The organism is Gemmatimonadota bacterium, assembly GCA_016712265.1.
Lineage (GTDB): Bacteria > Gemmatimonadota > Gemmatimonadetes > Gemmatimonadales > Gemmatimonadaceae > RBC101.
On sequence record JADJRJ010000028.1, the window covers coordinates 1,209,064 to 1,266,437 of the forward strand.

The 57,374-nt window shown below is 66.9% G+C and carries 50 protein-coding genes and 1 riboswitch (2 of these 51 only partly in view); of the genes, 23 read left to right on the forward strand and 27 right to left on the reverse strand.

Annotated features, from left to right (window positions below; genetic code table 11):
* The 3 genes in view from IPK85_11950 to IPK85_11960 are tightly spaced (each overlapping or abutting the next) and all read left to right on the forward strand, a layout consistent with a single transcriptional unit that may run on beyond the window.
* Positions 1-221: the final stretch of an NAD-dependent epimerase/dehydratase family protein gene (locus IPK85_11950; GenBank protein MBK8248099.1), read on the forward strand. It extends 874 nt beyond the left edge of the window; 221 of the gene's 1,095 nt are visible here — the last part of the coding sequence; its start codon lies off the left edge, out of view; the stop codon is at positions 219-221.
* Complete coding sequence (locus IPK85_11955; GenBank protein ID MBK8248100.1) at positions 221-1,564, forward strand: UDP-glucose/GDP-mannose dehydrogenase family protein; 1,344 nt, start codon at positions 221-223, stop codon at positions 1,562-1,564. Before IPK85_11950 ends, IPK85_11955 begins: the two co-directional genes overlap by 1 nt.
* Entirely contained in the window at positions 1,561-2,787 is a 1,227-nt protein-coding gene (locus IPK85_11960) for a class I SAM-dependent methyltransferase (GenBank protein MBK8248101.1), read from the forward strand. Before IPK85_11955 ends, IPK85_11960 begins: the two co-directional genes overlap by 4 nt.
* Before the next feature lie 22 nt (positions 2,788-2,809).
* On the opposite strand, the gene IPK85_11965 is transcribed toward IPK85_11960, so the two are convergent.
* Positions 2,810-3,727: a decaprenyl-phosphate phosphoribosyltransferase gene (locus tag IPK85_11965; GenBank protein ID MBK8248102.1), complete on the reverse strand. Its 918-nt coding sequence runs from the start codon at positions 3,725-3,727 to the stop codon at positions 2,810-2,812.
* 855 nt (positions 3,728-4,582) lie between these two features.
* Between IPK85_11965 and IPK85_11970 the strand changes: the two genes are divergently transcribed.
* The 9 genes from IPK85_11970 to IPK85_12010 are packed head-to-tail and all read left to right on the forward strand — an operon-like array spanning position 4,583 to position 12,992.
* Positions 4,583-5,473 (forward strand): hypothetical protein, encoded by an 891-nt coding sequence (locus IPK85_11970; protein MBK8248103.1) that lies wholly within the window; start codon positions 4,583-4,585, stop codon positions 5,471-5,473.
* 8 nt (positions 5,474-5,481) lie between these two features.
* The gene (locus IPK85_11975; GenBank protein ID MBK8248104.1) at positions 5,482-6,999 is read left to right on the forward strand and encodes an NAD(P)/FAD-dependent oxidoreductase; all 1,518 of its coding nucleotides are present in this window, start codon (positions 5,482-5,484) and stop codon (positions 6,997-6,999) included.
* Between the two features lie 17 nt (positions 7,000-7,016).
* On the forward strand, positions 7,017-8,174 hold the full coding sequence (locus IPK85_11980; GenBank protein MBK8248105.1) for a glycosyltransferase family 4 protein: 1,158 nt from the start codon (positions 7,017-7,019) through the stop codon (positions 8,172-8,174).
* On the forward strand, positions 8,171-9,445 hold the full coding sequence (locus IPK85_11985) for a glycosyltransferase family 4 protein (GenBank protein MBK8248106.1): 1,275 nt from the start codon (positions 8,171-8,173) through the stop codon (positions 9,443-9,445). The genes IPK85_11980 and IPK85_11985 overlap by 4 nt, the downstream gene beginning before the upstream one ends.
* On the forward strand, positions 9,442-10,437 hold the full coding sequence (locus tag IPK85_11990; protein MBK8248107.1) for a GDP-mannose 4,6-dehydratase: 996 nt from the start codon (positions 9,442-9,444) through the stop codon (positions 10,435-10,437). Before IPK85_11985 ends, IPK85_11990 begins: the two co-directional genes overlap by 4 nt.
* 8 nt (positions 10,438-10,445) lie before the next feature.
* The gene (locus tag IPK85_11995) at positions 10,446-11,195 is read left to right on the forward strand and encodes a polysaccharide deacetylase family protein (GenBank protein MBK8248108.1); all 750 of its coding nucleotides are present in this window, start codon (positions 10,446-10,448) and stop codon (positions 11,193-11,195) included.
* Positions 11,192-12,316 (forward strand): glycosyltransferase family 2 protein, encoded by a 1,125-nt coding sequence (locus IPK85_12000; GenBank protein ID MBK8248109.1) that lies wholly within the window; start codon positions 11,192-11,194, stop codon positions 12,314-12,316. The genes IPK85_11995 and IPK85_12000 overlap by 4 nt, the downstream gene beginning before the upstream one ends.
* On the forward strand, positions 12,309-12,695 hold the full coding sequence (locus IPK85_12005; GenBank protein MBK8248110.1) for a hypothetical protein: 387 nt from the start codon (positions 12,309-12,311) through the stop codon (positions 12,693-12,695). Before IPK85_12000 ends, IPK85_12005 begins: the two co-directional genes overlap by 8 nt.
* A gap of 3 nt (positions 12,696-12,698) precedes the next feature.
* Positions 12,699-12,992, forward strand: coding sequence for a hypothetical protein (locus tag IPK85_12010; protein ID MBK8248111.1), 294 nt, complete (start codon positions 12,699-12,701; stop codon positions 12,990-12,992).
* Between the two features lie 42 nt (positions 12,993-13,034).
* On the opposite strand, the gene IPK85_12015 is transcribed toward IPK85_12010, so the two are convergent.
* Entirely contained in the window at positions 13,035-13,688 is a 654-nt protein-coding gene (locus tag IPK85_12015; GenBank protein MBK8248112.1) for a sugar transferase, read from the reverse strand.
* Between the two features lie 170 nt (positions 13,689-13,858).
* Positions 13,859-14,683, reverse strand: a complete 825-nt coding sequence (locus tag IPK85_12020; protein ID MBK8248113.1) for a polysaccharide biosynthesis/export family protein — start codon at positions 14,681-14,683, stop codon at positions 13,859-13,861.
* Between the two features lie 252 nt (positions 14,684-14,935).
* Here IPK85_12020 and IPK85_12025 point away from each other — a divergent pair, with 252 nt between their 5' ends.
* Positions 14,936-15,364 carry a response regulator gene (locus IPK85_12025; protein MBK8248114.1) on the forward strand — a complete coding sequence of 143 codons (429 nt, stop codon included), beginning with the start codon at positions 14,936-14,938 and terminating at the stop codon, positions 15,362-15,364.
* Between the two features lie 82 nt (positions 15,365-15,446).
* On the opposite strand, the gene IPK85_12030 is transcribed toward IPK85_12025, so the two are convergent.
* Positions 15,447-15,980, reverse strand: coding sequence for a CpsD/CapB family tyrosine-protein kinase (locus IPK85_12030; protein MBK8248115.1), 534 nt, complete (start codon positions 15,978-15,980; stop codon positions 15,447-15,449).
* Positions 15,981-15,986: 6 nt separating this feature from the next.
* Positions 15,987-17,891 (reverse strand): hypothetical protein, encoded by a 1,905-nt coding sequence (locus IPK85_12035; protein ID MBK8248116.1) that lies wholly within the window; start codon positions 17,889-17,891, stop codon positions 15,987-15,989.
* A 405-nt stretch (positions 17,892-18,296) separates the two neighbouring features.
* On the opposite strand from IPK85_12035, the gene IPK85_12040 reads away from it, so the two are divergent.
* The 4 genes from IPK85_12040 to IPK85_12055 all read left to right on the forward strand — a co-directional run bounded on the left by IPK85_12040 (position 18,297) and on the right by IPK85_12055 (position 22,794).
* Entirely contained in the window at positions 18,297-19,817 is a 1,521-nt protein-coding gene (locus IPK85_12040; GenBank protein ID MBK8248117.1) for a sigma-54-dependent Fis family transcriptional regulator, read from the forward strand.
* A gap of 65 nt (positions 19,818-19,882) precedes the next feature.
* Positions 19,883-20,956, forward strand: coding sequence for a HAMP domain-containing histidine kinase (locus tag IPK85_12045; GenBank protein MBK8248118.1), 1,074 nt, complete (start codon positions 19,883-19,885; stop codon positions 20,954-20,956).
* A 177-nt stretch (positions 20,957-21,133) separates the two neighbouring features.
* Positions 21,134-22,330, forward strand: a complete 1,197-nt coding sequence (locus IPK85_12050; GenBank protein ID MBK8248119.1) for an aminotransferase class V-fold PLP-dependent enzyme — start codon at positions 21,134-21,136, stop codon at positions 22,328-22,330.
* The gene (locus IPK85_12055) at positions 22,330-22,794 is read left to right on the forward strand and encodes an EVE domain-containing protein (GenBank protein MBK8248120.1); all 465 of its coding nucleotides are present in this window, start codon (positions 22,330-22,332) and stop codon (positions 22,792-22,794) included. The genes IPK85_12050 and IPK85_12055 overlap by 1 nt, the downstream gene beginning before the upstream one ends.
* Before the next feature lie 8 nt (positions 22,795-22,802).
* Here IPK85_12055 and IPK85_12060 read toward each other — a convergent pair whose 3' ends face one another.
* Positions 22,803-23,897: a GGDEF domain-containing protein gene (locus IPK85_12060; protein ID MBK8248121.1), complete on the reverse strand. Its 1,095-nt coding sequence runs from the start codon at positions 23,895-23,897 to the stop codon at positions 22,803-22,805.
* A gap of 191 nt (positions 23,898-24,088) precedes the next feature.
* Positions 24,089-24,859: a sulfite exporter TauE/SafE family protein gene (locus IPK85_12065; GenBank protein MBK8248122.1), complete on the reverse strand. Its 771-nt coding sequence runs from the start codon at positions 24,857-24,859 to the stop codon at positions 24,089-24,091.
* Between the two features lie 214 nt (positions 24,860-25,073).
* Between IPK85_12065 and IPK85_12070 the strand changes: the two genes are divergently transcribed.
* The gene (locus tag IPK85_12070) at positions 25,074-26,411 is read left to right on the forward strand and encodes a citrate synthase (protein ID MBK8248123.1); all 1,338 of its coding nucleotides are present in this window, start codon (positions 25,074-25,076) and stop codon (positions 26,409-26,411) included.
* 63 nt (positions 26,412-26,474) lie between these two features.
* Here the strand turns inward: IPK85_12070 and IPK85_12075 are convergent, their stop codons facing one another.
* The 7 genes from IPK85_12075 to IPK85_12105 all read right to left on the reverse strand — a co-directional run bounded on the left by IPK85_12075 (position 26,475) and on the right by IPK85_12105 (position 33,053).
* Positions 26,475-27,050 (reverse strand): hypothetical protein, encoded by a 576-nt coding sequence (locus IPK85_12075; GenBank protein ID MBK8248124.1) that lies wholly within the window; start codon positions 27,048-27,050, stop codon positions 26,475-26,477.
* A gap of 124 nt (positions 27,051-27,174) precedes the next feature.
* Positions 27,175-27,801 carry a HupE/UreJ family protein gene (locus IPK85_12080; protein ID MBK8248125.1) on the reverse strand — a complete coding sequence of 209 codons (627 nt, stop codon included), beginning with the start codon at positions 27,799-27,801 and terminating at the stop codon, positions 27,175-27,177.
* Positions 27,802-27,879: 78 nt separating this feature from the next.
* Positions 27,880-29,043, reverse strand: a complete 1,164-nt coding sequence (moeB, locus tag IPK85_12085; GenBank protein ID MBK8248126.1) for a molybdopterin-synthase adenylyltransferase MoeB — start codon at positions 29,041-29,043, stop codon at positions 27,880-27,882.
* Positions 29,044-29,045: 2 nt separating this feature from the next.
* Positions 29,046-29,321 carry a MoaD/ThiS family protein gene (locus IPK85_12090; GenBank protein MBK8248127.1) on the reverse strand — a complete coding sequence of 92 codons (276 nt, stop codon included), beginning with the start codon at positions 29,319-29,321 and terminating at the stop codon, positions 29,046-29,048.
* A 36-nt stretch (positions 29,322-29,357) separates the two neighbouring features.
* Positions 29,358-30,602 carry a threonine synthase gene (gene thrC, locus IPK85_12095; protein ID MBK8248128.1) on the reverse strand — a complete coding sequence of 415 codons (1,245 nt, stop codon included), beginning with the start codon at positions 30,600-30,602 and terminating at the stop codon, positions 29,358-29,360.
* Positions 30,599-31,585, reverse strand: a complete 987-nt coding sequence (locus IPK85_12100) for a homoserine dehydrogenase (protein MBK8248129.1) — start codon at positions 31,583-31,585, stop codon at positions 30,599-30,601. Before IPK85_12100 ends, thrC begins: the two co-directional genes overlap by 4 nt.
* A gap of 63 nt (positions 31,586-31,648) precedes the next feature.
* Positions 31,649-31,724: riboswitch (SAM riboswitch) on the reverse strand.
* Positions 31,725-31,772: 48 nt separating this feature from the next.
* Positions 31,773-33,053: a VWA domain-containing protein gene (locus IPK85_12105; GenBank protein MBK8248130.1), complete on the reverse strand. Its 1,281-nt coding sequence runs from the start codon at positions 33,051-33,053 to the stop codon at positions 31,773-31,775.
* 160 nt (positions 33,054-33,213) lie between these two features.
* Here IPK85_12105 and IPK85_12110 point away from each other — a divergent pair, with 160 nt between their 5' ends.
* The 3 genes from IPK85_12110 (at position 33,214) to IPK85_12120 (ending at position 40,833) form a co-directional block, all read left to right on the forward strand.
* Positions 33,214-36,264 (forward strand): hypothetical protein, encoded by a 3,051-nt coding sequence (locus tag IPK85_12110; protein MBK8248131.1) that lies wholly within the window; start codon positions 33,214-33,216, stop codon positions 36,262-36,264.
* 41 nt (positions 36,265-36,305) lie between these two features.
* Positions 36,306-37,535 (forward strand): MFS transporter, encoded by a 1,230-nt coding sequence (locus tag IPK85_12115; protein MBK8248132.1) that lies wholly within the window; start codon positions 36,306-36,308, stop codon positions 37,533-37,535.
* Positions 37,536-37,602: 67 nt separating this feature from the next.
* A complete protein-coding gene (locus tag IPK85_12120; protein MBK8248133.1) occupies positions 37,603-40,833 on the forward strand; it encodes a sialidase in 3,231 nt (1,076 codons plus the stop codon).
* A 23-nt stretch (positions 40,834-40,856) separates the two neighbouring features.
* On the opposite strand, the gene IPK85_12125 is transcribed toward IPK85_12120, so the two are convergent.
* The 4 genes from IPK85_12125 to IPK85_12140 all read right to left on the reverse strand — a co-directional run bounded on the left by IPK85_12125 (position 40,857) and on the right by IPK85_12140 (position 45,663).
* Positions 40,857-41,486, reverse strand: coding sequence for a cytidylate kinase-like family protein (locus tag IPK85_12125; protein MBK8248134.1), 630 nt, complete (start codon positions 41,484-41,486; stop codon positions 40,857-40,859).
* Entirely contained in the window at positions 41,483-41,983 is a 501-nt protein-coding gene (locus tag IPK85_12130; GenBank protein MBK8248135.1) for a GNAT family N-acetyltransferase, read from the reverse strand. The genes IPK85_12125 and IPK85_12130 overlap by 4 nt, the downstream gene beginning before the upstream one ends.
* Positions 41,980-43,494: a magnesium chelatase gene (locus IPK85_12135; protein MBK8248136.1), complete on the reverse strand. Its 1,515-nt coding sequence runs from the start codon at positions 43,492-43,494 to the stop codon at positions 41,980-41,982. The genes IPK85_12130 and IPK85_12135 overlap by 4 nt, the downstream gene beginning before the upstream one ends.
* 72 nt (positions 43,495-43,566) lie before the next feature.
* Positions 43,567-45,663, reverse strand: coding sequence for a molybdopterin-dependent oxidoreductase (locus IPK85_12140; protein ID MBK8248137.1), 2,097 nt, complete (start codon positions 45,661-45,663; stop codon positions 43,567-43,569).
* Between the two features lie 279 nt (positions 45,664-45,942).
* On the opposite strand from IPK85_12140, the gene IPK85_12145 reads away from it, so the two are divergent.
* On the forward strand, positions 45,943-46,119 hold the full coding sequence (locus IPK85_12145; protein MBK8248138.1) for a hypothetical protein: 177 nt from the start codon (positions 45,943-45,945) through the stop codon (positions 46,117-46,119).
* A gap of 66 nt (positions 46,120-46,185) precedes the next feature.
* Here the strand turns inward: IPK85_12145 and IPK85_12150 are convergent, their stop codons facing one another.
* From IPK85_12150 to IPK85_12175, 6 genes are read right to left on the reverse strand one after another with little or no spacing between them, the layout of a single operon-like run.
* The gene (locus IPK85_12150; GenBank protein ID MBK8248139.1) at positions 46,186-47,136 is read right to left on the reverse strand and encodes a folate-binding protein; all 951 of its coding nucleotides are present in this window, start codon (positions 47,134-47,136) and stop codon (positions 46,186-46,188) included.
* On the reverse strand, positions 47,133-47,819 hold the full coding sequence (locus IPK85_12155; protein ID MBK8248140.1) for an HAD family phosphatase: 687 nt from the start codon (positions 47,817-47,819) through the stop codon (positions 47,133-47,135). Before IPK85_12155 ends, IPK85_12150 begins: the two co-directional genes overlap by 4 nt.
* Complete coding sequence (locus IPK85_12160) at positions 47,809-49,104, reverse strand: 4Fe-4S dicluster domain-containing protein (protein ID MBK8248141.1); 1,296 nt, start codon at positions 49,102-49,104, stop codon at positions 47,809-47,811. The genes IPK85_12155 and IPK85_12160 overlap by 11 nt, the downstream gene beginning before the upstream one ends.
* Positions 49,091-50,293 carry an FAD-binding oxidoreductase gene (locus IPK85_12165; protein ID MBK8248142.1) on the reverse strand — a complete coding sequence of 401 codons (1,203 nt, stop codon included), beginning with the start codon at positions 50,291-50,293 and terminating at the stop codon, positions 49,091-49,093. Before IPK85_12165 ends, IPK85_12160 begins: the two co-directional genes overlap by 14 nt.
* A gap of 3 nt (positions 50,294-50,296) precedes the next feature.
* Positions 50,297-51,718 carry an FAD-binding protein gene (locus tag IPK85_12170; GenBank protein MBK8248143.1) on the reverse strand — a complete coding sequence of 474 codons (1,422 nt, stop codon included), beginning with the start codon at positions 51,716-51,718 and terminating at the stop codon, positions 50,297-50,299.
* Positions 51,715-52,362, reverse strand: a complete 648-nt coding sequence (locus tag IPK85_12175; protein MBK8248144.1) for an LON peptidase substrate-binding domain-containing protein — start codon at positions 52,360-52,362, stop codon at positions 51,715-51,717. The genes IPK85_12170 and IPK85_12175 overlap by 4 nt, the downstream gene beginning before the upstream one ends.
* 121 nt (positions 52,363-52,483) lie before the next feature.
* On the opposite strand from IPK85_12175, the gene IPK85_12180 reads away from it, so the two are divergent.
* Positions 52,484-54,856 carry a carbohydrate binding family 9 domain-containing protein gene (locus IPK85_12180; GenBank protein MBK8248145.1) on the forward strand — a complete coding sequence of 791 codons (2,373 nt, stop codon included), beginning with the start codon at positions 52,484-52,486 and terminating at the stop codon, positions 54,854-54,856.
* A 3-nt stretch (positions 54,857-54,859) separates the two neighbouring features.
* On the opposite strand, the gene IPK85_12185 is transcribed toward IPK85_12180, so the two are convergent.
* The 3 genes from IPK85_12185 to aroB all read right to left on the reverse strand — a co-directional run.
* The gene (locus tag IPK85_12185; GenBank protein MBK8248146.1) at positions 54,860-55,267 is read right to left on the reverse strand and encodes a response regulator; all 408 of its coding nucleotides are present in this window, start codon (positions 55,265-55,267) and stop codon (positions 54,860-54,862) included.
* Between the two features lie 199 nt (positions 55,268-55,466).
* Entirely contained in the window at positions 55,467-56,369 is a 903-nt protein-coding gene (locus IPK85_12190) for an RNA polymerase sigma factor RpoD/SigA (protein MBK8248147.1), read from the reverse strand.
* Between the two features lie 303 nt (positions 56,370-56,672).
* On the reverse strand, positions 56,673-57,374 hold the 3' portion of the coding sequence (gene aroB / locus IPK85_12195; protein MBK8248148.1) for a 3-dehydroquinate synthase. 429 nt of this gene lie beyond the right edge of the window; only the last 702 of its 1,131 coding nucleotides appear in the window; its start codon lies off the right edge, out of view — the gene reads right to left on this strand; it ends in the stop codon at positions 56,673-56,675.

Here is a 57,374-nt window from a genome sequence, read left to right on the forward strand (position 1 = left end):
ACGAAGTGAGCATCCGACAGGTCGCGGAGCGCATGTCGGCGCTGAGCGGCACACCCATCACCTTCCAGTCGAGCGCCGACCCGCACTACCTCACGGATAACCCGCAGCGCCGTTGTCCGGACCTCACCAAGTCGTCCGAACACCTCGGCTATGCCCCAAGCATCTCGCTCGATGAGGGCCTGCGCCGTACGCTCGCCTGGGCGCGCGAGGGGGTTCGCTGATGCGCGTCGTCGTGATCGGTGGGGGGCCGGTCGGCCTCGTCAGTGGTTCCTGCCTGGCCGGCGTGGGGCATGAGGTGTCACTCGTTGAGATCGACGAGCGGCGTCGGACCATGATTGGGGCCGGCTCGCCCCCGTTCCATGAGCCCGGGCTCGACGAGCTACTGCGCGACGTCGTGGCCGCGGGCCGACTGCGCGCGGTGGCCGATGTCGCCGAGGTCGCACGAACCGCGGAGGCGATCCTGATCTGCGTGGGCACGCCACCGACCGGACATGGTGCGGACCTGACCGCGCTGAAGGCGGCGAGCGCCGCCCTCGGTGATGCCCTCAGGGGTGCGGACGGGTATCGGGTGGTCGTGGTGAAGAGCACCGTCCCGCCGGGCACCACGGCGGAGATCGTGGCGCCCATCGTGCGTGAGCGCTCAGGGCTGGGTCCGGAGGCGTTAGGCATCGGGATGAACCCCGAGTTCCTCCGTGAAGGGGTCGCCGTGGAGGACATGCGTCACCCCGATCGCGTCGTGCTCGGGGTGACCGATGACGCCAGCCGCGTCCGGCTCTCCGAGCTGTACGCGCCGTTTGCGTGCCCTCTGGTCTTCACGACGCCCACCGGCGCGGAGATGGCCAAGTACGCCTCGAATGCGCTGCTGTCGACCCTGGTCTCCTTCTCCAACGAGATCGCTGCGCTCTGCGAGTCGGTCGATGGCGCGGACGCGGACGAGGTCCTGCGCGCCGTCCACGCTGATCGCCGATTTCGCCCACCGCCGGCCCGGCCCGCTGCGCCGAGCACCATTACGTCTTACCTGTTGGCCGGCATGGGATACGGTGGCTCGTGTTTCCCCAAGGACACCGAGGCGCTCGTGGCGTGGGCCAAGGGACGTGGGCAACAGACCCCGATCCTCGATGCAGTCCGTGCAGTGAACGCGGTCCGGCCCGATCGGGTCCTCGAACTCCTCAAGTCGCGGATCGACCTCAACGGTGCGGAAGTCGCGGTTCTCGGGCTCGCCTTCAAGCCGGACACTGATGACCTGCGCGAATCGCGCTCGCTCGACATGATCCGGCTCCTGCAGTCTCACGGTGCACGCGTCCGTGCCGCCGATCCGATGGCAGCCGCGGAGGGAGCACGCCTCCTGGGTGCTGACGTCCCCGTGACCACCGACGCGCCGTCTGCGCTCCGGGGAGCCGATGCGGCTATCCTGGCCACCGCCTGGTCGGAATTCACCGCCCTCGATCCTGTGGCCGTGCGTGGCTTGATGCGGCGACCGCTCGTGCTCGACGCGCGACGGGCCCTGAACCGGGCCCTTTGGAGCGCTCACACCGAGTACCTCCCGATCGGCGTCCGGGCATGAGCCTGCGGCAACGCACGACCTGTCGGTCCTGTGAGGGCGTCCTCGAGACCTTTCTCGCGTTAGGTGACCAGCCCCTGGCCAATCGCCTGCGCCGGACGGACGAGCCGGTCGCGGTGCCAACGTATCCGCTGACCCTGGCACGGTGTACGGCCTGTGACCTCGTCCAGCTGCGTGAGGTCGTGGACCCGGCGATTCTCTTCGCCGACTACGCCTACGTGCCCTCGACGTCGAGCACCATGCATCGGCACTTCGACGAACTGGCCCACATGGCGATCGATCGGCTCGGGCTGGGCGGAAGCGATCGCGTGGTGGACATCGGGTCAAACGATGGACTGCTCCTTTCCAAGTTCAAGCAACGCGGAACCCGGGTCACCGGGGTGGAGCCTGCGGAGAACCTCGCACGTCGCGCGACGGACAACGGCATTCCGACCTTTTGCGGCTTCTTCAGCGAAGACCTCGCGCGTCGGATCGCGGCCGATGGACCGGCTGCGCTCGTCTGCGCGACCAACGTCTTCGCCCACCTGGATGACATTCGGAGTTTTCTGCGAGGGGTGGCCGCCCTGCTCCGGCCGGACGGCGTGTTCGTCGTGGAGGTCCAGTCCTGGGCCGACACGGTGCAATCCCTCGCGTTTGACATGACGTACCACGAGCACATGACGTATTACGCGACCGCGCCTCTCGCGGCCTTGTGCGCGCGCGAGGGACTCGCCCTGCTCGATGTCGATCGGGTCAGCACCCACGGCGGATCCCTGCGCGCGTGGATCGGGCGTCCGGGGCATGCCATCGCCAATCCCGCGCGCGTCGCAGCGCGGATCACGGCCGAGCAGGAACACGCGGGCCCCGAGGGCTGTGCCCGGATGGCCAAAGGCGTGGCGCAGTTGCGGGACGAGCTGCGCGCGATGCTGCGGCAGGTTCGAGCTGCGGGAGGCACTGTCGCCGGATACGGCGCACCGGCCAAGGCCACTGTCCTCCTCAACTACTGCGGGCTGACGCGCGAGGACGTCGCCTGGGTCGCCGACAAGAACCCGGCGAAGCAGGGGCATTTCATTCCCGGAGCTGATGTCCCGGTGGTGCCAGCGGAGCGAATCCTGGCGAACTCTCCCTCACACCTCCTGCTACTCGCCTGGAACCTGGCCGATGAAATTGCGGAGGAGCAGGCGGAGTACCTCTCCGCCGGGGGGAAGCTCATCGTCCCTGTCCCTCACCCCCGCATCGTGGGGTGACCGCAGCGTGGGGTGAGGTGGGCTAGCCGATGACGCCGTAGACCACCCCGCCGCAATACAGCGCCCAGAGGACGCAGGCAGCCAGCAGCCCGCGGTCCGTGAGCAGTGTATCGGTCGGGTTACCGTCGAGTCGCTTGTTGACCAGGTAGAGGTAGCGAATCACACCGTAGAGCACGAACACCGTGCTGTACGAAAGCAGTTCACCGCCCACGAGCTTGGCGGTCTCGGACTCGAGCGTGTACATGATGTACGACACGATGATCACGGCCAGCAGGACGACCGAAAGCTGGTCCAGGAAGGTCGTCGAGTACTGCGAGAGCACGGATCGGTGACTGCTGGAGTCGTTCCCGAGGAGCACGATTTCGTGGCGGCGCTTGGCAAAACCGAGATACAGGGCCAGCAGCCCACCGCAGAGGATCAGCCACACGGAAGGCCGAACGCCGACCGCCGCCGAGCCCGCCAGGAGCCGGAGAACGAAAAACGTCGCGATCGCGAACACGTCGAGAATCACGATGTGCTTGAGACGGACGGAATAGACCACGTTGAGCGCCAAGTAAGCCATCGCACAGGCGAAGAGGCTGGTCCCCACACTGAAGGCGAGCGTCAGGCTCAGCCCCAACATCGCGGCGGCGAGGCTCAGGGCCGCCACAGGAGCGACTGCCCCCGAGGCAATGGGCCGGCGACGCTTCGTCGGGTGCGCACGGTCTGCCTCACGGTCGATGACGTCGTTCATGACGTACACCGTGCTCGCCAGCAGGCAGAAGGACGCGAACGCCATCCACGCCTTGACTTGCGCACTCGTGTCCGTGGCCTGTCCGGAGAAGAGCAGGGGGGCCAGAACGAAGAAGTTCTTGATCCACTGCTGCGGGCGCACGAGTCGCACGAAGGCCGAAACACCTCCGCGCGGCCTGCTCTCCTCGGCGGTTGACAAGCCGGTCATCTCGTTAGGAAAAGGGAAACGTCACTGCACGATCGAGCAAGAACCCAGCCGGTGTGCGGGCACCGCCTCACGAGTACGAGACGATGATCGGTGCCTCTCCGGAACGTGGGTCCGAGCCGGCAGGCGGACACCTGCTGTGGCGCCCTTCCAACAAAATGGTCATTCCGGCCGGGTCAAGTGTCGATAATGCGACCTGCGGCCTGCATCAAATGTCGCATAACGCACCGCTGACGCGAGTAACGACGCCGAGAGGCGAGGCGCTCGGTCATTGCGCCCGGCCGTGGACTCGCCCGGCAGGCCATCATGACCGAACGAACTCAGCTGGCCTGAATCTTGTCATACACCAATGCATGAGCGAAGCAAACGAAACTGCCGAGGGGACGCGAGGGGCTCGGGTTGGGCAGTCCGGGAGCAAGCCGTCGCTGTCAATTGTGGTGCTCTCCACTGGGACCGAATCGGACCTGGAGCGCGCCATGGCGTACGTGAGCGGGGTGACGCGGCGCCTTGGTGCGGAGCTGATCGTGGTCCGCGGAGAGGACGACAAGCGGGCTCAGGAACGCCTCGCCGTTGTGGCTTCGGCCCGCCGCTTCCATCTCTGCATGGCGGAACCTGGCACATCCCGAGCGGGATTGGCCGACCTCGGAATGCGCGCGGCTTCCGGCGATGTAGTCGCCGTGCGTGAGGACAGCGCCTGCCTTGATGGAGACTGGCTCCGGCCGTTCGCTGAACGTCTTGCGGTCGGGCTAGACGCTCCACACACGGTCGACGATGTCCGCGTCGCGGTGCGCCCTCAGGTATCGACAAGACGGCGTTGGGAGGCTACCTCAGAAGCAGCAATCTGAGGAATTCCTCCTGGTGAATGCACGGATGACGGTGGTCGTCCCCGTGGTCACGGACCTTGACCATGCGGTGGCAAGCCTTGAGTACCTGGAGCGCGAACGAGAATCGTTCGCGCTTGCTGTTTTGGCGGTCTCGCGCCTCCCGAACGAGGTTGGCACGTCGATCCGCGCACGCTTTCCCTGGCTGAAATGGATGCAGGTCGACGCGGACACCTCCATCCCCGCGATGAGGGCCCTGGGGGTGGGGTTGGCGGAGTCGGAGGTGATTGCATTCGTCGAGGACCACGTGCACGTGCCGCCGGGATGGGCTCGGGAGATGTGTGAGCGCGTGGGGGCAACAGGCGCCGTCGTCGCTGGTCCGGTCGAGGACGCCTCAGAGTCATTCGCATCTCGGTCCGCGTTTCTCTGTGAATACTCCGCAGCGCTCCCACCTGTGGCGAGCGGGCCACAACGTTCTGTCCCTGGAAACAACACGGCGTACCCTGCGGTGCTGCTCCGGTCCCACATCGACATGCTGGTGCAGGGCGGGTGGGAGGATGAGCTCCACGCCGCCCTGAGCGCCCAGGGAGTAGGGCTGCGGCTGGAGGAAGCGGTTCGGGCGTTCCACGCCCTGGAAGTCGGGGTGGGTGAGTACAGCTGGCTCAGGTACCATTATTCGCGCGCCTGGGCCGGGCGTCGCAGCCGCGGCGCGCCCTTTGCTAGACGTATGCTGGGAGCGTTGAAGTGCGTGGCGCTGCCACCGGTGCTTCTTTCGCGGATCGTCGGTCGTGGGCTCCGCCGCACGCGGTACCGCCGGATCGCGCTTATCTCGTTGCCGTTGCAGGTGTTGTTCGTCGTCGCATGGGCGGCTGGGGAGCTTGTCGGTAACCTCGCCGGACCGGGTCGTTCGCTCACGAAAGTCCGCTAGGGATCGGCATGAACCAGAACCCCCGCAAGGTTGCACCGCTCCGCCCAGGTGACCACGTCGCCGTGATCGGCGCAGGTCCGGCCGGCCTTACCGCCGCCTACCTGCTCGCCCGAGATGGCGTCAAGGTGACAGTGCTCGAGGCTGACGACATCGTCGGCGGCATCTCGCGCACCGCGCAGTACAACGGGTACCGCTTCGATATCGGTGGGCACCGCTTCTTCACGAAGATCACCCCGGTCGAAGACCTGTGGCATGAAATCCTCGGGCCTGAGTTCATTTCAGTGCCACGCATGTCGCGCATCCACTACGGTGGCAAGTACTTCGATTACCCGCTGAAGGCGGCGAACGCCCTCTCCGGCCTTGGGCTGTGGAATGCCGGGATGATCGTGTTGTCGTACATGTGGTCGCACCTTCGGCCGTATCCAGTCGAGGAGAACTTCGAGCAGTGGGTCTCCAACCGCTTCGGCAAGCGGTTGTACCGCATCTTCTTCAAGACATACACCGAGAAGGTCTGGGGCATTCCGTGCACCGAGATCCGCGCCGAATGGGCCGCCCAACGCATTCAGGGGCTTTCCCTCGCGAAGGCAATCCTCAATGCGGCCTCGCTACAAAAGCGGAGTGACGCGATCAAGACCCTGATCAACGAGTTCCAGTATCCCCGCCTGGGTCCCGGGCAGATGTGGGAGATGGCGGCGGCCAAGGTCAAGGAGCTCGGCGGCGAGGTGCTCATGAAGCACGACGTCGAGGCCGTCGAGACCAAGGGGGACCGCGTGGTGGCGTTGCGCGCGCGGACGCCGCTGGGCGTGCGGCGTATCGAGGCGGACCACGTGATCTCCACCATGCCGATCCGCACCCTCGTGCAGTCCCTCGATCCACAGCCGGCGCCGGCAATTCGCGCGGCCGCAGACGGCCTGAATTACCGGGATTTCCTCACGGTGGCGCTCATCATCGACCAGGACAACCTGTTCCCGGACAACTGGATCTACATCCACACCCCGGGCGTGAAGGTGGGTCGTATCCAGAACTTCAACAACTGGTCACGGGCCATGGTCCCGGAAGCCGGTCGCACCTGCCTGGGATTGGAGTATTTCTGCTTCGAGGGCGATGGCCTGTGGACCTCGAAGGACGAGGACCTCATCGCGCTCGCCAAGCACGAGCTCGGTCAGTTGAACCTCGTGGATCCCAATCGCGTGGTGGACGGGACGGTGGTCCGCATGCCGAAGGCGTATCCGGTCTACGACTCCGTCTATGCGGCGCACCTGGAGAAGGTCCGCACCTGCATCGATGCGCTGCCGAACTTCCATACCGTCGGCCGCAACGGCATGCACAAGTACAACAACCAGGACCACTCCATGCTCACCGCCATGATGGCGATCGCCAACATGCGTGGGGCGACGCACGACGTCTGGGCAGTGAACACCGACTACGAGTACCACGAGGAGCAGAAGCTGGACATGAAGTCGCTCGACGAGCAGGTCGGCGACTCTCTCGCGGCCCGGAACGCGCGCGCCTCGGTCGGCGCCTAACGACCGTGCGGATCGGCGTGGACGCCACGTGCTGGGCCAACCAGCGTGGCTATGGGCGGTTCGCGCGCGAACTGATGCGCGCCCTCATCGACCTCGCCCCCGAACACACGTTCGTTTGCATCGGAGACCGCGCGGCATTCGCGGCATTCCCGGTGACCTCCCCCAACGTCGAACTCGTGGAGGTGGGCCTCGCGGAGTCGCCGACGGTAGCGGCCGCGGCCGACGGAGCACGGTCCGTCTCTGACATGCTGGCGTGCACGCGTGCGGTTCGCGCCGCCAAGGTGCAGGTGTTCTTCTCACCGAGCGTGTACACGTACTTTCCCCTGTTCCCGGGGCAACGCGCCGTGGTGTGCATTCATGATGCGATCGCCGAGCGGTTCCCCGAGCTTACCCTTCCGTCGCGCCGCGCGCGGCTGTTCTGGAAGCTCAAGGTCGGACTCGCCGTTCAGCAGGCACGCCTCATCCTGACCGTCAGCGACTATGCCGCGCGAGAGATCGAGCGCGTTATCGGGGTGCCGTCAGGTCGGCTCCGCGTCTCTGGTGAGGCGCCGGCGCCGGAGTACAAACCGGGCAGCTCCGTGGAGGTCGCCGCGGCCCGAGCGGCGCACTCGGTCGGCGATGTCCCATACTTCGTCTACGTGGGCGGGTTCAATCCGCACAAACGCGTCGATGCCGTGATCCGCGGGCACGCGGCCGTCGTTCGCTCCGGTGAGTTCACGCCGCACCTGCTCCTGGTCGGGCGACTCTCCGGGGATGTCTTTCACGGGGAAGGGGAGCGGCTGAAGCAGCTCGTGCAGGCCGAAGGGACCGAGGCCCTCGTCCACTGGACCGGGTTTGTTCCGGATGAGACGCTCCGGCACCTCCATTCCGGGGCCACCGCCGTCGTGCTCACGTCGGAGTCCGAGGGATTCGGCCTGCCCGCGGTCGAGGGCGCTGCCTGCGGGGCACCCGTGATCGCAACCCGGGAAAGTCCGTTGCCCGAGCTCCTCAATGGGGGAGGCATCTTCGTAAACCCCGGCCACGTCGAGGAGATTGCCGCCGCGATGCGCGTCCTTCTCGCCTCGCCGGAGCGACAACGCGCCATGGGAGAGGCCGCCCGCCGGGCCGCAGGAGCGCTAAGCTGGAAGAGCGCCGCCGTGGCCACGCTCGCGACCCTGCTCGAGGCCGCCGCATGAGCGCTCGGTTCCTGATGCTCACGACGTTCTATCCCCCCCACTCATTCGGTGGGGATGCCATCGGCATCCAGCGCCTCTCGCGCGGACTGGTGAAGCTCGGCCACCACGTGACGGTGGTCCACGACACCGACGCTTATCGCATCCTGCATCACGGGAGCTGGCCCGACGTCCCCAACCACGACAGTGACGAAGGGGTGGAGGTCATTCGCCTGGCCAGCCGGGCGCCGATGGCGTCGACCTTCCTCACCCAGCAGTTGGGTCGCCCAGTCGTCAACGGCGGCCAGCTCCGCCAGTTGATTGTGGACGGCCGATACGATGTGGTGAATTTCCACAACGTCTCGCTCATTGGTGGCCCAGGGCTCTTTGGCATGGCCGGCGACGCCGTGACGGCGTATATGGCGCACGAGCACTGGCTGGTGTGTCCCATGCACGTCCTCTGGCGGCATGGTCGCGAACTGTGCACCGGACGCGAATGTCTGCGATGCTCGCTGGCCTACCGAAGGCCACCCCAATGGTGGCGCTACTCCGGGTACCTCGAGCGCGAACTGGACCGCGTGGACACCGTGATCGCCATGAGCCGTTTCTCCCGCGACAAGCATCGGGAATTCGGCATCAAGCGGGAAATGGAGGTCCTCCCCTACTTCCTGCCAGATCCTGAGTCCGCTGAGGTGCCGGTCCCGGCCACGGACTCCCCGAATCCCCGCCCCTACTTCTTTTTCGCCGGCCGGCTGGAGCGGATCAAAGGGCTCGACGATGTGATCCCTGTCTTTCGGGACCTGCCGGGGGTCGACCTCCTGGTCGCCGGGGATGGCACCCACGGCGAGGTACTCCGGTCGCTCGCGGCGGGAGCACCCAACGTCAAATTCCTCGGGCGCATCGCCCCGGACGAGCTGCGCCGATACTATGAACACGCGGTGGCCCTGGTGGTGCCGAGCGAGTGTTACGAGACATTCGGTATCGTCCTGATCGAGGCGTTCCGTCAGGGGACCCCGGTTATCGCTCGGCGCCTCGGCCCGTTCCCGGAAATCGTCGAGGCCTCCGGGGGCGGGGAACTGTTCAGCTCCCGGGATGAACTCCGGGCGGCCATGGCTCGTCTATCTGGTGACGGAGAGCACCGAGCTCGGCTGTCGAGAAACGGCTATCGGGCCTATGCGGACCGATGGTCGGAGCGAGTGGTGGTCCCGCAATACCTTGAACTCCTGCGGCAGGCGGCCGCCCGAAAGGGCGACGCTCACCGTACGGAACTGCTGACCCTTCAGGAGGTCGCGTGAACGTCTTCATTACGGGCGGGTGTGGATTCATCGGGTCGCACCTTGCCGAACGTCTGCTGGAGCGCGGGGATCGGGTCATGATCCTGGACGACTTGTCGACCGGCGCGATGGAGAACATCGCGCATCTCGTCGGCCGCCCGGGATTCGAGTACCGGATCGGCACGGCGCTGGACGCGCCCCTCGTGTCCGAGTTTGTGGATCGCGCCGACCTGACGGTCCACCTCGCGGCCGCGGTTGGCGTGCGACTGATCGTCGAGCGCCCGGTGCACACCATCGAAACGAACGTGCGCGCGACCGAAGTGGTGCTCGCCGCGGCGGCCAAGAAGCAGCGGCCGGTGGTGGTCGCGTCGACGTCCGAGGTGTACGGCAAATCGGCGCATGTGCCATTCCGGGAGGAGCAGGACCTCCAACTCGGCCCGACCAGTCATTCGCGGTGGGCGTATGCGTGCTCGAAGGCGCTGGATGAGTGGCTCGCACTGGCCTACGCCTCCGAGAAGCACGTGCCGGTGGTCATCACGCGCTTCTTCAACACGGTAGGTCCTCGGCAGACGGGGCGCTATGGGATGGTTCTCCCAAACTTCGCACAGCAAGCATTGAGAGGCGAACCCATCACGGTGTTCGGCACCGGCGAACAGTCCCGCTGCTTCGGTCATGTGAACGATGCCGTGGAGGCCTTGTTGCGACTGGTCGCGACGCCAGCGGCGTGGGGTCAGGTCTTCAACGTCGGGACCACGACCGAGGTCAGCATGCTCAATCTGGCGCGACTGGTGCGGGACACGGCCGGCAGTTCGAGCGAGATCCGCCTCGTGCCCTACGACGAAGCGTATCCGCCGGGGTTCGAGGACATGATGCGGCGTGTGCCGGACGTGTCGCGACTCGAGCGGACTACCGGGTTCAAGCCGATGACGCCGCTCGAGCAGATCGTGCGCGACGTGGTCGAGGACCAGCGAGCCCGCCTTGGCTCGCCGGTCGTCGCCGGGGCGGCGACCTGATTGCGGTCGTGCGTGCCATCCTTACCTACCACTCGATCGATGACTCCGGATCTCCGATCTCGGTGTCGCCGGCCGTGTTTCGCGCCCATTGCGAATTCCTCGCTTCCGGGCGTGTGCGCGTGGTGGGGTTGGCCGACTTGATGCAGGGGGACGACGTGACGGGGGATACCGTGGCCATCACTTTTGATGACGGGTTCGAGAACACCGCGACCGCTGCCTGGCCGCGGTTGGCCGCGCACGGCCTCGCCGCGACGGTATTTGTGGTTCCGGGGCATGTGGGTGGGTTCAACGACTGGGGAGGACGTCGGGCCGCGAACGTACCCCACCTCCCGCTGATGTCGTGGGACGGGCTGGGGAACATCGCCCAGCAGGGCGCCACGCTTGGCGCGCACACCTCGAGCCACGCGAATCTCGCCTCGCTCGACGATCACGCGCTCAAAGCGGAGCTCGACTCCTGCAGCGCCACCATGCGCGAGCGAACTGGGGTGGCGCCGAACACCTTCGCCTATCCCTATGGGGGGACCAGTCCCGCGGCCGCTACGGCTGTCCGCGAACGGTTCGATATTGGGGTCACAACGGACTTCAGGCCCGTGGGACGTAGTGAGGACACGGCGCTCCTCCCGCGCCTGGACATGTACTACTTCCGCAGTCCCGGCGCCCTGGAGTCATGGGGAGAACCCGGGTTCTTTGCCCGACTCTGGACGCGCCGCATCGGACGGGAAGCGCGCCGGTGGCTCCAGGCAGCGGGGGTCGCATGATCACTCCACGGCCGTTTTGCTCCGTTATCGTCCCCGCACGGGACGCCGCGGGATTGCTCCCGCGCTCCCTTGGCGCACTTCGCAATTCCGATCTTCCGCGTGAACAGTGGGAGCTCATTGTGGTGGACGATGGTTCCGCCGATGAGACCGCGGCGGTGGCTGCCCGGTACGCCGACACCGTCGTGCGATTGCCGGGCCGAGCCCACGGTCCGGCCTACGCCCGCAATCGTGGCTTCGAGGTTTCTCGGGGCTCGATCGTCATGTTCTTCGATGCGGATGTCGTGGTGCATCCGGATGCCGTTCGGCGGTTTGCCGAGGTCCTCACCGGTGAGGAAGACGTCGGTGCCGTCTTCGGGTCGTACGACGACCGGCCGGCCGCGCCGGGGTTCATGTCGCAGTACCGCAACCTGCTGCACCACCATGTGCACCAGCAGAACCCCGGTGACTCCGAGACCTTCTGGGCGGGGGCTGGTGCCGTGCGACGCGATGTTTTTGCCGAGTGCGGCATGTACGACGAGTGGCACTACGGGCGGCCCCAGATCGAGGACATCGAACTCGGCGGCCGCATCCGGGCGCATGGGTGGCGCATCGTGCTGCGGCCCGAGATCCAGGCGACACATCTCAAGAAGTGGACGTTCACGAACGTCATCCGGACCGACCTGCGCGATCGGGGGATCCCGTGGGCCCGCCTTCTCGCCCACCGCGGTTCCACGCTGGCGGGCGGGACGCTCAACCTGAAGCTGACCGAGAAGGTGAACACGGTGCTTGTCTGGCTCGCGGGCCTGTTGCTGGTCCTGGCGCCGTTTGTTGGCGGCGTCCCGATGGCGTTGGCTGCCGTGGCGTGTATCGGGATCGTGTGCCTCAACAGCCGGCGCCTGTTCGCCTTCTTCCTCCGGGCACGCGGGCCCCTCTTTGCGTTCGGGGTGCTGCCCGTGCACCTGTTGTATTACATCCTGAATGGCATATCGTTCGGCGTGGGTGTATTCCTGCACCAGATGATCGGAGCGCCCCGGCAGGACCCCTTGATCGAGGCGTACGCCGAAGTGGGGGTGGAGCGGTGGCCACCGGTACCCGCCCGGACCCCGAGTACCTGGACGAAGCCCAAGGAGCGCGATGGCTAACTCAACGATGCGGTCCGAACAGAGCACCGAGGAACAGCTGGCGCCAACCATCGCGCAGGCGTTCGCGCGGGTGCACAAGGCGGCATTCGGGGTGGCCGTCGGTACCGCAGGGGCCCTGGTGATGGGTGCCCTGACGGTGATTGTGCTACTTCGTCCGGCCGCGTCAACGTTTCCGCTGCACCTGCTGAATGAGTATTTCGCGGGCTATGCCGTGTCGTGGCCCGGCCTGCTCATCGGCATGGCGTGGGGATTTGCCGTCGCATTCGTGGCGGGCTGGTTCCTCGCCTTTTGCCGCAACCTCTCGGTCGCCATCACCGCGTTCTCCATCCGGACGCGTGCGGAGATCGAGCAGACTCGTACCTTCCTCGATCACATCTGAGTCATGGCCCATCCAAGCGACAAGACCATCCAGGAAGGGATCCTCGCGCTGAACGCACGGGCGTGGGGGATCTCGTTCGGCCTGTTGGCCGGGGGCGCCTTGTTCCTGGCGACCAACTTCCTGGTCATCAAGGGTGGCGAGCAGGTCGGGCAACACCTCAACCTCCTCTCTGCCTTCTTCCCGGGCTACAGGGTCAGCTTCGCCGGCAGCCTGATCGGGTTCGTCTACGCCTTCGTGTGTGGCTGGGCGCTCGGCCGCGTGGTCGGGGCGGTGTACAACAAGCTGGCCCTGCGATAGCGGTCTCGCCCGACAGGTCTTGGCGGGAGCGCGCCGGCGCTCCTACCAACCCTGGAACCTGAGCAGGACCGAGGGCACCGTCTTCAGCATGACGCTGATGTCCAGCCACAGGCTCTGTTGCTGGATGTAGCGCAGGTCCCAGCTGACCTTGGCCCGGACGTCATCCAGGCAGGCATCGTACTTCTGGTTGATCTGAGCCAGCCCGGTGAGGCCCGGCTTCACGCGGTGGCGAAATCGGTACTCCGGAATGTCCTGACGGAGGCGAGCCACGATGCTCGGCCGCTCCGGTCGCGGCCCAACGATGTTCATGTCACCGCGCAGGATATTCCACAGCTGCGGCACCTCGTCGATCCGGTATTTGCGCAAGTACCGCCCAAGGGTCGTGACCCGCGGGTCGTTCTCTGTCGCCCACACGGCGCCGGACACCTTCTCGGCGTCTACGCGCATCGTGCGCAACTTGTAGATCGTGAAGACCTGGCCGCCGAGGTCTTCCTGGCGTGAGTCGCGCAACGCGAGCGTCCGCCGCCAGCGTCGGTCGAGTCCGACACGTGTCTGCGTGTAGAGGATCGGACCGCGCGAGGTGGCCTTGATCAACAACGAAACGAGGAGGAGGATGGGCAGCGTCAGCACCAGGCCGACCAGCGCAAGCACCACGTTGAGCGCGCGGTTGATGCCCTCGTGACGATCGCGCGGCAAGAACTCCTCCTCGGGCCGGCCTGGGGCCTCCACCGAACGCGGGCGTTCGACCGTGCGATCAACTACGCGTCCCCGGGCGCGAGCGGGCGTATTGACGAGCACCTCACTCATTCGCTCCGCGGCGCTTCCAGTCCATGGCATAGGCAATCGTCCCTCGTCTCCTGTCACACTCACGGATTAATGCGCCGCCCCCCCCGGCCCCCTTGGATGATCCAGAACAACCCGACGACGGAGGTCACCACCGGGATCCAGGTCATCCCCCATCGCCCGTTAGGCGACACCACCGGGACGATGATCTCATCCCCGTCGCGAATCGCCACGTCGCCAACCGTGCGCCCCGTCCGAAGCGCCTCCGAAAATTGCTTCTTGTCGAGGTGTGTCTTGTTGGCGCGCTTAACATATGCCTTCGGCAGGTCGGCAGCCTGTGAGGGCCCTCCCTGCGACATCAACACATCCGTCACCAGCATGTCCACGGGAACCGTCACAAAACCCGGTCGACCCACTCCGCCCGTCAAGGTGAGGCGGATCAGTCCCGTTGCGGTGACCTTCGGGTCACGAACGTAGCGCGACAACTCCTTCGTCAGGTGGGACGTCAACTCCGAATCGAGGACGCCGCGCACCGAGAACTCCGGGATGTTCGGGAGAGCGAGCTTCTGCTCCTGTTTGACCGTGAACGTGTCCGTGAGCGAGGAGTCGCCGAGCACCGTCAGGTACAGGCGATCACCCGGGCCGAAGTCGCCGTTCTTGAGGCGCTGGCGGATCGAATTGACGTGCGCCTCCAACTTCAATCGGGTCTTCTCGTCCACCCGAGGGGCCACCGAGTCAGCGGCCTTCACGGCCTCTTCCAGCTCCGCCCGGGTCGCCTGTCGACGTTGAAGACCGAGTGGGTCCTGCGCTTCCGCCATGCTGGATAGCGCGAGCAAGCCAACCAGTCCGATGGATGCGGCCGGCCTGCAGAACTCGAAGTTCACTCTCATGAGGATATCCTTATGCATGGATCGTGCTTGTGCTGCGGCAGGGGCCTGTCGCGGAAAGCTATGCGGGCCAACGACATAGTACACGCTTCGCGAAAATCGTGCCGCGGAGGACCCTCGAATGACGCTCCCCCACATCACTTTCGCTGACCGTGCGCAACGCCCCTACCGGGTAAACGACGGCGGGGCCTCCGCGTCACAGTGATCCGTGTGAGCATGCAACGTGCGTGGCAGACCGGTGCGGACCCTTCCGTTCGCAATCAAGGAGTCATTGTGACGGACCTAGCCATTCGCGACGAAAGCCTCCAACCCCTGGTTCTGCTCGGGAATGACCAGGAGTGGTCTTCGCGGTCGCTCGAGAGTCTCCTGGCCCCAGCGGGATTCCGGACCATCCGGGCCTACACGGGTGGCCAAGTGTTGCAGCTGGCGTCAACCAGAAGCGTCGATGCCATTCTCGTTGACCGCTCCCTGCCGGACATGTGCGGCGCGGAGGCCGTGTCGCGCTTGCGCGCTCTGCCCGGTTTCGACCCGGCGACGCCCATCGTGCTGCTGACCACGGGGACGCCGTCACGCGTCCAGCAGCTCGAGGCGTATCGCGCGGGGGCCTGGGACCTTTTGGCTGAGCCGTGGGATGTAGAGGCGCTGCTCCTGAAGCTCGCTCTCTACCTTCAGGCCAAGAGAGGCACTCCAACCTTCAGGTGAGTCAGAGTGGATCCGCGGTGAGGAAGACAAGGGGCCGATCTCGTGAACACGAGATCGGCCCCTTGTGCGCACGGCCGGCCTCCTACTTGGAGCTGCTCCCGCTGCCTCCGATCAAGGCGACCTCCGGCAACGTCTCCGGCGTGCCGTAGCCGTCCAGGTAATGGTAGTACCTGAACTCCGGTGACTCTCCGATGTCGTTCAGCACTGCGCCAAGAATCCGGATGGGCATTCGGTCAATCGTGTTCAGCTTCTGCTGTGCCAATCGCCGATCGGTTTCGCCGGCGCGCAGCACGAGGAGCATGGACCCCGTGGCGCTGCCCATCGCATAGGCATCGATACCGGCGCCCAGTGGGGCGCAGTCCACCACGATGGCGTCGAACTGCGAGCGGAGTTCGCGCAACATCATCGCTGTGCGCTGCGAGGCGAGCAGCTCCGGCCCCTGGCGGCGACGGGTGCCGCAGGGAATGAGCGAGAGGTTCACGTGCAGGTCGGTCGCCTTGATCACTTCGCCGAGCGTGGCCTCACCGGCGAGGTAGTCGAGAAGCCCCGGGGTCTGGCTCGCTGGCGGGCAAGACTCGTGCAGCTGCCCGCGGCGGATGTCGCCGTCGACGAGCATCGTGCGCTACCCACCTTCTGCGAGTGCATTGGCGAGGTTGATCGAGATCGTCGACTTCCCGTCTCCCGGCCCGGGGCTGCTGACCGTGAGCTGCACGGGTGTGCCCGCCGGGAACGCGGACCGCACCGACAAGGCAAGGGAGCGGAACGACTCCACCATCTGCGACGCCTGCTCCAGGCGCTGGCGCTGGCTGCGCGGGGCGGTGTAGCTGGGCACGGCGCCGACGATGTCCAGGCCGAGTTCGTCCACTGCCTGTTCTGGATATCGGAATCGGCCGTCGAGGCGATCCAGCAGGATGGCCACGGCAATGCCGACGCCGAGCGACGCAACAATGGCGGCGCCGATCAACATCAGGCTGGTATCGCTGGTGGGACGGCGCGGTGCGATCGCGGTATCCAGGATGGCGATGTCCGGCATCACCGTCTTCTCGGAGAGGCGCGCATTCACGGCACGGCTCTGCAGGTCCTGGAAGATGGTCGTGGCCACGGCCACGTTGCGCTGCCGGCGCTGTTCCTCGATGGTGCGTTGCGGGATTTTCTTGAGCTCACCAGCCTGGCGGTCGATGCGACGGTTGAGTTCCGACTCGCGCTCGCGGAACTCGGTCAGCAGGCGCTGGGCGATGGATGGGATCACCTGCGTTTCCTGGACGTCGATCTGCCGCTGGATGTCCTTGACCTGCCCGTGCTCCGGCGTGTAGGTCACCAGCATGGCATCCCGGGAGGCCACCTTCGTGCTGAGGGTGAGCAGTTCGGCGGCCAGGGCGCTTCCGGTGGCGCCGTTCGCGAGGATGCTCGGGGCACCACGGAGGGCCTCGGCCGAGAGTCGACCCCCGCGCGCCGCGCCTTCGCTCACGATCCGTTCCAGCTGCTGCCGGTCGGACCGCGCCTGCTCCAGGTTCGTGCGGTCCGAGAAGTAGGTCGTCATCGTCGGGTTCGTCGCGATGGACACGCCCGGGGATATGGCGACATTCTCGTTAGGCTCCGTGATCGTGTTGATCTTGAAGCTCTCGAGTGAGTTTTCGGCAGAGGCGAGCGCGTCGGACGCATTGCGCAGTTGCTCGTCGACGGTGTTCGCCACCTCCATGAGGTTCACTTTCTTCAGTCGCGTGGCCTCGCTCTCGAACCGGCGGATCACCGCATTGAGGGTCTGCGAGGTCAAGACCGAGTGCTCGCCACGGAGGCCGAGTCGCATCAGGTTCGAACTGGGCGGCAATCCCACCGCGAGTTCGCGCTGCAATTCCACGGCCGCTTCGCGCGGCGTGATCACTTCAAAGTCGAACTCCTCGGCCCGGCGGAAGGCCGCCCGAGGGGGCAGCCAGCGGAAGCCCACGGCGCGGCCGATGGAATCGCCCACCGCCCCGGACTCCACGACGCGTTCCTTCTCCCCGCGCTGTTCGGCGAGCTGGATCAGTTGGTACTTGCTCTTGTTGGCGTTGAGCTTGATGCGGTACAGCCCTGGCGTCAGGCTGTCCGTCGGCATCAACTCACGAAAAACCAGGGAGTCCCGCTCGTTCTTCGCGGTCACGTAGAGCGCGAGCTGGCTGACTACTGGATCGAGGATGATGAAGCTGCGAATCAGGTCGCTCCACCCGTTATCGCTCTGGATGAGCCCGGGGGCCTGGACGGGGCCGGCCCGCGACGCATTTTCCGCGATCCAGATCGTCGCGTCCACGGCGTACTTCGGCTTCACGAAGCGGGTGAGCGCGACGCCCGTCGAACTGCCGACGACGAAAATTGCGAGGATCAGCCAGCGGTAGCGCTTGATCGACGCCATGGTGCGCGCGACGAGCTGCTGCATCCCCGCGCCGCCCCGATCCGGGGGGGCCTGCGGGGCTCCCCAATCCTGCCCGTTGAAGTCCAGTCCGGGGGACTGAAAGGCCCCGCCGGGAGACGGCACAACACTGTTCGCCATTTATTGCCTCACCGACTCCTGAAGGAAGTCAACAACTCCACGATAATAGGGACGACGGAATGCAAGAAACGGCGCACATCCAATCCAGACCGCCCCTCCCTCGGAATTGGACCGCCTCGACCTCCGGGTCCGCCTGGACCGCTAGGCCTGCACGCGCCGGAAGCGGGCCGAAGTAACAAGTTGACAGATGAGGCCGCACTAACAATAGTTCCTTGTAGCCAGTGGGCGACAGGGACGTGTTGGGGCTGTGCATCGCTGTGGCTTGACCTCTGCACGACTGGATCGTTATACAGTCGCAGGCCGAGCTCAGCACATGGTGTTGGCTTCTCGATACAGTGTTGCGGCGACGGGTCACCTTCGTTGCGACCGTGCACCCTCATCCCAAGGCCAGAGGACAGCCCTACCGTGAACGGAACTGACGTGACCGATCCCGCAGCGCCGGCCAGTGTAGACGACGGGCGGGACCCGCTCTCCATTGCGGCCGACGTCAAGGCCAGCCTCAGCATCCTCATCGTCGATGACGATCGCACGTTGCGGGAAGGATGCGCCTCCGTGCTGCAAATGGATGGGTTCAATGTCGCGACCCTTGGGCGCGGTGATGAGGCCGTCGACCTGGTCAAGAAGCGCCGCTTCGACATCGTGCTGGTGGACCTGTACATGACCCCGGTCTCGGGGATGGACATCCTCAAGGCGACGCTCGACGCCAGCAAGGAAACGATTGTGGTGGTCATGACCGGGAATCCGAGCGTCACGACGAGCATCGAGGCGTTGCGCGCCGGGGCCTGGGACTACCTGCCCAAGCCGTTTTCAGCGACCCACCTTCAGGTGCTGGTCGGGCGGGCCTCGCATGCTGTCATGGTCGCGCGTGAAACCCGCGACCTGCGGGTGCAGCTTCTCAAGCAAAGCGGCAATAGCGAGAAGCTGACGCTGCTCGGGGTGTCGCCCGCGTTCCGCAAGGCCGTCGACCTCGCGCGGAAGGTGGCAAGTACGGACGCGTCCGTCATGATCATGGGTGAGAGCGGCACCGGCAAGGAAGTCATCTCCCAGTTCATTCACATGCACAGTCGGCGCGCCTCACGCCAACTCGTGCCGATCAATTGCGCGGCCCTGCCGGAAGGCCTGCTCGAGTCCGAGCTGTTCGGGCACCGCAAGGGCGCGTTTACCGGTGCGGATCGCGACAAGCCGGGTTTGCTCGAGATCGCCAACGGCGGGACGCTTTTCCTGGATGAGCTGACGGAGATGTCACTGCCGTTGCAGGCGAAACTGCTCCGCGTGATCCAGGATGGTGTCGTGCGCCGGGTCGGCAGCGAGAAAGAGGACGCGGTGGTCGACGTTCGCTTTATCTCCGCGACCAATCGGGTGCCCCAGGAATGTGTAGCCAAGGGCACACTGCGCGAGGACCTGCTCTACCGCCTGCGCGTCGTCCCGATCCAGTTGCCTCCGCTGCGCAAGCGGCTCGAAGACATCCCCCTCCTCGCGAACCATTTCCTGACCCACTATTGGGAACGGCATCGTGGGACCGGTGAGCCGGCCCCGCGCCTCTCCGAGAGCGCGATCGAGTTTCTGCGGTCCCGACCTTGGCGCGGCAACGTGCGCGAGTTGCAAAACGTCATTGAACAGATGGCCGTGCTGACGGAGCCCGGACATCTCGTGGAGCCGGACGACGTGCCCATTTACGAGGATGGCGTGGAGGCACCGACCACGCCAGGGCTTCCGATGCAGGTGATGAGCGAGCCGTTCCACGCCGCGAAGGACAAGCTCATCGCCCACTTCGAGAAGGAGTACCTCTCGCAGTTGGTGACGCGCGCCGGATCCAACATGTCGCGCGCTGCGCGCCTCGCCAACATCGACCGGACGACGCTGTACCGGCTCATGGAGAAGCACGGATTTCGTCGTGAGGACGGCGGGATGCCGCTCGAGGAGTGAGCGAGGAGGGGGCGGGCCGTCGTCGCCGGGCGCCGCGACGATCACGATCCGCTGCCGCCGAGCTGGTGGCCGCGCCGACGGAATTGCGGGAGGCGCTCGGGGCGGTTGTTGCGACGTGGCCGAGGAGTGAGTCGTCGCGCGTCTCACCAGTCGACCTGACACGCGCTGGCGACGTGTTGCTGGCGGCCGTGACGGCCGCGCTCCGCGGGGAGCCGCTGGTCCTCGAGGGGATCCCGCCGTTCGTGCCCGCTCGTCGCCTGCTCGACGCGACTCGGCAAGGCTGGCTGCTCGGTGAGCACTCGCAGGGCATGGCTGCGGATGCCGTCGTCCAGACGATGCGCGCGATGGACCTCGTGCTGCGCGCGCTCGATGCGGATGCGACCCACCGCTTTGTCTCGCGGCTCGGCTCGCTGGATGCCCAACAACTCGTGGTGGAAATGGCGCACGACATGCGCTCTCCGCTGGGGTCGATCCTCATCCTCGCCGAGCGTTTGCGGAGTGGGCCGGGCGGGTTGCTGCCGGCGATCCAGCAACGCCAGGTCGGCCTCATCTATTCGGCGGCGTTCGGCCTGAGCACCCTGGCGGGTGATGTCATTGAGCTGGCCCGCGGCGGGTCGACGCTGCTCGACGTGCAGCCGATCCCGTTCTCGGTGTCCGGCGTCCTGCAGTCTATCCATGACATGCTGCGCCCCATGGCGGAAGAGAAGCACGTCGCGCTGCGCTGGGAGGGACCCCGCCACAACGTGCGGTTGGGGCATCCCGCCGCCCTGAACCGGGTCTTGCTCAACCTGGCGACCAACGCGATCAAGTTCACCAACGTGGGGGAGGTCGTCATCCAGGTGACCGAGCCTTCCCCGGAGTCGATGACGTTCGCCGTGCGGGACACCGGGCGGGGTATTCCGCCGTCGGTCATGCAGCACCTCTTCGACGCCTTTCGACAGCGCCAGACGCCGGGGGACTATGCCTTTTCCAGCGCCGGGCTCGGGCTTTCCATCTGCCAGAAGCTGGTGAGGGCCATGGGGGGGGATCTTCACGTCGAGACGGCGCTCGAGCAGGGAACCACCTTTTCGTTTTCCCTCCACCTGCCTCCGGCCGGGGCGTCACCTTCGAGCCCCCCGGGGGAGCGGATCTTCGGCTAGGTCAGGTCGCCCCTTTACCACACCGGCTCCGGTTCACAGGTTTGTCGGCGCTCACCCTCTTTCGCGGAGCAGGCCATGTCGAGTCGTCGCGGTTTCGTCACCCAGATGATGCGCGCCGGGGTCGTTCTTCCCGCCTTTCGTCCCGATGCCTTCTCCCGCCTGTTTCGCGCTGGTGACATGGTCGGGGCGCGGACGCCAGGTGACGCCGCGACCGATGAGGACTACTGGGCGCAGATCCAGCGTGCGTTTGACGACGACCGCACCTACGTGAACCTCAACAACGGGGGGGTAAGCCCGACACCCACCCACGTGCTTGAGTCGATGTTCAAGGACCTGAAGTGGTCCAACCAGATTCCCGTCTACTCGATGTGGCAGGATCTGGAGCCACGGGTGGAGAGCGTCCGCCGTGACCTGGCGAAGATGTTCGGCTGTGATCCCGAGGAGATGGCCATCACGCGGAACGCGTCGGAGGCCAACGAGATCATGATCCTTGGCCTGGACCTCAAGCGCGGCGATGAGGTGATCGTCACGAACCAGAACTACGGACGCATGTTGACGACGTGGGATCAACGCGTGCGTCGCGAAGGGATCGTGGTCAAGTCCATCTCCTTCAAGGTCCCCCCGCCGAGCGATGACTACATCGTGGAGCAGTTCCGGGCGGCGATCACCCCGCGCACCAAGGTCATCGAGCTTACCCACATCACGAACCTCACGGGCCAGATCCTCCCGATCCGCAAGATCCAGCAGATGGCGAAGCCGCTGGGGATTGAGGTGTTTGTGGATGGCGCGCATGCGTTTGCGCATTTCCCGTTCACGCGCGACGAGCTGGAGGTGGATTACTACGGCACGTCGCTCCACAAGTGGCTGTTCGCCCCGGTGGGGACCGGATTTCTCTACGTCCGGCGCGAGAAGATCGGCAAGCTGTGGCCCCTGATGGCGGCCGCGAAGGAGCAGGACAACAACATCCGGAAGTTCGAGGAGATCGGCACCCACCCGGCCGCCAACCACAACGCGATCGCCCTCGCGGCGGCGTTCAACCGTGGGATTGGGCTCGAGCGCAAGGCGGCGCGCCTCCGCTACCTACGGGACCGCTGGGCCAAGCGGCTGCTTGCCGAGAACTCCCGCTTTAATATCCTGACGCCACTCGATGACCGGCAGTCGTGCGCGATCTGCCTGGTCAACATCGAAGGCGTGGACACCCCCAAGCTGCAGCAGTGGCTGTGGGGCAAGCACAAGGTCATGACGGTCGCGATCGTGCATCCCGAGTTTCATGGTCTGCGGGTGACCCCGAGTGTGTACACGACGCTCGACGAAGTTGACCGCTTTGCCGAGTTGATGATCAAGGCCTCAAAGCAGGGGATCGCGGCGAACTGATGGCCAGCTGGCTCATGAAGACCGAACCCGATGTCTGCTCGTTTGATGACATCTGGAAGGCCCCGAAGCGCACCACGGGGTGGGACGGGGTCCGGAACTACCAGGCCCGGAACTTCATGCGCGACCAGATGCAGGTCGGGGACGAGGTGTTCATCTATCACTCGAACGCGGAGCCCCCCGGGATCGCGGGGATTGCCCAGGTCGCCGCGCCGGCGTATCCAGACCCCACGCAATTTGACCCCGCCCACGCGCACTACGACCCGGATTCCAGCCGCGAGTCACCGCGATGGGTGCAGGTCGACGTGAAGGCCGTCAAGAAATTGCCGCGCTTCGTCAGCCTCGAGGCCCTGCGCGCCAACCCCAAGTTGGTCGGCATGCGGCTCCTGCAACGGGGGAATCGGTTGTCGATCACCCCGGTCACCGCCGCGGAGTGGCGGGTGATCGTCGCGATGGGTGGTGCCTGAGGAAACGCTCAGGGGGTGAGCACGTGGACGCAGTTGCGTCCCGCGCGTTTCGCGTGGTACAGGGCCGAGTCGGCGCGCTTGATCCAGTCGAAGCTGGAATCGCCGAGGTTGATCTCGCCGACCCCGATCGTGAGGCTGAGCTTGGGCGGCTCCGCACCAGCCGCCACCTCGAGCGGGGGAAGGTCGGCGACGGCCTTGCGGAGTCGCTCGGCGAGCATCGCCGCGTTGTCCGCCGAGGTCTCCTGCAGGATGATGGCAAACTCATCACCGCCGTACCGGGCCACGAAGTCCACGCGCCGCAGGAAGGTCTTGGAGAGGCAGTTCGCGATTTGCCGGATGGCGGCGTCCCCGACGGGGTGGCCGTGCGTGTCGTTGATCGACTTGAAGTGATCCATGTCGACCATCATCAAGCACCCGGGCTTGCCCAGGAGTGTGTGCAACTCAATACTGCGCGAGATGTAGTCGTCGAATGACTTGCGGTTGTGCAGGCCGGTGAGGCCGTCGATGCTGGACTCCCGGCGTGCATCCTCCAGCTCGCGCCCCAGGTTCTTGAGCTTGTCGGCCAGGGAGGCGAACTGCTCGCGTTGCCGTTCCTTGCGGTGCTCGATGAGCTTTTCCATGACCCCGACGACCGCCAGTGCCTCGCGCTTCATGAGGTCGGTCGAGTTGGAATCCACCGCCACCCGCATGCGGTTCATCTGGTTGGTGGCGATCTTCGATTCTTCGGCTTCCTCCACGACGACGGTGTGCACGGCCGAGACAAAGGCCCAGGTCATTTCGCGGAAGTCGTCCAGGACCCGCGTCACGTACTTGGCTTCGTCGCGGCGCGTCTCGTTGAAGTACTGGGTGAGGCCCTTCCAGTCGCGGTAGAACACACCGGTGCCACTCTTGTCATCCGGGACGTCGGGACGGGGGGCACCGACCCCGGCGTGCATGCGCCACGCCTGCGTGGCGGCCCGGATCTCATCGGCCGAGCGGAGTTCGGTGTCAAACGCGTACTTGGCGTAGAGCTGCAGGAGGTTCGTGATCGCGTCGAGGACGATCCCGGTTTCCTTGGAGAGCTGGTCGCCCTCCTTGGCCGGCGCCGCCGGCGGAGTCGCCACCGCGGGTTGCGCGGGCGCCTCGGTCCTTGCCCCTTTTGATCCAAAGAAGGAGAGCATCGTCCGTCAGCTGCTGGGGGTCGCCATGCGCCATGGCCGCGGGACAGGCTGGCCCCACCGACCGAACAGGCGCACTCCATCAGTATCGACCTGTCCGCGGAAAAACCACCGGACGGTCTGACCGAATGCGGCGCCTACGCGCGCCGCAGCTGGAGGAGCCACACGCCGGCCGCCAGTCCGATCACGATGATGGCCTGCCGGACACGCTCTTGGGGGACGCGCTGAGCGAGCCGGGAGCCGCCGTACCCTCCAACCACGGCCCCCAGCATCATGGCCCCGGCGAGTGGCCAGTGGACCCGCCCCGATACCGCGAAGGTCAGCGCGGCGATGACGTTGGCGCTGGTCCCGCCCACGGCCTTGAGGCCATTCATCCTATGAATGTTGTTGAAGCCCATGAAGCCCAGCGCGGCGAGCATCAGGATGCCGATCCCTGCGCCGAAATAGCCCCCGTACACCGCCACGAGGAACTGGTAGACGAGCATGCTGGGAGGAGGAGGGCGGTCGATGGGGTCGCGCGCACTGTCGGTCGGTGATTGGCGGCCTCGGAGCGCACGCATCACGGGGCGCTGGACTATGAAGAGCATGGTGGCCCCAAGCACCAGCCAGGGGACGACAGCGTCGAACCGCTCGGGCGGAGTGACCAGGAGGAGCAGTGCGCCGCACAGGCCCCCGAGGAGCGAGGGGAGAGCAAATCGTACCGCCCAGTCCCTGGATCCCCCGAGGACCTCGCGGTAGCCCAGGTAGGCACTGATCGACCCCGGAACCAGAGCGACGGTGGACGTGGCGTTCGCGGTGAGGGCAGGGACGCCGAGTCCAACCAGTGCGGGGAAAGTCAGGAGGGTCCCGCCGCCGGCGATGGAGTTGACCGCACTCCCCGCCGCCGTCGCGACGATGATCAGGAGCAGGCGCGCGGAATCGGGAGTGTCGAAGGGCGGCGTGGCGGGGTCTCCAGCTGGGGCGGGTATTGCCGCGGGACGCGGCTGCCGAAACCTAAGAGGTTGCCGCAACCGGGGAGCGGTGCGACCGGCCGATGCAGGTGCATCATGCTCCTCACTAGCTTTCTCGCATGCCCGCCGCACGGACGCGACGGGCCACGAGTTTCACCGGAGACCAGACGACATGAGCACGACCTCGACGCCGGGGGCGTCCGCGACCGATACGCTCGACGTACGCGACAACCGCACGGGAAAGAGCTACACGATCCCGATCAAGGACGACACCATCCGGTCGGCCGACCTCAAGCAGATCAAGGTCAACGCCGACGACTTCGGGATGATGGCGTACGATCCGGCGTTCATGAACACCGCGTCGTGCCGCTCGGCTATCACCTACATCGACGGCGACAAGGGCATCCTGCGCTACCGCGGATACCCGATCGAGCAACTCGCCGAGCAGGCGTCGTTCCTCGAGGTCGCCTGGCTGCTGCGGCACGGCGAGCTCCCGACCCAGCCCGAGTACGACAAGTGGGTGCACAACATCACGTTCCATACGTATGTGCACGAGAACATCAAGCGGTTCCTTGAGGGGTTCCGTTATGATGCGCACCCGATGTCGATGCTGGGGAGTGCGGTGGCCGCGCTATCCTCGTTCTATCCGGAAGCGCGCCAGATCCATGACCCCGAGCAGCGCGACATCGCGATCGTACGGCTCCTGGCCAAGGTGCCCACCATCGCGGCGTTCTGCTATCGCCACGTCAAGGGCCTACCGTTTGTCTACCCGGACAACGACCTGTCGTACGCCGGGAACTTCCTGTCGATGATCGCGCGGATGTCGGAGTCGAAGTACGAACCGAACGAGACGTTCGTGCGGGCGATCGAGGTGCTGTTCATCCTGCACGCGGATCACGAGCAGAACTGTTCTACGAACGCGGTGCGCGCCGTCGGATCATCGCAGGTGGATCCCTTCAGTGCGGCGGCGGCGGGGATCATGGCCCTGTTTGGGCCGTTGCACGGGGGCGCGAACGAGCAGGTCCTCCGCATGATCGAGAAGATCGGCGACGTGAAGAACGTCAAGCCGTTCATCGACGAGGTGAAGAGCGGCAAGGGCGGCGAGCGCCTGATGGGCTTTGGTCACCGCGTGTACAAGTCGTACGACCCGCGCGCGAAGATCGTCAAGAAGCTCGCGTACGATGTGTTCAAGGTCGTCGGGATGGATCGGGATCTCGAGATTGCGCTTGAGCTGGAGCGGATCGCCCTCGAGGACGACTACTTCATCGGGCGCAAGCTGTACCCGAACGTCGACTTCTACACGGGGTTGATCTATCGCGCCATGAAGTTCCCGACGGACTACTTCACGGTGCTCTTCGCGATTCCGCGGATGGCGGGGTGGCTGGCGCAGTGGGAGGAAATGCTGCTCGACAAGGAGCAGAAGATTGCCCGGCCGCGCCAGATCTACACGGGCTCGGACGAGCGGGCGTACCAGCACTCCCTGGATCGCTACAAGCGGGTGAGCAAGTAGGGACACCTCGCGGGACAACAGGGGGCGATCCGCCAGCGCGGGTCGCCCCCTATTCCTTGCTGCCTAACGCTGCGCCGTCGCGGCCTGCCTCGCCCCGCGCGTCAGTTCCCGCTGCCGGGTGCGGCAGGCGTGGGCTACCGGACACACGTCGCACCGTCGTACGCGGGCGGTGCAGATGAGCGCGCCGAGTTCCATGAGGGCCTGGTTGTGCGTCCAGGCCGTGGGCCCGCGGCGCGGCAGGATCGCCTCCGCGATGCGCCAGATGCGCGCGAGGTCCCGCGCGCGCTTGGGGCGAAGGTGCGGGGCGAACACGCGGGCAATCACCCGGGCGACGTTCGTGTCGACGAGCGCGGCAGGCCGCTCGAAGGCGAACGATGCCACCGCTCCGGCGGTGTAGGGACCGATTCCGGGGAGGGCACGCAGCGCCGAGGGATCTGCGGGCAGCGTGCCATCTCCATCCCGCATGACGCGTCGTGACAGGGCGTGCAGGTTGCGCGCGCGGGCGTAGTATCCCAGCCCTTCCCATTGCTCGCGGACGGCGGCGGGGCGTGCGGCAGCCAGGGCGTGCAGGGAGGGAAAGCGTTCGAGGAAACGCGCATAGAACTCCAGCACGCGGGACACCTGCGTTTGCTGCAGCATCAACTCAGAGACGAGGATGCGGTACGGATCGCGGGTGCGTCGCCAGGGCAGGTCTCGACCATGCCGGGCGAACCAGCGTCGGAGTCGACGCGAGACATCCGGCGCGTGGACCGGTATTCGGCGGTCAGGGCGCGGCGGCACGTCCCAGCAATCCCGCGTCCACGGCGAGCGTCGCGGCCAGCCAGAGTCCGACCGCAATGCTGGCCCAGCCGGACGCGGCCAGCAGGCCACGTCGTGCGTAGGACAAACGATCGGATGCCGCCTTCAGAGGCACCGCCATGAGGGCGGTCACCGTGGTCATCGCGACGACGGTCCCCAGGCCAAACATGGCGAGGTAGGCGAGAGCCTGCCGGGTATCCGTGACCGTGGCGAGCACCAGGAGCGCGACCGCGGCCGACCCGGCCAGGCCATGCATCATCCCGACGAGTGCCGGTCGAGCGCTGGAGGCCGGGCGGTCTTCCGGTGTTCGCAGGTTCGTGACCCCGATGGCGACCAGCATGAGGGCCACCCCGAACTCCAGTGCCTGGGCAACGCCTTCCGCCACGCTCACGCGAAACCAGGCGATAACGCCCCCGACGGCCAGGATGGTCGTACTGTGGCCCAGTCCCCAGAGTGCTCCCACCCGCGCGGCAGCGGTCACCGATGGGTGGCGCGCCACGATCGCGGCCACCGCCACCACATGGTCGGGGTCGAGTGCGTGTCGCAGTCCCAGCAGGAAGCCAAGGACCAAGAGCGAAAGGCCGGACAGCATGCGGGGGAAGGAAAGCGACCCGTGCCCGAAGGACAAGTAGCGTCCAGCGACGGGTCGCGTCGCCTTGTGGTTCCGCCGTCAGTACTTCGGAATGGAAGGATCGACGTCGTCCGACCATCGCAGGATTCCGCCGTCGAGGTTCCAGACTCGGTAGAACCCAGCGGCGAGGAGGTCGCGCACCGCCCGGGCGCTGCGGGCCCCGCTGCGGCAAGCGACCACAATATCGCGGTCGCGCGGCAGGCCTGGCAGGGCCTCGCCTAACGAGCCGAGGGGGATGAGCTGTGCGTCCGGGTACGCGGCCACGAGGACCTCGTGGGGCTCGCGGACGTCGAGTAGCAGCAGGTCATCGCCCTGCGCGCGGCGGGCCACGAGCTCGCGCGGCGTGATCGACGGCACCTGGTCCGTGGCCTGCGGGGGCCGGATGCCGCAGAGTTGGTCGTAGTCGGCGAGCGCCGTGAGGGTGCGTGTTCCACACGCGGGACACTGCGGGTTGCGTGATGCCTTCACGGTGCGCCAGCGTGCACCCAGTGCGTCGACGAGGAGGAGTCGCCCTGCGAGTGGCTCCCCGATGCCAAGGATCCACTTGAGCGCTTCGGTCGCCTGCAGGGTCCCGACGAGGCCGGGCAGGACGCCAAGCACGCCGCCTTCAGCGCAACTCGGGACGAGCCCTGCAGGGGGCGGTTCCGGATACAGGCATCGATAACAGGGGCCGTCCGGCGTACAGAAGACCGATACCTGTCCATCAAAACGAAAGATCGACCCGTAGGCATTCGGCACGCCGGCGAGGACGCACGCATCGTTGACGAGGTACCGCGTGGCGAAATTGTCCGTCCCGTCGACCACGATGTCGTACGCCTGGATGATCTCGAGGGCGTTGTCGCGGGACAGGCGCACGTCATGGGGGACGACCGTAACGTGTGGATTGACGTCGTGCAAACGACGGATGGCGGAATCCAGCTTGGAGTGCCCGACCTCCGAGGTACCGTGCAGCACCTGGCGCTGCAGGTTGGTGACGTCGACCACGTCAAAATCCACGATGCCTAACGTGCCGACGCCGGCAGCAGCGAGGTACAGGGCGGCGGGGGATCCCAGGCCACCGGCGCCAATGAGGAGGATGCGTGCGGCCTTGAGCTTGCGCTGGCCCTCCAGCCCCACCTCGGGGAGGAGCAGGTGGCGGCTGTAGCGTGTTAGCTCGGCGTGGGACAGTGCGTCGGGGCGGGGCGTGGCGATCACGGTGGACATGATCAACCTCCGGCCACGGCGGGGACGATCACGATCTCGTCCCCCTCGCGCACGATCGTGGCGAAGCCGTTGGCGAGGCGGATGTCCTCATCGTTCAGGTACACTGTGACAAACGGGTACGGCTCGCCTGCGGCGTCCCGGAGGCGTGGTCCCACGGTTGGGAAGCGTGCCACGAGGTCATCGAGGGCTGCCCCGACGGTGGGGCCCTCGGCGTGAAGTTGGCGCTGGCCGCCAGTATGGGCAGCCAGGGCAGAGGGAAGGAAGATGGGTACCGGCATGGTCAGTGTGAGGAATGCGAGAAGGTGGAGTTGCGGTCAGATCAGGGCGGCCACGTCGCGCACGCGCGGCGCAATGACGGGCACGGTGGAGAGGTCGGCAGCCAGGGACTCGGCGGTCTTGAGGCCATGGCCGGTGATGCAGAGGACCACCTCGTCCTCCGGTATGAACGCGCCCCGGGCGGCGAGGGCCTTCGTGGCGGCGTACGTCACGCCAGCCGCCGTCTCGCCAAACACGCCGGTGAGCGAGGCCAACTCACGAATGCCGGCCCGGATGAGGTCGTCCTCCACGTGCGCCGCGTCGCCGCCACTGTTGCGCAGCACCTGCGTCGCGGCCCGGCCGTCGGCCGGGTTGCCGATGGCCAGCGACCGCGCGATGGTCGCCGGGCGTTCCGGCACGATGGCCCCGTCGCCGCGGGCGAAGGCACGCACGATGGGCGCGCACCCCGACGCCTGGGCGCCATACAGCCGCGGCGGCGTTCCCGCGACGAGGCCGGCGGCGAGGAATTCACCAAAGCCCTTGTGCAGCTTGGTCACCAGGGAGCCGCCGGCCATCGGTGCGATCACGGCCGTGGGCAGGCGCCAGCCCAGCTGCTCGGCGATCTCGAAGGCCATCGTCTTGGACCCTTCGCCGTAGTAGGCGCGCAGGTTGACGTTCGCGATCCCCCAGGCAAACTCATCGGCCAGCTGGGCGCAGAGGCGGTTCACGTCGTCATAGGTCCCGCGGACGCGCACGAGGCGTGGGCCATGGACGAGCGTCGCAATGAGCTTGGCCTGCTCCAGCTCCTCCGGCACGAAGATCCACGCCGGGATGCCTTCGCGAGCGGCCGCAGTGGCCACCGCGTTGGCGAGATTGCCGGTCGACGCGCAGGCGATGGCCTCGAGGCCGAAGGCGCGGACCGCGTTCAGCGCTGTCGCGACGACGCGGTCCTTGAAGGAGAGGCTCACGGACGAGAGCGCATCAACCTTGAGCCACGCGCGCCTGACGCCGAGCACCTGCGCCACCCGGGGCGCATCGAGCAGCGGGGTCCACCCGACCTGCCGGGCGGCGACGGGGGCGCCCTCAAACGGCAACCAGTCGGCGTAGCGCCACAGGGTGTGCGGCCGGCCCGCGATCTCCTCACGGTCCGGCAGGACGCGCTCGGCAGGGTAGACCACCTCCAGGGGGCCGAGGCATTCGGCGCAGGTGGCGGCGGGCCGGGGTGATTCATGGGGCCTGCCGCACGCGCTGCAGGTTAACGGGTACGCGGCGAGGGCCTGCGGGGGCAAGGCAACGGATGTCATGCGGCCACCTGCGTGCGAGGGGTGGCGACGTATCCCGCGGCCGCCTGGGCCACGTCGGCGAGGAGCGCCGAGGCGGTGCGGACCCCTCCGGCGCCGGGGCCAAACCAGCGCAGCTGGCCGGCAAGGGCGGCCTCGAGTTCAATGGCGTTGGTCACGTCGCTTACCTGAGCCAACGGGTCGCTGGATTCGAGGACGCGCGGTTCTACCAGCAGGTGGGTGCCGCCGTGCGTCCACGCATCGGCCATAAGGCGTACGCGGCGTCCCTCGGCGAATGCGGCGCGGGCGAGGGGCACGGTGTGCGCACCCACTCCCCGGATGCGGATCCGGTCGAGGTGGACCGGGGTGCCCCAGGCGATGGTGGCGAGGATGGCCAGCTTGGCGGCCGCGTCAGTTCCATCAAAGTCGGCGGTGCTCCCCCGCTCGCTGAGGCCGGCGGCGGAGGCAGCGACGACCGCCTCGTCCCATGACGTCCCGCGCTCCACGGCGCTGAGGACGTAGGTGCTGGTCCCGTTGAGGATGCCACGGATCGCGCGGACCTCTTCCCCTTGCAGTGAGTCGCGCAGCGTGCGCACGATCGGGATGGCCGCGGCCACGGTCGCTTCGGCGAACAGCCTCGGGTGACGCTGGGCCAGTGCCTGCAGTAGAGTGTTTGAGTTGGCTACCGCCTGCTTGTTTGCCGTGATGACGGCGGCCCCACGGGCGAGGGCGCCACTGAGCCAGGCCGCCGCCGTGGGAGCGCCACTGGCCTCGACCACCAGGTCGATGGTGGGATCCAGCGCGAGCTGCTGGGGGTCGTTCCCGACATGGACGTGGTGCGGGAAGTCGCGCACGCGGTCGGGGTGTCGAACGGCAAGGCGCGCCAGTTGGACGCGCGCACCGCTGCGGCGCTCGATGCGCGCGACCGCGTCGGCGAGGTGATGGGTGAAGCTCTGGCCCACGGTCCCGTGACCAATGAGCCCGAGCCGGAGCACGGGAACTGCCATGACAGGATCCTCCGTCCACCCGTCCCGAAGGACCCGGATACAAAAATTCCCCGAACGGCATAGCCTCGGGGACGAGTGGGCTGTTTAGCGTTTGGTTTAACGTGGCCGCAAGTTGCCGTAAATCGCCACGGACGTTCGATTGTGACGGACAGTATCGGCCGGTCGGTGGCCGATGTCAAGCCCCGACCTACGAGACGCGCCGGGTCTTCTTCTTGAGAAAGTCCATCAGGATGTACTGGCCGAGGGTCATCGTGTTGGTGAAGTAGGCGCGGCCACGGCTGATGGCCGACACGTGCTTCACGAACTCGACAAGGGCGCGGTCCCGCGCGAGCATGAAGGTGTTGATCATGATCCCGGCGCGACGGCAGTCGGCCACCTCGCGCAGCGTTTCGCGAATGACCCAGGCATCGAGCCCCATCGCATTCTTGTAGGTCTCGCCGTTCGGCATGGTCAGCGCGCTCGGCTTTCCATCGGTGATCATGACGATCTGTCGCATGTCCTTTTTCTGCGCCAGCAAAATGCGGCGGGCGAGCTTGAGTCCCTCCGCCGTGTTGGTGTGGTACGGTCCCACCTGGGCATGGGCGAGCGTGGCCAGCGGAATCTCCTCGGCGCCATCGTGAAACAGCACCACCCGAATGGTGTCGCCCGGGTACTGCGTGCGAATCAGGTGCGTGAGGGCGAGGGCGACCTTCTTGGCTGGGGTGAAGCGGTCCTCCCCGTAAAGGATCATCGAGTGCGAGCAGTCGAGCATCAGCACGGTGGCGCACGAGGAGCGATACTCGGCCCGGTTGACCATCAGGTCCGGGTAGTCGACATCTAGCGGAAGGTCCAACGAGCCCGTGCGAGCCAGGGTGTTGGCCAGGGTGCCGCTGACGTCGAGATTCAGCACGTCGCCAAACTCGTACGGCTTGCTGCCGGCGTCGGCCTCGACGCCGGTCGCGAGGTGTGGCGTCTCGTGACTGCCGAATGAACTGCGACCTAACGATCCGAGGATGCCTCGCAGGGCCTTGTAGCCGAGGAAGTCGATCCCCTTGCCGGTGAGGGAGAACTGGACGTCGCGGGCGGCGGCGCGGGCCAGCCCGCCGGGGCCGGTGACCTCCTGGTGGGAGTCCGGCATGCGGGGCTGCTGCTCGGCCTTGAGGTAGCCTTGCTCCATCAGGCGCTGGACGATCTTGTCGAGCAGCTCGGCCAGGGAGGCCTGGGCGACATCGTCGTCGTCGCCGCGCAGGGCCTTGAGCATCTCCGGCGTGAACTGTCCCGAGTCGATGAGCGCCTGGAGGATCGCCTCCTTGAGCGCATCCATCGACCGGTCGGCGTCATCCCCCGTTTCTCCCCAGTAGGGATGCCAGGCCGGGCCGCCGGCAAAGCCGGACTGCAGCAGGAAGTCCGAGAGCTGCTCGAGCAGACGCTCAAGGTCCACCGCGTCCGCGGATTCCGGGGAGAACTTCGCGTACGTGTGGAATCGCATCGGGACCGGGGTGGGCGGCACAAGGAAACTACCACGCGGCAAGGCGGGCCGGGCCTTCTGGCGTGGCGTCCGTCGATTCACCACTGGCTGTCCGCCAACGCCTGTCAATCGGACCTGAGTCCCGGTCCAACTTGAACTCGGCGAACGAGGGTCGGGTTTCATGCGCGAAGCGCGCGGGCGGGTCCAGTTCATGTCCGGGGTTGCCGTCGCGTGTCTGACATGCGCGGCGGCGGTTGGCGCACAGGCGATAGACAGCACCAGTCCTGCGTGGCCTGCCCTCGGACGATCGCTCGGGCAGCCTCCGGTGTGGCAGCACTATGTGGGGGCGTTTCGAGCGTCGGGCGGGCCCAGCGGCGCGTCACCTACGGTGAGCGTGTACGCCGGGGGGTACCGCGCGTATCGCGGGGCGGTGAGTGGGGTCTTGGGGGTTAGCGTTGAGCCCACCCTTTCCGTGTACCCCGAGGTACATCCCGGGGCGCGCCTGCTGTTCACCAGTCGGGCCCTTTCGCTCAGCGCCGGCCTGCAGTTCGTGGAGGGGACGGCGCGTCCCTCCTCCATCCTGAGCTGGAACACGGCGATCCTCCGGGGTGGTGTGGTGGGGCATGGCTCGATGCTGCGGGTCGACTGGACGCCGCATGGCCAGCAGCGCGTGGCGGCCGGCTTTTTCGTGCCCCTGCACCCCTTGGCGGGACATACCCGGCCGCGACAAACCGGCGTCGCGCTACCGGCGGGTGCGCTCGCCTCGATGGTGGTACCTGGATCGCTGCCGCCAGCGGTTGAGCGGGCGCTGCACACCATGGAGGAAGCCGGCACGGATGTCGACCGATTCTCGGATGTGTATCCCACCGTGGCCAACGGGCCGTTGCGGCGGTCGTTGGATCGGTTTCGCGCGCGAGTCCGGCTGGTGCGGGACTCCATCACGTCGCCGCGGCCGGGGCGATCCGCCGGGGTCTCCTACGAGGAAGCCGTGACCCGCTACCACGCGGCGCTGGATACCGCGTTTGCCGGGGCGCTGCCGAATGGTGGAGCTGGCACGGTCGCCCGGGCCGCGCGTGGCGCAATGCTTCGCGAGGTGATCCTCCCGGTGAACGCGCTGTTCGGGCAGGTCAAGACGGCGGGCGATGGACTGGCCGGGTTGCGCGTTCGGGCTGAGGCGGCCTTCCTGCGTTGGCTTGCCGATTCGTCGGGCGTCCCCGCGACGGAGCAGGACCAGGCACGAGCCGTCTTCCGGCGGTTTGGCGATCACGTCGAACGCGTCTATGGTCGGCAGGTTCGCGACGGGGCCAGGTCGCGGGCGCTGTGGCTCGCGCCCCAACTGGCCCTGCGCCCGGAGGAGCACGATACGCAGGCGGAGATCGATGCGCTTATTGAGCTGGCGACAGGCCATACGTTCTCACAGGAGAACCGGATCACGTACCTGCGGAGTGCCGACGTGCAGCATGAGTTCCTGCGCACGATCCGGGCCGCGCGGGACTACCACGTCCTGTGGCTCCATGACTTCATGGGCCGCAACGGCGGGGAATTCGACGCGGTGGGATTCGCCTTTACCGTGAACGGCTACCTCGCGGCGCTGACCGATGCCGTGCGGGCGTTTGATCGGACGGGACGCCTGCCGCAGTACTTCATCTTCCTCGACCAGCACTTCTACGACCTCCGCGACGGGCGTCTGTGGATGACGTTGCTGGAGGATCCGCTCGGGGCAAGCCAGCAGATCGTGGCCCGCGACACGTCGTTGAGCCGACAGCTGGGTGACCAGCTGCTGGCCCTGCGGCGCGCCGTGGAAACGTCCGCGGGGTTGCAGGCTGCGGCGACGCAGCGGGGAGGGGCGGCCTGGCTGCGCCGCGTCGTCCGGGTGCAGGTGAGCGTCACCCTGCCCAGCGACTTCTCGTTTCGCAGCAAGCACATCGTTCCCGGGGTGCCGTTGGTGCCGGACAACATCGTCCGGGACCACCGCAAGCTGGCGTTCTACGACCTCCGCGAGGACGACCCCAATCGCGGAGAGCTGGTCGTGGCGGGGGCGGGGATCGGCGAGCAGTATGCCAGCGCCACCTGGGATGACCGCGCGCTGTTGCTTCGTGGGCCGGCTGCGATCACGGCGAAGCGTGCGGCCCGTGAGCTCTTGGCGGCGCACGGGGTGCGTGCCGCGGATCTTCCGGCGGTGTTGCGGGAGTCGCAGGGCGTCGTCGCCTGGACCTCGTTAGGCGGCGACCCCCGCAATGTGGCGACGGTCATGCAGCTGCACAACGTGCCCGGGTTCGGTCGCAAGTCCTCGACGGTGGCGCGCGCCATGCTCTATAGCCTGATGCCGCGGGGGAGCATGATGGTCGTGCCGGATCCGCTGTGGCTGAGCAGCGAGTGGGCGGGGATGCTCGTTGGCGCCGCCATGCGCGGGGCCACCGTGTACGTCATTGCGCCGTCGATCCTGAACGCACCAAGCGCTGGCTTGCCGCAGGTGTCAACGACCCATGATCTGTTGGCGCACCTCCTGGTCCTGGCCGATGAGATGGGCCCCGTCATGCAGGCGGCCGGCGGTGCGCTCCACGTGGGCATCTTCACAGCGAAGGAGGATGTCAACGACGTCCGGGCGCAGATCGCCGAGATCAGCTCGGGGTTGCGGCGGTCGGCCGTGGCTCGACAGGCGTTTCCCTTCCCGTCGTCACTGGTCGCAGCCACCGACTCGCTTCCCATGATGCTGGACCTGCCAACCTATGCGCCGCTCGCGATCGCCGAGGATGCGTTCCTCCGCCTCCCGCAACTGCACCAGAAGACGCAATTCTTCGCGACGCGCGGCGCGGTAGAGCGTTTGGTCGCCTTGCCGGAATGGCGGGACATCTTCCTCCGGGTGTTTGCGACACGGATTCGCCAGGCCTCCGCCGTGCGCGACACGGCCGGGGCGGAGGTCGCGGCGCGCGCGTACATGGGGGTGGGGCTCGCCATGATCGAGAAGTACCGCGCGGGGGTACCGCCGTCGGGAGGGGATGTGATGTACCTGAGCCTGGGGTCGCAGAACCAGGATCCGCGCGGCATGTGGCTGGACGGCGAGGCGACCTTGCTGGTGAGCGGGGTCGGCACGGTCGTGTCGCTCCCCGACTTCTACTACATGCTGGCGCGTTCCACCTGGGTCACACGCGCCGACCAGTTGCGCCGCTTCTATCCGGAGGTCGACAACCTGCGGCGCCGGTTGGGTCGGCTCATTCGATACGCGTTGTAGGAGCCGTGCGGGGCGCGGGGTGGGGTGCCTAACTTACCGGGGTGAGTGCCCCGCGTCGTCCAGCCAATCCGTTCCGGGTCCTGTTGACCCACGTGAACTTCCGGCGTTTCTGGTTTGGCCAGACGCTCTCCCTGGTCGGGACGTGGATGCAGTCGATGGCGGTGGGTTGGCTCGCGCTGGAGCTCTCGGACAGTCCGTTCCTGGTCGGTGTGGTGGTCGCGTGTTCGGCGCTGCCCATCCTCCTGTTTTCGTTGGTGGCCGGCGTGCTCGTGGACCGCACGGACAAGCTGCGGCTCGTGCGCCTGGCGCAGGTGCTCCTGCTGGTCGAAGCCCTCCTCCTCTGGTGGTTCACGTGGCGGGGGGCACTCGCGATCCCGGCGCTTATCGGGCTGGTCCTCTTTGGTGGCTTGGTCGTGAGCGTGGAGATCCCCGCGCGCCAGTCGTTGATGATCGACCTGGTGGGCCGGGATGACCTGCGCGATGCGATCGCATTGAACTCCTCCGGCTTCAACCTCGCGCGCATTATCGGTCCGCCGATTGGGGCGGCGATCATCGCGCGGTGGGGGATTGCCTGGTGCTTCTTCGTCAACGCGGCGAGCTACCTCACCGTCTTGCTGGGGCTCTGGCTCATTGAGCTGCCGCCGCGTGTGGTGATGGTGCCGGCGACATCACCGTGGGAGGGGATGCGCGAGGGCGTACGCTACGTCCACGGCGACCTTCGGCTTCGCGGACTGGTCGAGACGATTGCCGTCTTCGCGGTGTTGTGCACGCCCACGCTCGCCCTGATGCCGGTCCTGGCGCGGGACCAGCTACGCCTCGGCCCCGGCGGCTACGGGCTCCTGCTGTCCGCGGTCGGCCTTGGCGGGTTGTGCGGCGCGCTCGCCTTGGCGGCGTCGAGCCCCCGCCTTCGGCGCGGGCGCCTGCTGAAGCGGTCTCAATACACGCTCGCCGCCCTGATCTTTCTGATCTCCCTCTCACGATGGCCGGCGCTGACCTACGTCTTGCTGCTTGGCACGGGCTTTGTGCTCATCGTGAACTCGGCGCTCGGGAATTCCGTGATGCAGGCCATCGCGCCGGACGAATTTCGCGGGCGGTTGATGAGCGTGTATTCGCTGATCGTTGTCGGCCTGCCGCAAGTGCTGGGCGCCTTCGCCGCCGGCAGTGTCGCCCGGTGGCTCGGCATTGGGTGGACCCTGGCCACGAGTGCCCTGTTGATGGTCGTGTACGGTCGCTGGGCCTTCGGCCGCTACCCGCAGCTCCGCGACCTGTAGCGCCGGGGTGGTGGCTGGCGCGGGCCGGGTCGCCGCGCGAGGTTCCCGAAGACCTCCTCTCCCTGCCATGCGCCTGCTGCCCTACGCCCTGCTCCTCGCGGCCATGCTGCCGCTTCCCGTCCCCGCGCAACGTCGCCCCGCACCACCGGTCGCTCCTGCGTCCACCGGTATCGACACGGCCTGGTACGCCGGCCTCCGCTGGCGGCACGTAGGCCCGGAGGGGAACCGCGTCACCTCCGTGGCTGGCGTCGTCGGCGACCGGACGACGTATTACGCCGGGGCGGCCTCCGGCGGTTTGTGGAAGACGAGCGATGGCGGCAATACCTGGCGACCGATCTTCGACGATCAGTCCGTTTCTTCGATCGGCGCGGTCGCGACGGCGCCGTCCGACCCCAACGTGGTGTGGGTGGGGACGGGAGAACCGTTCATTCGCTCGAACATCTCGGTGGGGTGGGGCGCGTTCCGATCGACCGATGCCGGCAAGAGCTGGACGAAGATGGGCCTGGAGCAGACCGGCCGGATCTCGCGTATCGTGATCCACCCGACCAACCCGGACATCGTATACATGGCGGCATTAGGTCATGCATACGGGCCGCAGCCGGACCGCGGGATCTTCCGCACCCAGGACGGGGGCAAGAGCTGGGACAAAGTCCTGTTCGTGAACGATAGTACCGGGGCGTCGGACCTCGTGATGGATCCGAACAACCCACGGATCCTGTTTGCCGGGATGTGGCAGCTCGAGATGCACACCTGGGGGCGACTGTCCGGTGGCGCCGGCAGTGGCATCTGGATGTCGCGCGATGGCGGGACGAGCTGGAAGCGGCTCACGGGCAACGGCCTTCCCACCACGCAGGTGGGGAAGATCGGGTTGGCGATGTCGCGGGCGAACTCCGGTCGGGTCTACGCGCTGATCGAGGCGGGCGACGGCCTTCCCGCCGTCAACGTCACGGAAACCACGCGCGGCCGTCTCTGGCGCTCGGACGATGGCGGCACGAATTGGCAGGTGGTGAGCTACGACCAGCAGGTGGCCGGCCGGACACACTACTACAACCGCATGGCGGCGATGCCCGACAACGCGGACGAAGCGTATTTCCTGACGGCCAACTGGGCGAAGACCGTGGACGGTGGCCGGACGATCACGGATCCCCCGATTGCGGCCACGCCCGGGGGGGATCACCACGATATCTGGATTGACGAGACCAACGGCCACCGCCAGATCGTGAGCCACGATGGTGGCATTTCCATCACCGAGAATCGCGGGCAGAGCTGGCGGCGTATCCAACTCCCTATTGCGCAGATGTACCACGTCGCGGTGGACAATCGGGTTCCGTACAATCTCTACGGCAACCGGCAGGACGGGCCGTCCACCATGGGGCCGTCCAACAGCAAGATGGCCGGGTTCTTCGGGGACGCCGGGATCCCGAGGGGACTCTGGTCGTCGGTGGGCGGTGGGGAGTCCGGGTGGGCTCAGCCGGACCCGGTCGATACCAACCTGGTCTGGAGCAGCGCCTCCGGCTTCGGCTCCGTGGGTGGGATCGTCTCGCGGTATGACATGCGGACGAAGGTGTCGGCGTCCGTTGAAGTGTGGCCGCAGGGGACCATCGGACACTCGGCGGATGAGGTGAAGTACCGCTTTGTCTGGACCTTCCCGGTGCACCTCTCCCCGCACGACCACAATCGCGTGTACGTGGGCTCCCAGCATGTGCACGCCACGACCGATGGCGGGCGGAGCTGGTCGGTGATCTCGCCGGACCTCTCGCGCAACGACCGCACCCGCATGGTCCGTTCGGGCGGCCTGACCCCGGACAACATCGGCGTCGAGTACTCCGGGGTCGTCTTCGCGATCACTGAATCCCGGCTGCGACGGGGGCTGATCTGGGCTGGGACAAATGACGGAAAACTCCACCTGACGCGCGACGGCGGTGCCACGTGGACCGACCTCACGGGCAACCTGCCCAATGCGCCGTTCTGGGGGACGATCTCCAACATCGAGGCCTCGCGCTACGACGAGGGCACGGCGTACCTCTCGATCGATGCCCATCAGTCCAACAACCGGGATCCCTTCATCTACAAGACCACGGATTTCGGGCGCACCTGGGTCCTCGTGGTCAATGGGATCCCGACATCCCCGCTGTCCTACGTACACGTGGTGCGGGAGGATCCCGTTCGCCGCGGCCTGCTCTACGCCGGGACCGAGAACGGCATGTACGTCTCGTTCAACGACGGGGCGCACTGGCAGCCGCTGCAGAACAACTTGCCGCACGCACCGGTCTACTGGATCGAGGTGCAGGAGCACTTCAATGACCTCGTGATTGCGACCTATGGCCGGGGGTTCTGGATCCTCGACGACATCACGCCGTTGCGCACGCTTGGCGCCGACGTGGCGGCGAAGGAGTCCCACCTCTTCGCCCCTCGCGCAGCGTACCGGTTCCTTCCCGTCGAAACACCCTTCTTTGATTTCGATGATCCGGTGATCGGCACCAACCCGACCTACGGGGCCTCGCTTCACTACTGGTTGAAGGCCGACGCGAAGGACTCGGTGCGGTTGACGGTCTCGGACGCCCAGGGGAAGGTCGTTCGTACACTCGCGGCGATGGGAAAAGCCGGGGTGAATCGCATCCATTGGGACCTGCGCAACGAGCCCACCGGGCAGGCGAAGTTGCGCGCGGTGAATCCCTATCATCCGGAAACGCGGTACGCCGCTGCCGGCGCCCCGGCCCCAGGCATCGGGCGCTTTAGCTGGCTGGTCCCTCCCGGCACCTACACCGTGAAGCTGAATGCCGGCGGCCGTGAGGAAACCCAAACGCTGGTGATCCGAAAAGACCCGGCGTCCGGCGGCTCCGAGGACGAGATTCGCCAGCAGGTCGCCCTGGCCAGCCAGGTCGCGGTAGACCTCGACAGCGCGGTCGCCATGGTCAACGCCCTCGAGGTGGTGCGCAGCCAGATCGCGACGTTGAAGGCGACCCTCGCGGACGATGCGAAGATGGCCGATGTGCGATCGCAGGTCGATTCCCTCGATCGAAAGCTCGTCGAGGTGGAGGACCAGCTGTTCCAGACCCGGACGACCGGTCGCGGACAGGACCTCATCCGGCACCCGTTCAAGCTGGGGGAACAACTCGTGTACTTCGGCCAGAGCGTGACCGCGTCAGACTACGCGCCAACGCAGCCACATCGGGAGGTGCAGCAAGTCCTCAAGGCCGACCTCGCCCGCATCCGCGCGATGTTCGATCGGGTCATGCGCACCGACGTGGAGGCGTTCAAGCAGGCGCTGCGGGCGCGCGGCCTGATCATCAGCTGACCGCGTGGCGCGCGCCGGGGTCGTCAGGCCCCGGCGCGCCTGGCCCACTCGACCACCAGCGCGGCGGCGCGGTCGATGCCAACCCACGAGGTGTCGACGCAGAGATGATAGTGCGAGGCGTCCAGCCAGTCGCGGTCCCAGTGACGGCGCACGAACTGCGCCCGACGCCGGTTCTCCTCGTCCACCCGCCGCGCGGCCTCGGCGGCGCCTAACGATTCTCGAGCTGCGACGCGGGCAACCAAGGCGTCATGCGGCGCCGAGCAGAGGACGTGCAGCGCATCCGTGCGCCCTTCGAGGCGGATCTGGGCGCCGCGCCCCACGACCACGATCGGGCCCCGCGACACCGCGTCGTCGATCACCTGGCGCGTCACCTCGACGAGTCGCCCTTCGCCCGGCCGGAACGGGGTGCCAATTGGGGTGCTCAGCACTTCCGCGGTCCCGTACGCCAGGACGTCGGCGAGTCGCTCGGCCAGGGTGGGGCCCTTCTCGTCGATCGCTTCCACCTCGGCTGGGGTGGCATGCAGCCCGGCGGCGATCCGCTCGATGAACGCATTGTCGAGCAGGGTCCAGCCCAGCTGCGCGGACACCTGGCGTGCCACGTCCGATCCGCCCGACCCGAAGAGGCGTGAGATGGTGACGATGCGCGCGCTCATGGCTGCACGCGCCGCCGGATGACCTGGGCGGGGACGAAGCCCAATGCTTCCCACGCCGCATTCGACGGGACGTTCCCGGTGTTGGTCCGCACGCGCAGGTCGCTGATCCCTCTGTCGTGGGCCCACGCGGTGGCGGCGCGCACCAACGCCCGCAGGGCCCCGCGCCGTCGACAGGCAGGAGACACGTAGGCTGTGGTGAGCACGCCGTAGGCGCCCACTCCCTCACGCCGCGTGATCGCGCAGCGCAGCATGCCGCACACGTCGTCCTCGCTGGTGGCGACAAACCACCCTTGCGATGCATCCGCGAGTTGGCGGCGCGTGAAGTCATGGAGGGCGCCCCCACTGTCCGCCGGAATCAGGCCAGCGCCGGCGAGCGCCTGTTCTTCCCGACGGAGCGCGGCGCGTAGCCCGACGATGACCGCCAGGTCATGCACGGACGCCGGTCGGATGGCGAGCGTACGTGGCGGAACGGCCAGCGGCGGTTCCGGGCGGGTCATGACTCCATGTCGTGCCCAGGCCGACGGCGAGACTCATGCGGGGCCCGCGCGTACAGCCCACGTTCGCTCCGTGAGAGTTTGCGCCGGGCCACCAGCGACTCCAGGAGCAGCTCACAGGCGGCCACCTCGGCTGCGTGATCGTCCGCCCGAGCCAGGCCGACGAACTCCACGAGACTGAGGAGCCCGGGCACCGTGGCAAAGGCCTGGCGGAGGGTGGTGCTCGACACGTCGTCCGAGACCTCGAGGGCGGCGCCCTGTTCGAACCAGAGCACGACGGCGTCGGCATCGAATGGCCCCACGCGGTCCCTCAGGGTGGCATCGCAGGCGCGCCGGATCAGCTCGCGGGCGATCACGGCCGCGCCGACCAACTCCCCCTCGTACTCCAACTCGAGCTTGCCTGTAATGGCCGGCAGCGCAGCGTAGAGATCGGAGAGTCGGGGGACGACCTCCGGGTCGCCGAGTTGCACGGCGCGCCGCTCGGCATTGGAGACCACGCTTTCCATTAGCGAGATGGGCAAGCGCTGGGAGACGCCCGAACGCCGGTCGATGCGCTTGTCGTGTCGGGCCTCAAACGCCACGCGTTCGATCACCTCGGCAACAAACTCTGGTATGCGGGTCGGGGGGCCGTCGCGCGTGGTCCAGGCTTCCTGTGCCGTGATCTGCATCCCCAGTGCCACCGTCTCGGGGTAATGCGTGATGACCTCGCTGCCGATGCGGTCCTTGAGCGGCGTGATGATCTTTCCACGCGCCGTGTAGTCCTCGGGATTGGCCGTGAAGCAGAGCAGGACGTCCAAGGGGAGCCGGACCGGGTAGCCCTTCACCTGCACATCACCTTCCTGCATGATGTTGAACAGGCCGACCTGCACCTTCCCCGCGAGGTCCGGCAGCTCGTTGAGGGCGAAGATTCCGCGGTTCGCCCGCGGCAGCATTCCGTAGTGGATGGTCAGTTCGTCGGACAGGAGATGTCCCCCGCGCGCCGCCTTGATCGGGTCGACGTCGCCGATCACGTCGGCGATGGTCACATCCGGCGTGGCGAGTTTCTCGACGAAGCGCTGGTCGCGCGTCACCCAGGCGATCGGCGTGGCGTCGCCCTGGGCGTCCAGCACCTGCCGGGCGTACTTGGAGATCGGAGCGTAGGGATTGTCGTTCACCTCGCTCCCGGCGACGACCGGGAGCTGCTCGTCCAGCAATGTGGTCAGGGCGCGGAGCAGGCGCGACTTGGCCTGCCCGCGGAGGCCGAGCAGGATGAAGTTGTGCCGCGCCAGGATGGCATTCACCACCTGCGGCATCACCGTGTCTTCGTAGCCAAACACGCCAGCGAAGATCGGGCCACCGGCACGCAGGCGGGCGAGCAGGTTGGTGCGCATCTCGTCCTTCACGGAGCGCAGCACGCGATCGCGCGCGCCCAGCGGGTGCTGCCGGAGTGCGCCTAACGTACGTGGAAGTTCAGTCAAGAAACCCTCACCAGTGGTCCGCAGATGGCGCCGAAAGAGGCGCGGTGGATCGTGCATCGTGCTCCTGCCCTACGAGCGAAGGGTCTCGCCCGATCGTCCTTCGTGCGTCAGTCCCGGTCGTTGCCGCGGTCAGTCCGCCGCGCTGACGTCGACGAGGGTATCGTAGAAGACGGGTCCACGCCCGAGGTCGGTTTCTCCCTGCCCGGTGACCGCGTTGGCATTGTTGCCGTCGGGCGAATACTTGCCCCACCAGATCGAGGGCGCCCACACCACGCCCTCACGCACCGAATCCTCAACGCGTAGCACGGTGACGAAGTGCCCCCGGTCGTTGTGGATGACCACCCGGGTCCCGTGCACCAGACCGCGGCGTTCGGCGTCGAGGGGGTGCATGACGCATTCCGGCTCCGCCTGCTTGCGCAGGGACGCAATGTTCACGAAGGTCGAGTTCAGGAAATAGTGGCGCGGCGACGAGATCAACATCAGGGGGAACCGGGCGGCGCGCTCCGGGTCCTCCTCCGGCAGTTCCCTTGGGGGGGTGAACGTCGGGAGCGGGTCCAGGCCGAGCGCCGCCATCTGTTCGGAGTAGAACTCGCACTTGCCCGAGGGCGTCCCGAACCCGCCGGTGGCAAACGGCAAGTAGGGGGAGGGCAGGTTCAGCCGGACCCAGCCGTGCGCGAGCAGCCGTTCCCAGGTGACCCCGTCGAGGCTGGCGTGAGGCGACGCCAGGGTCAGCTGAATGAGTGACGGATCGTCGTCGGCGAACAGCTCACTCGGCAGCCCCATGCGACGCCCGAGCTGGCGGAAAATCTCGGAGTTGGGCCGTGCCTCGCCCAGCGGTGCGATGGCCGGGCGGTTCAGCGTGACGTAGTTGTGCCCGTACGCGAGGTGAATGTCCCAGTGCTCGAGCTGCGTGGTGGCGGGCAAGACGTAGTCGGCCCAGTCTGCGGTGTTCGTTTGGAAGTGCTCGAGCACGACCGTGAACAAGTCCTCGCGAGCCAGGCCGCGAAGTACCGCGTTCCGATCGGGGGCGATGTCGGCGGGATTGGAATTGTAGACCACCAGGGCCTGCACGGGTGGGCCACCAACGCCAGCATCCGGTGCGTTCAAGGCCTCCCCCAATCGCACCATGTTGATGGCGCGGGCGGCTGAGCCCAGATCGGGCCGACCAAGAGCCTCGCGATTGAACTTGAAGTTTCCGCTGGTGCTCAGCTGCACGCCGCCGCCCGGCCGTCGCCAGTGGCCGGCGACCGAAGGGAGGCAGGCAATCGTGCGCACGGCCATCCCGCCACCGGCATGGCGTTGCAACCCGTAGTTGATTCGCACGAACGCAGCGCGGGCGCGGCCATACTGCCGACCAAGCGCACGGATGCGCGCCGCCGGGAGTCCGGTGATGGGTGCCGCTCGCTCCGGGCTCCAGGCGGAAACGCGGTCACGCAGGGCATCGCCGCCGAGCGTGTGGCGTTCGATGTAGTCGCGGTCCTCCAGCCCTTCCGCAAACATCACGTGCATCATCGCCAGCGCGAGTGCGGCGTCGGTGCCCGGACGAATTGCGAGCCACTCGTCGCACTGCTCGGCCGTCCGGGTCCGTATCGGGTCGATGCAAATGACCGGCGCTCCGTTCGCCCGGGCCTGAAGGACAAACGGCCAGAGGTGCGGGTTGGCCGTGAGGGTGTTGGTCCCCCACAGGAGCACCAGGTCGGACTGTGCCATCGCCTCGCTATCGGCGCCGACGCGGCTCCCGTTGGTCATGGTCAGTCCCTCGCTGCCGGCGGTCGAGCAGATCGTGCGCAGCAGTCGCGAGGCACCGAGCGCGTGAAAGAAGCGTCGGTCGACCGATTCGCCCTGTATCATCCCCATGGTGCCGGCGTACGAGTAGGGAAGAATCGCTTCCGCCCCGGCAGAATCGACAATGCCTCGCAGCCTTGCGGCGATGTCGTCCAGCGCTTCGTCCCAGGTGACCCTTTGGAAGGACCCGGATCCCTTGGGGCCTGTCCGCTTGAGTGGCGTCGTGAGCCGATCCGCGTGGTAAGTCCTTTCCAGGTAGCGGTTTACCTTCGCGCACAGGAACCCGGCCGTTACGGGGTGCTCGGCATCCCCGCGAATGGCCGTCGCCTTGCCATCGACAACGGTGACCACCGTGGCACAGGTGTCGGGGCAGTCATGGGGGCACGCGCCGCGAATGTTGTGCGGAGCGGCGGCGGGGAGTGGGGGCGAAGCGGTAGCCATCGGGCGCTCGTGGCGAGATGCCACTAAAGAATAGCGAAGCACGCCCGCCGGGCGCGAATCCCGCAGGGAAACCCTTGGGGGAGAACAACTTGGGCGCTTGACAGGAACCCGGTGACCCATAGATTCAGCGCGCACCCTACTTGCCGCGATGACGAGCGGGGTGTGCACCAACGCGCTAGGCGCAGTGCATGGTTAGTCTCGCAAGTCACCGGCGGGCGGTCTGCGTGCTCGCCCCGCGGTCCAACCCCCGCTCCCCCACTCGTTCAGGAGAATCGTTCCATGAAGCGCCTCGCTCTCGTTGCCTCGATGGTCGTCCTCGCCGCTTGCGCCGCTAAGGAAGAAGCGCCGGCTGCGGATGCCGCCGCCACCGCTTCCCCTGATGCGGCGATGTCCGCCCCGATGGACAGCACCATGAAGCACGACTCCGGCATGGCCGGCGACACGACCAAGCACTAAGTCGCGTCACGTTCTGGTTGCACCAGGGGCGCGCCTGCGGGCGCGCCCTTCGTGTTTCCCGAGTGCCTAGTGCACAAAAGGAAGCGGGACGACCGTCGCGCCCACGTCCACGTCACCCGTCCGGATGCGTACCCCGGCGCCGTCCGGGACTTCGCGCCGGATCAAGGCGATCGCAATCGGACCGGCCAGGGGTGACACGGCAACGCTCCGCACATCACCCACAACAGCGCCATCACCGTGCACCACCGAGGCGCCCTGCGGGACGACCGCCTCGAGCCTCAATCCACGCAGGTAGCGGTTCACGTGCCCGCGGTAGTGCAGGCGGGCCACGAACTCCTGTCCTGTGTAGCACCCCTTCGCGTACGAGATCGCGTGGAGGTCATCCATGTTGGCCTCCTGGGCGAGCATAGCCTCATCCATGTCGAGGCCCCACCGCGGGCGACCGGCGGTCACGCGCCACGCCTCCAATCCCTCGAGGGATCCAACGGTCGCGCCGCGCGCCCGAAGGGTCGCCTCCACCGTGGCCGCGGCTTCGTCCCCGCACCACACCACCGCGCCGTGGTGCACTCCGACCCCTGGCAACCTGGCAAGCCGCCCGCTCATCCCATCCAGCGCGATGGGCGCGTGGGCATACGCTTCGGACACCGGCGCGCCTAACGTGGCGATGAGCTGGCCCACCGTCGTCCCGTACAACTCGACGAAGCGAAGCCCGGAGGTCACGACGGAATATTTCGACAGGCGCGGGTTCACGAACTTCTGTACGAGGGCCTGCCAGCCCACTGATGCCTCCACGGTCGTGTCGGTCAGGACCGAATCCTCGGTTCGAAAGATGCGCAGGTCGGCAACGATCCTGCCCTTTGGGGTGAGTGCGACGGCATAACATCCCTCGCCAGGGCTCAACGCCGCCACGTCGTTGGTCACCAAGCCATTGACCACTGCGGCGGCCTGCGGCCCGGTGAACGCGATCCGCACCAGGTCGGTGCGCCAGAACAGGTGAGCGTCAGACGACGGGGTCATGCTTGACGTGGAGGGGTGAGGAGGGCGGCGAGTGATGCGGAGTCCAGCATGGCAAGTGAGGGCACGTAGGCGGAGGCCTCGAGGGCGACATGCGCGGGGTGTGGGCCTACCGCGATGCAAGCCAACCCGGCGGCCTGTGCGGAGCGAATGCCCGCCGCGCCGTTCTCCAGGGCCACCACCGTTCCAGACGACCCGCTGCGATACTGGCCCAGTCGGCGCACGGCGAGGTGATAGGGCGCTGGATCGGGTTTGTCCGCGGTCGCGTCTTCCGCGCCGATCACGAACGAGAACGCATGTTCGAGGCGGGCCAATTCGAGGATGGGGGCGACGTCCGCGCGGCGCAGTCGGGTGACCCCAGCGAGCCGGTGACGTGAGGCGAGCCGCTCCAGGGCCGAACGGGCACCATCGGCCAGCATGGTTCCCTTGCCCAGGGATGCGGCGAGGGCGCGGTCTGCGCGCAGGCGTGCGAGCTCCAGGTCGGTGGCGTCCAGGGGCAGGTGCCGTTCCCGAGCGATCGCCTCGATGGCTCGAGCGGACGGCCAGCCAGCACACCAATCCCAGTACTCGGCATCGGTGAGTTCCACCTGATGGCCCCGCAAGGCCTCGTTCAGGGCCTGCCGCCGCGGGGCGAAGGTATCGATAACGATGCCGTCGAGCTCGACCAGGATCGCCTCAGGACGCATGGCGGTCTCCCGCGGCAGCATACGACGCATCCAGGAGGTCCACGAGGTGCATCGCGCGGGCACGATGCGGTCCCGTGCGCAGGCCCGCCCCTAACTGCATGAGGCATCCCGGGTTGCTGGACACGACGAGGTCCGCTCCCGTGGCCTCGATCCGCGCGAGCTTCGCGTCCAGCACGCGAGTCGAGGTGTCCGGCTCGACCAGGTTGTAGATCCCGGCGCTGCCGCAACAGTGGTCGCCGTCCACGAGTGGCACCACGCGCAGGCCGGGAATCGCGGCGAGGACAGCGAGGGGCGGCTCCGTCACCCGTTGCGCGTGTTGGAGGTGGCACGGTGCGTCCCAGGTGACGACGGCGTTGACGATGCCACCGCGCCTCGGTCCGCGCGCGGCCAGGAGTTCGCTGACGTCGCGCGTGCGTGTGGCCAGCCGTCGCGCCCTCGGCTGCCAGACATCGTCTCCCGCGAAGAGGTGTTCGTACTCCTTCACGAGACTCCCACAACCGGAGGCGTTGGTCACCACGAAATCGGCCCCACTGGCCTCGAACGCCGCGATGTTTGCCCGTGCGAGTGCTCGCGCTGACTCCACATCACCAGCGTGCGCATGCAACGCACCGCAACACCGCTGCCCGCGGGCGCGGACCACCCGATAGCCGTTGTGCCCCAGCACGCGCTCGGTGGCGCGATTGGTCTCGGTGTACAGTCCCTCCATCACGCAACCGGTCAGCAAGGCGACGGTCGGCCCCGTCGACGTCGCTTCCGGGGCATAGGGCGGCGGACTCAAGACGCGCCTGGTGGAGGCCAACATGGCGAACGGAAACGACACCTCGCGCGGCAACCGGGCGATGAGATCGGGGAGTCCGGTCCCTCGAATGATGCGCGCGACGGCCAGGGCGATGCGGAGCACCGTGCGGTGGCGAAACGTGCCGAGGATGAGTCGTGCGACGGCGGGCCGCGGTCGTGACACTGCCAGCGTGGAGCGGGTCGCCTCAAGCAAGGCGCCGTATGGCACCCCCGACGGGCACGCGGTCTCGCAGCCGCGACATCCCAGGCAGCGGTCGAAGTGCGTGGCGACGGCGTCATCATTCGGGTCGAGGTCTCCCGCAAGGAGTCCTCGCATGAGGACCAGGCGACCACGCGGCGAGTCGTTCTCGTTGTCGAGCGCGAGATAGGTCGGGCAGGCCTGAAGGCAGAAGCCGCAGTGGACGCACAGGTCGAGCCCCGCACCCGCGTGGGCGAGCGGGGTGTCCGGAACTGCCCGAGAGCCCACCGGATGTTCAGCTGCGGTCATCGTCCATGACTCCAGGATTAAGCCGCCGATGCGGGTCGAACGCGTCACGCACGCGGCGGCCGAGCGCCCTCAGGGCTGGCAGGCCACGGACGCCTGGGCCGGCGCCTTCCACGATCTCCATCGCGCCGGCGGAAACTGTGGATTGCCGCACGCGGTCCTGTAGCGCTGCGGGGGCCACGACACGGACGATTCCCCTGGAGGGCGTGGCGTGCACGCGTGTGGTGGCGTCACCGGCATCAACAACAGCGGTCCAGAGCGACGGCCATTGCGATGGTCGCACGGAGTACCGCACACCCGCGGCACCGTCCGACTCCGTGGCGGCCAGCGTCGGCCAGATGCTGCTCGAGATCTCGTGGGCGCCTGGGTGCCGCAACAATTGGTCGAGCGTCTGGGCAACGGCGCGGGGGGAACCGCCGAGGCGCACGAGGAGCATCGCTGCGGGGGGCAGGCCGATGGTCGCGGCCAGGGTCGAGTTCACGGCCTCCAGGGCGAGGGGACCAAGCGTCAGCTGCCGCAACGACGTGATGAGTTCAGCGAGGCCGGCGTTCTCCAAGAGTTGGATCGCGCAACTGCGATCCACGGCCGGGAGGGGTCGGAGTCGCACCGTGGCCTCCGTCAGAATGCCGAGCGTTCCCCACGCGCCGACCTGGAGCCGGACGAGATCGAAGCCGGCCACGTTCTTGACCACGCGCCCACCGGCCGTCGTGCGGATGCCCGCCGCGTCGACGATCGTGAGGCCTAACGCGGCGTCACGCGGGAGCCCGATCGTGGCGGCCAGGGGGCCTGCGGACGCGGTCGCCAGGGTGGCGCCAAGGGTCCCGGTTGAGCCACCCCAGGGATCCAGAGGGAGCCACTGTCCGTTGGCGCGAGTGACTTCGGCGATTTCGGAGAGGAGGGTGCCGGCGCGCGCGGTCAGCGTGAGGTCGCCGGGAACGTACGCCGTGATCCCGCGCAGTCGGGACAGGTCGAGGGTGGCGTCCGCGCAGATGCGTTCCGTGACGCTGGTCCAGGTTCCTGCGCCCCGGATACGGAAGGTCGTGTGGGGGGCGGATTCTCGCAGGATGTCGACGAGTTCGGCCTCGGTGGATGGAGCATGCCGAACCTCGGGGCCCCCCCCCGACTCAAGAATCGGATCGCGTCGTCGCGCGTGTGTCATCGCCGTGTCCCCACTCCCAGCAGAATCCCGCATCCCCTATCGCCTCGCCGCGGGCGACATCGCCCACTCCCGGCACGAGCGCACCGGGACCACCTTCCCCGGATTCATGCGTCGCTCCGGGTCAAAGCAGTCCCGCAAGCGGCACATGGACCCGAGCGTCGCCTCGCTGAACAACCGCGGCATGTACGGCAGCTTGTCCACGCCGATCCCGTGCTCGCCGGTGACGCTCCCGCCGGCTGCGATGCACGCCTCCATGATGCGCACCATCGCACGCTCCACCCGCTGCGTCTCGCCAGCATCATTCCCGTTGTAGGGAATATTCGGGTGCAGGTTGCCGTCGCCGGCGTGAAACACATTGCACACCGTCACCCCTTCCTCGCGCCCGATGCGACCGATCTCCGCCAGCACATCGGGCAACCGCGTGCGCGGGATCACGGCATCCTGCACCACGAGGTGCGACGACACACGACCCATCGCGCCAAACGCCTTCTTGCGCCCCTGCCACAAGCGCTGTCGGTCGGCCTCCGTGGTGGCCACGCGGACGTCGCGAGCACCACCGTCCCGGCACGCCGCCGCCACCCGCGCGACGTCGTCGTCGAGTCCGGCGGCCGCGCCGTCCAGCTCGATCAGCAGCACGGCGGCGGCATCCACCGGATATCCGGCAGCGTAGATCGATGCCTCGACCGCCTGAATCGTCGGCTGGTCCATCATCTCCAGTGCGGCCGGGACCAGGCCCGCCGCGATGATGGCACTGGTCGCTCGCGCCGCGCTGTCGATCGTTGGGAAATCAGCCAACATCGTGCGGACCGCTGGCGGATTGATGGTCAGTCGCACCGTGGCGTCGAGCACCACGCCAAAACAGCCCTCGGATCCCACGAAGGCCCCGAGCAGGTCATACCCCGAGACCTCGCCCTCCGTTGACCCCAACGTCACCACCGAACCGTCGGCCAAGGCAACCGTCAGCGCGAGCACGTGGTTCACCGTGACGCCGTACTTGAGGCAGTGGGGGCCCCCCGCATTCTCCGCGACGTTGCCGCCGATCGTGCACGCGGATTGGCTCGACGGATCGGGCGCGTAATGCAGGCCATATGCGGCCACCGCGCGCGACAAGTGGGCGTTGACCACCCCCGGTTCCACCACCGCCCACCCATTGTCCACGTCAATCTCGAGGATGCGGCGCAGGCGGTTGAGCCCGAGGACGACCGTGCCGTCCGCCAGCGCCCCACCCGACAGGCCCGTGCCGGCCCCGCGTGGGACAAACGCGACATTGCGCCTCGCGAGGAGCCGCACCACCGCCAGGGCTTCGTCCCGCGTCCCGGGGAGCACCACCAGGGCGGGATCGTGGCGATAGCCCGGCAGTCCGTCCGACGTGTAGGCGAGCAGCTCCCCCGGGCGGGTGAGCACCCACCGCGTCCCCACCACGTCCGCTAGCTCTCGGTCGAGCCCCGGCGGGATCATGGATGGTGTCCGTGACCGTTCGATGACGCGGCACGATGCCGCGCCGCGCGCGCCTCCAGGCCGGGTAGCTCGTCCGCGACCATGGCGATCAACCGCTCGGTGCGAGTGGCGGAATCGGGGATGGCCAGGAGCTCGAGTCGCGCCGGCAAGGGCAGGTCGAGGAGCTGGGCCATGGCGTAGGCTCGCGCCACGGTCTCGACCGGCAGCTCGGGTGCCGGCGAGTGATCGTCGACCAGGGTGCGAGCCGCCCGGGTGGCTCGCGCGAACAGCTGGTCGAGTCGATCCTGGGTCGCGCCGAGTGCAATGGACCCGGACTCCGGGAGGCGTTCGACCATACCGACATGATAGGGTGCCGGCGATTCCACGAACGACTGAAAGACGAACCGCTCCAGTCCCCTGATCGCAATGTTGCTGCGCCCGTCTGCGAGGGGCTGAACGGTCTCAACACGCGCCATCGTGCCCACGGTCCCCCTCGGGATTGCGCCGGCGGCGGTTCCCTGCGGACAGCTGAGCAGCCCGAACTGCCGGTCCCCGTCCATGACATCCGCGAGCATTCGCCGGTAGCGAGGCTCGAAGATGTGCAGAAGTTCCACGGTCCCCGGAAAGAGGACCATCGGGAGCGGAAACAGGGGCACTGGCGTCACGCCTCAACTATATCGGGGCTCGGCCACCCCGGCAGGCGTATCCAGCGTCCGGGATGGGGCAGGCGTATGATCCGAGGCATCCGCGACGGGCGCGGAACCTCGCGTTCAGCCAGCCTTTGGCATGTTCCTCACCGCGTTCATCATCGGGGCCCTGTCGAGTTCCGCTACCGTCACCCCGACGGACTCCGTCCGGCGCGTTTCCGCGTCGGCGCGGGGAGATTCGGTGGTATACAAGCGACCCGAGGAAATTCGGATCCCGGTGCGTCGCGCACGAACGAAACCAGTCCTCGATGGGCGCCTGGACGACGAGGTGTGGCAGGAGGCCTTGCCGCTCGACCGATTCGTACAGTACGAGCCGGTCGACGCGGTCCTGCCGCCCCAGCCGAGCATTGGGCGGGTCGCATATGACGGAGAATTCCTGTACATCGGCTTTCGTGCCTTCGAGCGGAGCCGCGACGACATCCGGGCGACGATCCATCCACGCGAGCGCGGTGGTGAGCTGGACGACAAGATCGCGATGTCGGTGGATACCTACAACGACAACCGGCGCACATATGTCTTTCGGGTCTCGCCAGCCAACCTGCAGTTCGATGGCGTAAAGACGGAGGGTCAACGCACCGACGATACGCCCGACTTCGTCTGGTATTCCGCCGCGCGCATCGACAGTCTCGGCTGGACGGTGGAAGCCGCGATCCCGTTTGCCTCGCTCCGTCTCCCCCCGTCCGACTCGCTCGATTTCGGGTTCGACCTGGTGCGATACCACGGGAAGGCAGGCGTGCGCAGCTCGTGGTCTCCGCGCCGACGCGGGAACCCGTGCGACATCTGCCAGCAAGGGACGTTGGTCGGCCTGGGCGGCGTTGAGCTGCGACGGACCGTGGACCTCCTTCCCTATGTGTCCGGGACGGAGGTGGGGCTGCGCGCCTTTGGGGCGGATTCCGCGTTCTATGGCGGCAAGTTCCAACCCACCGCGCCTCCCCGCGGTTTCTCCATGGAAAATCCGCGGGGAAGTATCGGCGGTGACCTCCGCGTCGCCCTCACGCCTTCTACAACCCTTAACGCGACCTTCAATCCGGACTTCTCCCAGGTGGAGTCGGACGACGAGCAGGTCCGGGTCAACCAGCGATTTGCCCTCTTCTTTCAGGAACGTCGACCGTTCTTCCTGGAGAGCCGGGACGTGTTCGACGTCTCACGGAGCGGCGATGGTGGGGGGGGAAGTGGCGGGGACCAGGCGGGCGGTCAGTTGCTCTACACGCGCGCCATCGTGGATCCCTCGGCCGGTGGTCGGATCACGGGAAAGTCGGGGGCGACACAATACGGCGTCCTCTATGCGCGAGATGATGCCCCGGCGTGGTTCTACTACGACGGGTACGAAAGCGGCGGCGTCGTCGCCAACATGCAGACACGCGGGGACGCCGTCGTTGGACGCGTGAGGCGCGACATCCTCAGTGATTCGTGGATCGGAGGCTCGTTTCTCGGTCGCACGGCCGGGACTTCGCGCTCGTCGGTCGCCGAGCTGGACTTCTCGTTGCGACGAAAGACCATCGTCTTCTCCGCTGAAGGCGCCGTCTCGAACGAACGGGCCCCTGGTGATTCCCTCCTGTCCAGCGTGTTCGACGGCCGCGAGCGTTCCGGCGGGTACTACACGGCCCGCCTCTCACAGTCCGGTCGGAACTTCAACTGGAACATGTCGGCGGCCGGGTTGTCACCCGAGTATCGCAACCAGCTCGGCCGGTATTCGCGGGTCGGGGTCGAGAGCTTTACCGGCCGACTGGCGTTCGACCAGTACCCCAACGGAGCGCTGATCCAGAAGGTCTCCCAAAGCCTCTCCGTGAGTCGCACGAATGCGTTTGGGGCGGGGCTGCTGGACTACAGCATCACCCCGCGCTTCGAGTTGACGTTCAAGCAGCGTGCGGGCTTCAACGTCAGCTACATGATCGAGCGACAGGCGATCCTCGGTGTCCCCCTCCACCAGCGCGGCGTCTTTACGGACTTCCGGTTGGAGACCTCGCGCTTCGTCCAGTTCGGCGGGTTCTTCTACGGAGGCGACCGGGAATTGTACGACCCGGCCAACCCGCGGGTGAGCAAGGGGATCTTCGCCAGCCTCCGGATGACCATCCGGCCGGTGCCTCAGGCCAGCCTTGAGGTGCGCGGCCAGCAATCCAACCACTACGACGGGTGGGATGGGGCCCTCGTGGACGACGCGAAGATTGTGCGCTTGCGGGGGACCTACCAGGTTAGCCGGCGCCTGGGGATGCGGCTCATCGGGGAGTACTCTGACCAGTTCAACACCCTGGTGAGCAACCCGGTCAATGAGCGGGCGATCCGGTACGCGTCGAGCCTGCTGGTGACGTACGAGCTGGCCCCCGCTTCGTTCCTGTATGCCGGATACAATGACCTGATGCAATCGTACGAGCAGCCGGTGGTCACGCGCCCGCAGACCCTGCGGACGGGCAATCAGTTCTTCCTCAAAATGTCGTACCTGTTCCGCCTGTAGGTCTCAGGTCGCCTGGGAGGCCGCGAGTCGCACAGCGAGTTCACGGATGGTGGAGAGCTCGAAAGGCTTCTGCAGCACTTCGCACCCGGAACGCGTGACAAAGTCCGCTGCTTCCTGGGATACGATGTCGCCGGTGGAAATAACCATCCGTGGGAGGACCGCGGGATACCGCGCACGGACGCGTTCGTACAGGTCGATGCCATTCAGTCCGGGCATGCGAAGGTCACACACCACCATGCGGTATCGCGACGGTGGTGGCTGTTCTTCGTCCAGCGCGATCAACGCCCAGGCACTTTCGCCGTTGGACGCTTCGTCGACCGCCCACCCCATGCGGGAAAAACACCGCCGCAGCGCCACGCGGATGGTGAGTTCGTCGTCGACCACGAGGACGCGATTCGTGTCTGCCGTCATGCGGACCCTTCTCCCGGGGGCGATCGCTCGGTCGTCGCACTATCGCAGCTGCACCGCGGTTTGTCCATCCGTGATCCGGGATCTGACCCGACCGGATACTCGTGGTTTGTCACAGCCCGAGGGCATTAAGCGGTCCACAGGAAAACGAGACGCCCGGTGCGTGAGCACCGGGCGTCTCAGGGACAACGCGGGTGAAGCGTCAGGCGGCGGTCCAGAAGCCGGCGAGGGCCCGTCCGTCGGGGGATTCGCGCAGCTTCTCGAAGGCGCGCTCCCGGATCTGCCGGATCCGTTCCCGCGTCACGCCCAACAGGGCGCCGATGCGCTCCAAGGTCATGGCCTCTGAGCCTTCCTCGAGGCCGTAATACAAGCTGAGGATCTTGCGCTCGCGGGACGTGAGGTATTTCTGGAAGACCTTGCCGATGAACTCGCGCATCAGCTTGAAGTCGGTGACGTCCTCGATCTCCGCGCCATCGACGCCGCAGAACCGCTCGCCGAGGGTCGAGGCTTCACGATCGCTGCGATCGACCGGGGCGTCCAGGGAGACCTCGGTCGAGGTCATCTGGCGAGCCGCGCGGACATTCTCGGGGGTCTCGCCGATCAGTCGCGCCACCTCGTCATCCGAAGGGTCGCGCCGGAGCACCTGGGCGAGGATCGTCTCGGCCCGGGAAAGCCGAATGAGCTGGGAGTTCTGGTTGAGCGGGATCCGAACGGAACGGGTCTGCTCGGCGAGCGCCTTCAGGACGGCCTGGCGCACCCACCACACGGCGTAGGAGATGAACTTCACCCCCTGGTCCGGGTCGAACTTGCGAACCGCCTTGAGCAGACCTTCGTTGCCGATTGCGACGAGTTCCGAAAGGTCCAGCCCGTGCCCCTGATACTTCTTCACATACGAGATCACAAACCTGAGGTTCGCGGTCACGAGGCGTTCAGCCGCCGCCTCGTCGCCCTTCTGGGCGAGCCGAGCTAACCGTCGTTCTTCGGCCGGGTCGGTGATAAGGGGGAGCTTCTGGATGTCGAGGAGGTACTGGTCGAATGCGGTGGATGGAGCTGCACGAACGAAGGACTTTGTGGTCGTCTTTACCCGTGTCTCGATCGCTGGCATAGGCCTCTCTGCTTCGACAACGTGTCGCTGCCGCCATGAACCGCGCCGCAGCGTAGGGGGGAAGTGGGCGGGCACAGTACGAAACGGTTTACGCCCAGTCAACAGCCAATTTTGGTGCCAACCGGTTACGCGGGCGTGATGCAGGTCGCATCACGTTCAGTCACAACGCCTTGCGAGTCATCAGGTCGTGTGATCCCGAGCACGTGAGCCAGAGCCAATCCTGGACGGCGATACCGAACAAGAGCCGTATGTGTGTGGAAAACTCACAGTTCCGCCGGACTTTCGTGGCGAAATCCGTGACCGTCAGGCTCGCGACAGGGCGGCGACGATGGCCCTGGATTCGACGGAAACACCGTGGCCATTGGCGGACACTGCCATTTCGCCAATGCGGGCGGGCAAGGAAAAGACTGCCCTGGCCCCACGCGCTTTCTTGTCCCGGTGACATGCCTTGGCGACCTCCTCGACCGAGAGGTCGCCGGGAAGGTCGACCGGCAGGTCGAGCCATCTCAGCCGGTTTCGAAGGACTTCGGTTGTCCCGGCGGCGGTGACGCCGAGCATTTCGCCAAGCGCGGATTCGAGGACCATCCCGATGCTGACGGCATGTCCGTGCGGCACCCGGAAGTCCATCAATCCCTCGATCGCGTGGCCAATGGTATGGCCGAAGTTGAGTGCCTGGCGAATTCCGCCCGGGGCCTCCCGTGGATCCTGTTCGACAATGGAAGCCTTGATCCGCACGCTGTCACTCACCAGCGCCGTGAGGGTATGAGCCGTCCAGTCGACCTCCGCCGCGGGTGCCCCGAGGATGGCGTGCGCCGTGGCGATGCTGGCATGGAAGTAGCCGTCGTCGGCAATGACGCCATGCTTGATGACCTCAGCCATCCCGGCCCGAAATTCCTCGGGTGGCAGCGTTTGCAACACTGTGGGGTCGATGACCACGGCCGCCGGTTGGTGAAAGGCGCCGACGAGGTTCTTTCCATGCTCCGTGTCCACCCCGACCTTGCCGCC

What these genes read in the sequence shown, in the direction of transcription:
- IPK85_11955 (MBK8248100.1), top strand. Translation starts at nt 221, where the DNA reads ATGCGCGTCGTCGTGATCGGTGGGGGGCCGGTCGGCCTCGTCAGTGGT.
- IPK85_11960 (MBK8248101.1), top strand. Translation starts at nt 1,561, where the DNA reads ATGAGCCTGCGGCAACGCACGACCTGTCGGTCCTGTGAGGGCGTCCTC.
- IPK85_11965 (MBK8248102.1), bottom strand. Translation starts at nt 3,727, where the DNA reads ATGACCGGCTTGTCAACCGCCGAGGAGAGCAGGCCGCGCGGAGGTGTT.
- IPK85_11975 (MBK8248104.1), top strand. Translation starts at nt 5,482, where the DNA reads ATGAACCAGAACCCCCGCAAGGTTGCACCGCTCCGCCCAGGTGACCAC.
- IPK85_11985 (MBK8248106.1), top strand. Translation starts at nt 8,171, where the DNA reads ATGAGCGCTCGGTTCCTGATGCTCACGACGTTCTATCCCCCCCACTCA.
- IPK85_12000 (MBK8248109.1), top strand. Translation starts at nt 11,192, where the DNA reads ATGATCACTCCACGGCCGTTTTGCTCCGTTATCGTCCCCGCACGGGAC.
- IPK85_12005 (MBK8248110.1), top strand. Translation starts at nt 12,309, where the DNA reads ATGGCTAACTCAACGATGCGGTCCGAACAGAGCACCGAGGAACAGCTG.
- IPK85_12010 (MBK8248111.1), top strand. Translation starts at nt 12,699, where the DNA reads ATGGCCCATCCAAGCGACAAGACCATCCAGGAAGGGATCCTCGCGCTG.
- IPK85_12020 (MBK8248113.1), bottom strand. Translation starts at nt 14,683, where the DNA reads ATGCATAAGGATATCCTCATGAGAGTGAACTTCGAGTTCTGCAGGCCG.
- IPK85_12030 (MBK8248115.1), bottom strand. Translation starts at nt 15,980, where the DNA reads ATGCTCGTCGACGGCGACATCCGCCGCGGGCAGCTGCACGAGTCTTGC.
- IPK85_12035 (MBK8248116.1), bottom strand. Translation starts at nt 17,891, where the DNA reads ATGGCGAACAGTGTTGTGCCGTCTCCCGGCGGGGCCTTTCAGTCCCCC.
- IPK85_12050 (MBK8248119.1), top strand. Translation starts at nt 21,134, where the DNA reads ATGGTCGGGGCGCGGACGCCAGGTGACGCCGCGACCGATGAGGACTAC.
- IPK85_12055 (MBK8248120.1), top strand. Translation starts at nt 22,330, where the DNA reads ATGGCCAGCTGGCTCATGAAGACCGAACCCGATGTCTGCTCGTTTGAT.
- IPK85_12070 (MBK8248123.1), top strand. Translation starts at nt 25,074, where the DNA reads ATGAGCACGACCTCGACGCCGGGGGCGTCCGCGACCGATACGCTCGAC.
- IPK85_12075 (MBK8248124.1), bottom strand. Translation starts at nt 27,050, where the DNA reads ATGCTGCAGCAAACGCAGGTGTCCCGCGTGCTGGAGTTCTATGCGCGT.
- IPK85_12080 (MBK8248125.1), bottom strand. Translation starts at nt 27,801, where the DNA reads ATGCTGTCCGGCCTTTCGCTCTTGGTCCTTGGCTTCCTGCTGGGACTG.
- moeB (MBK8248126.1), bottom strand. Translation starts at nt 29,043, where the DNA reads ATGTCCACCGTGATCGCCACGCCCCGCCCCGACGCACTGTCCCACGCC.
- IPK85_12090 (MBK8248127.1), bottom strand. Translation starts at nt 29,321, where the DNA reads ATGCCGGTACCCATCTTCCTTCCCTCTGCCCTGGCTGCCCATACTGGC.
- thrC (MBK8248128.1), bottom strand. Translation starts at nt 30,602, where the DNA reads ATGACATCCGTTGCCTTGCCCCCGCAGGCCCTCGCCGCGTACCCGTTA.
- IPK85_12100 (MBK8248129.1), bottom strand. Translation starts at nt 31,585, where the DNA reads ATGGCAGTTCCCGTGCTCCGGCTCGGGCTCATTGGTCACGGGACCGTG.
- IPK85_12105 (MBK8248130.1), bottom strand. Translation starts at nt 33,053, where the DNA reads ATGCGATTCCACACGTACGCGAAGTTCTCCCCGGAATCCGCGGACGCG.
- IPK85_12110 (MBK8248131.1), top strand. Translation starts at nt 33,214, where the DNA reads ATGCGCGAAGCGCGCGGGCGGGTCCAGTTCATGTCCGGGGTTGCCGTC.
- IPK85_12120 (MBK8248133.1), top strand. Translation starts at nt 37,603, where the DNA reads ATGCGCCTGCTGCCCTACGCCCTGCTCCTCGCGGCCATGCTGCCGCTT.
- IPK85_12125 (MBK8248134.1), bottom strand. Translation starts at nt 41,486, where the DNA reads ATGAGCGCGCGCATCGTCACCATCTCACGCCTCTTCGGGTCGGGCGGA.
- IPK85_12130 (MBK8248135.1), bottom strand. Translation starts at nt 41,983, where the DNA reads ATGACCCGCCCGGAACCGCCGCTGGCCGTTCCGCCACGTACGCTCGCC.
- IPK85_12135 (MBK8248136.1), bottom strand. Translation starts at nt 43,494, where the DNA reads ATGCACGATCCACCGCGCCTCTTTCGGCGCCATCTGCGGACCACTGGT.
- IPK85_12140 (MBK8248137.1), bottom strand. Translation starts at nt 45,663, where the DNA reads ATGGCTACCGCTTCGCCCCCACTCCCCGCCGCCGCTCCGCACAACATT.
- IPK85_12145 (MBK8248138.1), top strand. Translation starts at nt 45,943, where the DNA reads ATGAAGCGCCTCGCTCTCGTTGCCTCGATGGTCGTCCTCGCCGCTTGC.
- IPK85_12150 (MBK8248139.1), bottom strand. Translation starts at nt 47,136, where the DNA reads ATGACCCCGTCGTCTGACGCTCACCTGTTCTGGCGCACCGACCTGGTG.
- IPK85_12155 (MBK8248140.1), bottom strand. Translation starts at nt 47,819, where the DNA reads ATGCGTCCTGAGGCGATCCTGGTCGAGCTCGACGGCATCGTTATCGAT.
- IPK85_12160 (MBK8248141.1), bottom strand. Translation starts at nt 49,104, where the DNA reads ATGACCGCAGCTGAACATCCGGTGGGCTCTCGGGCAGTTCCGGACACC.
- IPK85_12165 (MBK8248142.1), bottom strand. Translation starts at nt 50,293, where the DNA reads ATGCGGGATTCTGCTGGGAGTGGGGACACGGCGATGACACACGCGCGA.
- IPK85_12170 (MBK8248143.1), bottom strand. Translation starts at nt 51,718, where the DNA reads ATGATCCCGCCGGGGCTCGACCGAGAGCTAGCGGACGTGGTGGGGACG.
- IPK85_12180 (MBK8248145.1), top strand. Translation starts at nt 52,484, where the DNA reads ATGTTCCTCACCGCGTTCATCATCGGGGCCCTGTCGAGTTCCGCTACC.
- IPK85_12185 (MBK8248146.1), bottom strand. Translation starts at nt 55,267, where the DNA reads ATGACGGCAGACACGAATCGCGTCCTCGTGGTCGACGACGAACTCACC.
- IPK85_12190 (MBK8248147.1), bottom strand. Translation starts at nt 56,369, where the DNA reads ATGCCAGCGATCGAGACACGGGTAAAGACGACCACAAAGTCCTTCGTT.